General features: G+C 52.8%; 33 protein-coding genes and 1 riboswitch. Of the genes, 16 read left to right on the top strand and 17 right to left on the bottom strand.

Annotation, left to right across the window (positions count from 1 at the left end; translation table 11 throughout):
• Nucleotides 1-58 precede the first annotated feature (58 nt).
• Complete coding sequence (gene fpr, locus UC14_RS17645; protein WP_112152574.1) at nucleotides 59-805, bottom strand: ferredoxin--NADP(+) reductase; 747 nt, start codon at nucleotides 803-805, stop codon at nucleotides 59-61.
• Between the two features lie 323 nt (nucleotides 806-1,128).
• On the opposite strand from fpr, the gene emrD reads away from it, so the two are divergent.
• Nucleotides 1,129-2,322: a multidrug efflux MFS transporter EmrD gene (gene emrD / locus UC14_RS17640; RefSeq protein ID WP_112152573.1), complete on the top strand. Its 1,194-nt coding sequence runs from the start codon at nucleotides 1,129-1,131 to the stop codon at nucleotides 2,320-2,322.
• 56 nt (nucleotides 2,323-2,378) lie between these two features.
• On the opposite strand, the gene glpX is transcribed toward emrD, so the two are convergent.
• The 3 genes from glpX to UC14_RS17625 form a co-directional block, all read right to left on the bottom strand.
• Nucleotides 2,379-3,389: a class II fructose-bisphosphatase gene (gene glpX, locus UC14_RS17635; protein WP_112198123.1), complete on the bottom strand. Its 1,011-nt coding sequence runs from the start codon at nucleotides 3,387-3,389 to the stop codon at nucleotides 2,379-2,381.
• A 143-nt stretch (nucleotides 3,390-3,532) separates the two neighbouring features.
• Entirely contained in the window at nucleotides 3,533-5,056 is a 1,524-nt protein-coding gene (gene glpK / locus UC14_RS17630) for a glycerol kinase GlpK (RefSeq protein WP_112198122.1), read from the bottom strand.
• A 45-nt stretch (nucleotides 5,057-5,101) separates the two neighbouring features.
• The gene (locus UC14_RS17625) at nucleotides 5,102-5,950 is read right to left on the bottom strand and encodes an MIP/aquaporin family protein (RefSeq protein WP_013577586.1); all 849 of its coding nucleotides are present in this window, start codon (nucleotides 5,948-5,950) and stop codon (nucleotides 5,102-5,104) included.
• A 577-nt stretch (nucleotides 5,951-6,527) separates the two neighbouring features.
• Here UC14_RS17625 and zapB point away from each other — a divergent pair.
• Nucleotides 6,528-6,767, top strand: coding sequence for a septal ring assembly protein ZapB (gene zapB / locus UC14_RS17620; RefSeq protein WP_013577585.1), 240 nt, complete (start codon nucleotides 6,528-6,530; stop codon nucleotides 6,765-6,767).
• Nucleotides 6,768-6,831: 64 nt separating this feature from the next.
• On the opposite strand, the gene rraA is transcribed toward zapB, so the two are convergent.
• From rraA to priA, 7 genes are all read right to left on the bottom strand, one after another.
• Complete coding sequence (gene rraA, locus UC14_RS17615) at nucleotides 6,832-7,317, bottom strand: ribonuclease E activity regulator RraA (RefSeq protein ID WP_013577584.1); 486 nt, start codon at nucleotides 7,315-7,317, stop codon at nucleotides 6,832-6,834.
• A 120-nt stretch (nucleotides 7,318-7,437) separates the two neighbouring features.
• Nucleotides 7,438-8,364: a 1,4-dihydroxy-2-naphthoate polyprenyltransferase gene (locus tag UC14_RS17610; protein ID WP_013577583.1), complete on the bottom strand. Its 927-nt coding sequence runs from the start codon at nucleotides 8,362-8,364 to the stop codon at nucleotides 7,438-7,440.
• Nucleotides 8,365-8,458: 94 nt separating this feature from the next.
• Nucleotides 8,459-9,793 (bottom strand): HslU--HslV peptidase ATPase subunit, encoded by a 1,335-nt coding sequence (hslU, locus tag UC14_RS17605; protein WP_013577582.1) that lies wholly within the window; start codon nucleotides 9,791-9,793, stop codon nucleotides 8,459-8,461.
• Nucleotides 9,794-9,805: 12 nt separating this feature from the next.
• Complete coding sequence (gene hslV / locus UC14_RS17600) at nucleotides 9,806-10,336, bottom strand: ATP-dependent protease subunit HslV (RefSeq protein WP_015690599.1); 531 nt, start codon at nucleotides 10,334-10,336, stop codon at nucleotides 9,806-9,808.
• A gap of 115 nt (nucleotides 10,337-10,451) precedes the next feature.
• Entirely contained in the window at nucleotides 10,452-11,393 is a 942-nt protein-coding gene (ftsN, locus tag UC14_RS17595; RefSeq protein WP_071823634.1) for a cell division protein FtsN, read from the bottom strand.
• A gap of 99 nt (nucleotides 11,394-11,492) precedes the next feature.
• A complete protein-coding gene (cytR, locus tag UC14_RS17590) occupies nucleotides 11,493-12,521 on the bottom strand; it encodes a DNA-binding transcriptional regulator CytR (RefSeq protein ID WP_041689037.1) in 1,029 nt (342 codons plus the stop codon).
• Nucleotides 12,522-12,724: 203 nt separating this feature from the next.
• Nucleotides 12,725-14,920, bottom strand: coding sequence for a primosomal protein N' (gene priA / locus UC14_RS17585; RefSeq protein WP_013577578.1), 2,196 nt, complete (start codon nucleotides 14,918-14,920; stop codon nucleotides 12,725-12,727).
• 201 nt (nucleotides 14,921-15,121) lie between these two features.
• Here priA and rpmE point away from each other — a divergent pair, with 201 nt between their 5' ends.
• Complete coding sequence (rpmE, locus tag UC14_RS17580) at nucleotides 15,122-15,334, top strand: 50S ribosomal protein L31 (RefSeq protein WP_013577577.1); 213 nt, start codon at nucleotides 15,122-15,124, stop codon at nucleotides 15,332-15,334.
• A gap of 170 nt (nucleotides 15,335-15,504) precedes the next feature.
• Here the strand turns inward: rpmE and metJ are convergent, their stop codons facing one another.
• On the bottom strand, nucleotides 15,505-15,822 hold the full coding sequence (gene metJ, locus UC14_RS17575; RefSeq protein WP_004392248.1) for a met regulon transcriptional regulator MetJ: 318 nt from the start codon (nucleotides 15,820-15,822) through the stop codon (nucleotides 15,505-15,507).
• 330 nt (nucleotides 15,823-16,152) lie between these two features.
• On the opposite strand from metJ, the gene metB reads away from it, so the two are divergent.
• From metB to metF, 3 genes are all read left to right on the top strand, one after another.
• The gene (metB, locus tag UC14_RS17565) at nucleotides 16,153-17,313 is read left to right on the top strand and encodes a cystathionine gamma-synthase (RefSeq protein ID WP_013577576.1); all 1,161 of its coding nucleotides are present in this window, start codon (nucleotides 16,153-16,155) and stop codon (nucleotides 17,311-17,313) included.
• Nucleotides 17,314-17,315: 2 nt separating this feature from the next.
• A complete protein-coding gene (locus UC14_RS17560; protein WP_013577575.1) occupies nucleotides 17,316-19,751 on the top strand; it encodes a bifunctional aspartate kinase/homoserine dehydrogenase II in 2,436 nt (811 codons plus the stop codon).
• 247 nt (nucleotides 19,752-19,998) lie between these two features.
• Nucleotides 19,999-20,907 carry a methylenetetrahydrofolate reductase gene (metF, locus tag UC14_RS17555; RefSeq protein ID WP_013577574.1) on the top strand — a complete coding sequence of 303 codons (909 nt, stop codon included), beginning with the start codon at nucleotides 19,999-20,001 and terminating at the stop codon, nucleotides 20,905-20,907.
• 72 nt (nucleotides 20,908-20,979) lie between these two features.
• Here metF and ppc read toward each other — a convergent pair whose 3' ends face one another.
• A complete protein-coding gene (gene ppc, locus UC14_RS17550) occupies nucleotides 20,980-23,625 on the bottom strand; it encodes a phosphoenolpyruvate carboxylase (protein WP_013577573.1) in 2,646 nt (881 codons plus the stop codon).
• Nucleotides 23,626-23,915: 290 nt separating this feature from the next.
• Nucleotides 23,916-25,067, bottom strand: coding sequence for an acetylornithine deacetylase (gene argE, locus UC14_RS17545; RefSeq protein ID WP_041673179.1), 1,152 nt, complete (start codon nucleotides 25,065-25,067; stop codon nucleotides 23,916-23,918).
• A 138-nt stretch (nucleotides 25,068-25,205) separates the two neighbouring features.
• On the opposite strand from argE, the gene argC reads away from it, so the two are divergent.
• From argC to argH, 3 genes are all read left to right on the top strand, one after another.
• On the top strand, nucleotides 25,206-26,210 hold the full coding sequence (argC, locus tag UC14_RS17540; protein WP_013577571.1) for an N-acetyl-gamma-glutamyl-phosphate reductase: 1,005 nt from the start codon (nucleotides 25,206-25,208) through the stop codon (nucleotides 26,208-26,210).
• Nucleotides 26,211-26,341: 131 nt separating this feature from the next.
• Nucleotides 26,342-27,115: an acetylglutamate kinase gene (gene argB, locus UC14_RS17535; RefSeq protein WP_013577570.1), complete on the top strand. Its 774-nt coding sequence runs from the start codon at nucleotides 26,342-26,344 to the stop codon at nucleotides 27,113-27,115.
• 83 nt (nucleotides 27,116-27,198) lie between these two features.
• Complete coding sequence (gene argH / locus UC14_RS17530) at nucleotides 27,199-28,572, top strand: argininosuccinate lyase (RefSeq protein WP_013577569.1); 1,374 nt, start codon at nucleotides 27,199-27,201, stop codon at nucleotides 28,570-28,572.
• A gap of 54 nt (nucleotides 28,573-28,626) precedes the next feature.
• Here the strand turns inward: argH and UC14_RS17525 are convergent, their stop codons facing one another.
• Entirely contained in the window at nucleotides 28,627-29,388 is a 762-nt protein-coding gene (locus UC14_RS17525; RefSeq protein ID WP_013577568.1) for a glutathione peroxidase, read from the bottom strand.
• 160 nt (nucleotides 29,389-29,548) lie between these two features.
• On the opposite strand from UC14_RS17525, the gene oxyR reads away from it, so the two are divergent.
• The gene (oxyR, locus tag UC14_RS17520; RefSeq protein ID WP_013577567.1) at nucleotides 29,549-30,472 is read left to right on the top strand and encodes a DNA-binding transcriptional regulator OxyR; all 924 of its coding nucleotides are present in this window, start codon (nucleotides 29,549-29,551) and stop codon (nucleotides 30,470-30,472) included.
• On the opposite strand, the gene sthA is transcribed toward oxyR, so the two are convergent.
• Entirely contained in the window at nucleotides 30,455-31,855 is a 1,401-nt protein-coding gene (gene sthA, locus UC14_RS17515) for a Si-specific NAD(P)(+) transhydrogenase (protein WP_037035313.1), read from the bottom strand. The genes oxyR and sthA overlap by 18 nt on opposite strands.
• A gap of 212 nt (nucleotides 31,856-32,067) precedes the next feature.
• Between sthA and fabR the strand changes: the two genes are divergently transcribed.
• The 4 genes from fabR (at nucleotide 32,068) to UC14_RS17495 (ending at nucleotide 36,106) form a co-directional block, all read left to right on the top strand.
• Nucleotides 32,068-32,748 (top strand): HTH-type transcriptional repressor FabR, encoded by a 681-nt coding sequence (gene fabR / locus UC14_RS17510; RefSeq protein WP_013577565.1) that lies wholly within the window; start codon nucleotides 32,068-32,070, stop codon nucleotides 32,746-32,748.
• On the top strand, nucleotides 32,723-33,082 hold the full coding sequence (locus UC14_RS17505; RefSeq protein WP_013577564.1) for a YijD family membrane protein: 360 nt from the start codon (nucleotides 32,723-32,725) through the stop codon (nucleotides 33,080-33,082). Before fabR ends, UC14_RS17505 begins: the two co-directional genes overlap by 26 nt.
• A 273-nt stretch (nucleotides 33,083-33,355) precedes the next feature.
• On the top strand, nucleotides 33,356-34,942 hold the full coding sequence (locus UC14_RS17500; protein WP_013577562.1) for an MFS transporter: 1,587 nt from the start codon (nucleotides 33,356-33,358) through the stop codon (nucleotides 34,940-34,942).
• 24 nt (nucleotides 34,943-34,966) lie between these two features.
• Nucleotides 34,967-36,106 (top strand): glycoside hydrolase family 105 protein, encoded by a 1,140-nt coding sequence (locus UC14_RS17495; RefSeq protein ID WP_112152604.1) that lies wholly within the window; start codon nucleotides 34,967-34,969, stop codon nucleotides 36,104-36,106.
• Between the two features lie 70 nt (nucleotides 36,107-36,176).
• Here UC14_RS17495 and trmA read toward each other — a convergent pair whose 3' ends face one another.
• Nucleotides 36,177-37,277: a tRNA (uridine(54)-C5)-methyltransferase TrmA gene (gene trmA, locus UC14_RS17490; protein ID WP_112198121.1), complete on the bottom strand. Its 1,101-nt coding sequence runs from the start codon at nucleotides 37,275-37,277 to the stop codon at nucleotides 36,177-36,179.
• Between the two features lie 141 nt (nucleotides 37,278-37,418).
• A riboswitch (cobalamin riboswitch) is annotated at nucleotides 37,419-37,693 on the top strand.
• A gap of 70 nt (nucleotides 37,694-37,763) precedes the next feature.
• On the opposite strand from trmA, the gene btuB reads away from it, so the two are divergent.
• Together btuB and murI are read left to right on the top strand one after the other, a co-directional pair.
• Nucleotides 37,764-39,641, top strand: coding sequence for a TonB-dependent vitamin B12 receptor BtuB (gene btuB / locus UC14_RS17485; protein ID WP_013577559.1), 1,878 nt, complete (start codon nucleotides 37,764-37,766; stop codon nucleotides 39,639-39,641).
• Nucleotides 39,586-40,467 carry a glutamate racemase gene (gene murI / locus UC14_RS17480; protein ID WP_112198120.1) on the top strand — a complete coding sequence of 294 codons (882 nt, stop codon included), beginning with the start codon at nucleotides 39,586-39,588 and terminating at the stop codon, nucleotides 40,465-40,467. The genes btuB and murI overlap by 56 nt, the downstream gene beginning before the upstream one ends.
• Nucleotides 40,468-40,531: the final 64 nt, after the last annotated feature.

The raw sequence follows: 40,531 nt of genomic DNA, 5'->3' as shown, positions 1-40,531 counted from the left end.
AATCGCTTTGGCCCGGAACCGGACGACGTTAAATTCCGCTAGTTTTGCGCTAACAGATTTACCAGTAATGCTCGCTGGTCATATGGCCCGGCTTGCGTTTGAGATGTTTGCGCATACCCCGCGTGTCTTTCAGTACTTGCTGGGTATCGCGAACCATCTGTGGATTGCCGCACAACATCACGTGGCTGTCCTCTGCCAGCATCTTAAGGCCGACAGCCGCTTCCAGTGCGCCGCTTTCAATCAGCGCAGGCACGCGACCGGTCAGCGAACCGGAAATCTCCTCGCGACTGACCACGGTCTGGATATGGAGTTTGCCCTCATAACGGCGTTGCAGTTGCTGCATTAATGGCAGATAGCTGAGATCTGCTGCAAAGCGTGCCGCGTGAACCAGAACAATATTCTTGAACCGCTCCAGTCCGATACCTTCCTGCAAAATAGACAGATACGGCCCGATAGCGGTACCGGTTGCCAGCATCCACAGGGTCGCGCATTCAGGCACTTCTTCAACCACGAAAAATCCGGCGGCTTCTTTGGTGATGTTGATTTCGTCACCGGGCTGCATCACGTGAAGCCGCGGGCTGAGTTTTCCTTCCGGCACATTCACCAGATAAAACTCCAGTTCGCCGCTGGAGGGTGGGTTTACATAGGAATACGCGCGCTGCACCCGCTCGCCGTCAATATCCAGCGAAAGTTTGGCGAACTGGCCAGCGGTAAAAGGATCGATGGGCGCATTGACCGTGATGCTGAACAAATTGTCTGTCCAGTGCTCAACTTTTTTGACTTTTCCTGTCACCCAATCAGCCATAAAAAACTCCCGTGGTTTCTGATTTCTTCATGTAGTGAGAAATATGAATTGCAAAATTATGTCCTGATTTTATTTCAAATTTTCCGAATCCCGTATCGGTTAAATGTTATCAGCCTGTTCATCACCCGTTAGCCAATATCGATTTTCGTACACCCTGCGTTACACATGTGGTTCCCGCTGCTGCCAGTACAGGTTGAGAAGAGTTTCCTACAACACTCGCTTATTCATATTAATTTGTTAACTTATGCGCCGCTGTAGTCTGGCTGAATTTACTGGTTATTTGTTCTGCACTTTTCCAATCTTATTTGATAATGAACTGAAAAATGAAAAATCTGGAAAATATCCACCTGCTTATCATGCTCATTTTGCTGGTGGCTGTCGGGCAAATGGCACAAACCATTTATGTGCCGAATATCGCGGACATGGCCACCAGTCTGGCCGTGAAACCGGGCGCGGTACAGCGGGTGATGGCAGCCTATCTGCTGACATACGGCGGCTCGCAACTGGTTTACGGCCCGCTTTCCGATAATATTGGCCGTAAACCGGTGATCCTCACCGGCCTGATGATTTTCCTGATTGGTGCGGCGGGCGCGATGATGTCAACGAGCCTGAATATGCTGATCGCCTTTGCAGCCATTCAGGGGTTGGGCACCGGTGTGGCGGGCGTAATGGCGAGAACCATGCCGCGTGATCTCTACAGTGGCGGCGCGTTGCGCCATGCCAACAGCCTGCTGAACATGGGCATTCTGATCAGCCCGCTGCTGGCGCCGGTGATTGGTGGCGCACTGTCAGCGTGGTTAGGCTGGCGGGCCAGTTTTGGTTTCCTGCTGATTCTGTGCGCCGGTGTGGCGTTTTCGATGTACCGCTGGTTGCCGGAAACTCGTCCGGAATTCACTGCCGACCATCCGCCGCGCAACATGCTGGGCAGCCTGCGTTTATTGCTGGCCGACGCCAATTTCAGCCGCTATCTGGTGATGCTGGTCGGTGCACTGGCCGGTGTGGCGGTGTTTGAAGCCAGTTGCGGTGTGCTGATGGGCGGCGTCCTCGGGCTGAGCGGTGTGATGGTCAGCGTACTGTTTATCCTGCCGATCCCTGCTGCCTTCTTTGGTGCCTGGTATGCCGGGCGGGCGGAGAAAAGTTTCCAGCAACTGATGTGGCATTCGGTCATCAGTTGTCTGCTGGCCGGTCTGGCGATGTGGATCCCTGGCTGGCTGGGTATCATGAATATCTGGACGCTGGTGGTGCCGGCTTCGCTGTTTTTCTTTGGCGCTGGCATGTTGTTCCCGCTGGCGACCACCGGTGCAATGGAGCCTTTCCCGTATCTGGCGGGCGCGGCCGGTGCGCTGGTTGGCGGATTGCAGAATATGGGGTCAGGGCTGGTAGCATGGATGTCGGCGATGTTGCCGCAAACCGGTCAGTTCAGTCTCGGGTTACTGATGTTTGCGATGGCATTGCTGATTTTACTGTGCTGGTGGCCGATGTCGAACCGTAGCCAGCATGAAGGACATACTGCCTGATGGTGCAAAAGCAGGGCGCTGATGGCCCTGCTTTTTGATGACCGGAAGGAAGTTGATCAGATAATAAATTCGTGCAGCGCAGCGTCTTTTCGGTCGAGGTAATGGGTCGAGCGGATACGGCGAATGGTGCGGGATTTTCCGCGGATCAGCAGCGTCTCGGTGGTCGCCATGTTTCCCTGACGGCTGATGCCTTCCAGCAGGTCGCCTTTGGTAATACCGGTCGCGGAGAAAATCACGTTATCGTTACGCGCCATATCATCCAGCAGCAGCACTTTACCGGCCTCGATCCCCATCGCTTTACAGCGCGCCAGCTCTTCTTCGCCGATACGACGGTTTTCCGGTGTATCGCCTTTCACATCATGACGCGCCAGCAAACGGCCCTGCATATCGCCATCCAGCGCACGGATCACCGCAGCGGAAATCACGCCTTCCGGCGCACCGCCGATGCCATACAGCACATCCACTTCACTTTCCGGCATGCAGGTCAGGATTGTCGCCGCCACATCGCCGTCCGGGAATGCGAACACACGCACGCCTGACGCCAGCATTTCGCGGATGGCGTCGTCGTGACGGGGTTTTGCCAGAACAGCGACGGTCAGTTCGGTCAGCGGTTTATCCAGCGCTTTAGCAATATTGGCCAGATTCTCTGCCAGCGTCAGTTCGAGATTAATCGTGCCTTTGGCACCCGGCCCGACGGCGATCTTTTCCATGTACATGTCGGGTGCATTGAGGAACGAACCTTTGTCGCCAACTGCCAGCACAGCCAGCGCATTGGACTGGCCCATGGCGGTCATGCGTGTACCTTCAATAGGATCGACCGCGATATCCACCGCGTCGCCGTTGCCGGTACCGACTTTTTCACCGATATATAGCATCGGCGCTTCATCAATCTCCCCTTCGCCAATCACGATAGTGCCGTCGATATCGACTTTATTGAGCATGATGCGCATGGACTGAACGGCAGCGTTATCGGCAAGGTTTTTATCGCCACGACCCAGCCATTTGTAACCGGCGAGCGCGGCAGCTTCGGTCACGCGGGAGAACTCGATTGCTAATTCACGTTTCATTGGAAAGCCTGTAGAAAGAAAAAAAGAGGTCGGTGAGGCGAGGCTCATCTGTGGCGCAGATTTTAGCACAACGGGAAAGGTGCATAAAAAAACTCCCCGGATGGGGAGTTTCAGAAAGGGGTGTTGGCGATAATATCTGGCGATTACTTGTCGTGATCTTCCCACGAACGAACGCGTGCCACCGCTTTTTGCCAGCCTTTATAGCGGACATTACGTTCCGTCGTTTCAATGCTTGGGCGGAATTCACGTTCGATGGTCGCTTTGCTGCGCACTTCTTCCAGGTCGTTCCAGAAGCCGACGGCCAGACCTGCCAGGAAAGCAGAACCCAGCGCGGTGACTTCCAGCACTTCAGGGCGCTCAACGCGGGTGCCAAGAATGTCTGACTGGAATTGCATCAGGAAGTTGTTGGCCACCGCACCGCCGTCCACACGCAGTGCCTGCAGACGAGCGCCCGAGTCTGCCTGCATGGCATCCAGTACGTCGCGGGTCTGGTAAGCGATAGATTCCAGCGTCGCGCGGATGATGTGGTTGCTGTTCGCACCACGGCTCAGACCGAAGATTGCGCCGCGGGCATACGGATCCCAGTAAGGGGCGCCGAGGCCGGTAAAGGCAGGCACTACGTAAACGCCGTTCGTGTCTTTCACTTTCATGGCGAAATATTCGGAGTCGGTTGCGTCGCTGATCAGTTTCAGTTCGTCACGCAGCCACTGAATGGACGCACCGCCGACAAACACGGCCCCTTCCAGCGCGTAGTTCACTTCGCCGCGCGGGCCGCAGGCGATGGTGGTCAGCAGGCCATTTTTAGAGGCGACCGCTTCAGTACCGGTATTCATCAGCAGGAAGCAACCAGTGCCGTAGGTGTTTTTCGCCATACCAGGTTGTACACACAGCTGACCATAGAGCGCCGCCTGCTGGTCACCTGCGATGCCAGCGATAGGAATACGCGTACCGCCTTTACCACCAATGTTGGTCTGGCCGTAAATCTCAGAAGAAGAGCGAACTTCCGGCAGCATTTCACGCGGAATATCCAGCACTTCCAGCATGCGCTCATCCCATTGCAGATCATGGATGTTGAACAGCATGGTACGCGAAGCGTTGGTGTAATCCGTCACGTGAACACGTCCCTGCGTCATTTTCCAGACCAACCAGGTGTCGACGGTGCCGAACAGCAGTTCGCCGCGTTTAGCGCGTTCGCGAGAGCCTTCAACGTTGTCGAGGATCCACTTCAGTTTGGTGCCGGAGAAGTAAGGGTCGATAACCAGGCCGGTGTTATGGCGAATGTATTCTTCCAGACCGTCTTTTTTCAGTTTTTCGCAGATGTCAGCAGTTCGGCGACATTGCCAGACAATCGCGTTATAGATTGGCTTGCCAGTTTCTTTTTCCCACACGATGGTGGTTTCGCGCTGGTTGGTGATACCGATACCGGCAATCTGATCGGAGTTAATGTCGGCTTTCGCCAGCACTTCCACCAGCACCGAGCTTTGCGAAGACCAGATTTCCATCGGGTCGTGCTCAACCCAGCCTGACTTAGGGTAGATCTGGGTGAATTCGCGTTGTGACACGCTGACGATATTGGCATCGTGATCCAGCACTACCGCGCGTGAACTGGTTGTACCCTGGTCGAGTGCAACAATGTATTTTTTTTCGTGAGTCGTATCTGCTGACATAATATTCATCCTGCGAATGAGTAAGCTGTGGAACAGTTTAGCCGATCAGGCCTTACGCTGTTTGGATGGCTGAGGTGCTTTTTCTTCTGCCGGCTCATTAATCTGATTTGGCAAATGGCGGCCGATCAGCGCTTTATACGCGATGGCACCCAGAGAAGCACCGAGCAGCGGGCCAAAAATCGGCACCAGGAAATAAGGAATATCGCGCGCGCCGGTGAAGGCAACTTTGCCCCAGCCTGCGAAGTAGGCGAAGACTTTCGGACCAAAGTCACGTGCCGGGTTCAGGGCGAATCCGGTCAGTGGCCCCATGGAGGCACCGATAACCGCGATCAGGATACCGATCAGCAATGGCGCCAGCGGACCACGTGGAATGCCGTTGCCGTCATCGGTCAGTCCGAGGATCAGCGCCATCAGAATGGCCGTAATCACCGTTTCTACCAGAAACGCCTGCAATACGCTGATGTGCGGGTTTGGATAGGTAGAGAAAATACCGGCCAGATCCAGACTTTCGACGCTGCCGCGCACCATGTTGTGGCTTTGCTCAAAATCGAAGAACAGGTTGTAGTAAAGGCCGTAGACCAGTGCGGCGGCGCAGAAAGCTCCCGCGACCTGCGCAATGATGTAAGGCAGAACTTTGCGTCCTTCAAAGTTTGCAAACAAACAAAGTGCGACGGTCACCGCCGGATTCAGGTGTGCGCCGGAGATGGCGGCAGTCAGGTAGATGGCCATTGCCACACCCAGACCCCAGATAATACTGATTTCCCACTGACCAAAGGTTGCCCCGGCAAGTTTCATTGCTGCGACACAGCCCGCACCAAAGAAAATGATAAGCCCGGTACCCAGAAACTCAGCGATGCACTGACCTTTTAATGTGGAACTCATGGTTTGGCTCATAGTTTGATCCTGCTAAGGATGATGTTAATGGTTAGTTATAATTTTTCTGTTATGTCGTTTGTGAACGTAATCGGATTTTGGCGTTCATCATTAAATGAGAACGTAATGTGAATTTATCGTTAACGAGCATAAACGAGAAATAGCGAAATCAAATTTTGTGTGTCGTGTCATAAAAATGAGCGATTTCGCGTATTGCTGGAACTTGATGCAGCGCAAAAAGTCCATGATTTAACATTTTCAGCCGCCATTTGTGACAAACGAACATCAACGTGCCTTCCCGCGCAGCGGCTAAGGTTATTCGGCATTAAACGGTATTTCTGGTGTGTGACGCTGCTTTTTAAGCATTTCCTGATACCCGGCGCTGTTAAATTGCAACAGACTGCGTGGATAAAGGGGTTGCGGGTAGACAGAACAAAGCTGGCTACATACAATCACCCGTTAAGACACACGCTGGTTTTGCGCAATTCTCTGATGAATTCGTTATAAAAATCGACGGAGTGCAGGAATTTTTGAGCCGTGTCCGGACGATGCGGCAGAACATAAGATGTGCGCCTTGCGAACATAAGGGGACCGAAAAATGTCATTTGAAGTATTTGAGAAATTAGAAGCTAAAGTTCAGCAAGCGATTGATACCATTACTCTGTTGCAGATGGAAATCGAAGAACTGAAAGAGCAGAACAACACCCTGTCTCAGGAAGTTCAGCAAGCCAGCGGCAACCATGAGTCTCTGGTGCGTGAAAATGCGCAGCTGAAAGAAGAACAACACGTATGGCAGGATCGTCTGCGTGCATTGTTGGGAAAAATGGAAGAAGTTTAATTACTTCATATTCCAAATAAAAAAGGACGCCTTGGCGTCCTTTTTTGTTGTGCTCAGAAGGAAATCACTCAATATCGAGCGGGTCTTCGGACAGCACGATACCGGTATTATCGGCATAAAGATGGTCGCCGGAGAAGAAGGTGACGCCGCCGAAATTGACACGAATGTCGCTTTCGCCAATCCCTTCACTGCCTGCGCCAGCCGGGATAGCCGCCATCGCCTGGATACCCAGATCCAGCTCTTCGAGATCATCAACCTGACGGACTGCACCGTAAATCACGATGCCTTCCCATTCGTTTTGCAATGCAAGGCGTGCCAGTCCGGCATCCAGCAGTGCGCGACGAACAGAACCGCCACCATCGATCACTAATACACGGCCACGGCCATTTTCTTCCAGCAGGTCATAAAGCAAGCCATTATCTTCGAAGCATTTCACGGTGGTGATTTGCCCGCCAAATGAAGTACGGCCGCCAAAGTTGGAGAACAAGGGTTCAACGACATTCACTTCTTCATGGTAGATGTCGCAAAGTTCGGAAGTATCGTATTTCATAGGATTTCATCTGGTTGCTGCATGAGTGTTCAGTATATCCCTTTCCGGCGGATGTTGGCAAAATCATCAATTGTTAAATGTGAAAAGTGACCTGATAAACGCACATCAGGCCAACTTTACTCAATTGAGCAACAGACCCACTGCAAACAAGACGTTAGTCAGCAACGCGGTTTTTACCATATGTTCCAGCAACGGGCGGACTTCAGTGGATGTTGTCGATTTCATCACCCGCATCAGATGTTTTGCCAGCATTGGGAGCGCCAGAATAAACAGCCAGCCGGTCCAGTGAGGCAGGTGCAGGGCGGAGAAAATCACCAGACACAGCACGGCGGCGGTCAGAATGATGGCGTGATAGCGTCGTGCGTTAACCGGCCCGAGGCGAACCGCCAGGGTATTCTTGCCGTTGGCGCTGTCGGTTTCGATATCGCGCAAATTATTGATATTGAGTACCGCGGTGGACAGCAAACCTGTCGCTGTCGCCGGAAGCATTACGATCCAGTCGAAATAGCCTGCCTGTAAATAAAACGTCCCTGCGACACTGATCCAGCCGAAGAAGATCAGCACGGAAATATCGCCAAGCCCCATGTAGCCATAAGGCCGCGTACCGACGGTATAGGTAATGGCGGCGCCAATCGACAGCAAGCCGAGGATCAGAAACCCGACCACGTCACTAGGCTTATGACAGGCCACGGCAATAAGCGCAGTACCGCAGATAAGGGTCAGCGCGATGGTCAGGATAATCGCGCGCTTCATCTGCCCGGCGGTAATCAGGCCCTTTTGCATGCCGCGTAAGGGCCCGACGCGTTCCGGCGTGTCACTGCCTTTCTCGGCATCGCCATAGTCATTCGCCAGATTTGACAAAATTTGCAAACAGCCCGCAGTCAGCAGCGCCAGTAGTGCAATGAGCGGATGGAAAACGCCTTGCAGGCTGGCAATGGCAGAACCCATAACGATAGAAGCAAACGCCAGTGGCAAGGTTTTCGGGCGCAGGCTTTCGAGCCAGGCGCGGGCGGGGGTTGTCGGAGTGAAAGGCGTGATTGTGCTCATAGGTGATTTCTCAGGTGAAGAATCAGTCCGAAATCTAAAAAAATCAGGGAGGCAAACGCCTCCCTGAAGATCACTTTCGGAACGTATGAGCAAATTATAAGATAAAACGGCTCAGATCTTCATCAGCTACCAGCTGGTCAAGGTGGCTTCTAACATAATCTGCATCAATGTTTATGGAGATACCGTTGCTTTCGCTGGCATCGTAAGAGATATCTTCCATCAGACGCTCCAGAACGGTATGCAGACGACGCGCACCTATGTTCTCGGTGGTTTCGTTCACCTGCCATGCGGCTTCCGCAATACGGCGGATACCGTCAGCGGTGAAATCAATGGTTACGCCTTCGGTCGCCATCAATGCTTTGTACTGATGAGTCAGCGAAGCACTTGGCTCGGTCAGTATGCGTTCGAAGTCTTCAGTCGACAGCGCCTGCAGTTCCACACGAATAGGCAGACGACCCTGCAACTCAGGGATCAGGTCTGACGGGCTGGCCGTCTGGAATGCGCCGGAAGCGATAAACAGAATGTGATCGGTTTTCACCATGCCGTGCTTGGTAGACACCGTACAGCCTTCCACCAGAGGCAGCAGGTCACGCTGAACACCTTCGCGGGAGACGTCCGGGCCTGAACTCTGGCCGCCACGTTTACAGATTTTGTCGATCTCATCGATAAACACGATGCCGTGTTGCTCAACGGCCTCGATTGCCTGTTCTTTCAGATCTTCCGGGTTCACCAGTTTCGCGGCTTCTTCTTCGATCAGCAGCTTCAGCGCTTCTTTGATTTTCAGTTTGCGCGGTTTCTGTTTCTGAGCACCCATGCTCTGGAACATCGACTGCAACTGATTGGTCATTTCTTCCATACCCGGAGGGGACATGATTTCCACGCCCATCGGGCCGGATGCCAGGCTGATTTCAATCTCTTTGTCGTCGAGCTGGCCTTCACGTAGTTTTTTGCGGAAGTTCTGGCGTGCAGCAGAAGGTTCCTGCGCTTCGTCAGGTTGTCCCCAGTTGTTTTTCGCTGGCGGGATCAGCACATCCAGAATACGTTCTTCGGCCAGTTCTTCAGCACGATAACGGTTTTTCTCAATAGATTGCAGGCGCACCATTTTTACGGCGGAATCGGTCAGGTCGCGGATAATTGAATCCACTTCTTTACCGACGTAACCGACTTCCGTGAATTTAGTCGCTTCTACTTTGATGAACGGCGCGTTAGCCAGCTTCGCCAGACGGCGGGCAATTTCGGTTTTACCGACACCGGTCGGACCGATCATCAGAATATTTTTCGGGGTGACTTCGTGGCGCAGCGCTTCATCAAGCTGCATCCGGCGCCAGCGGTTACGCAAAGCAATAGCCACGGCGCGTTTCGCTTTATCCTGGCCAATGATGTAACTGTCTAACTCGCTGACGATCTCGCGCGGGGTCATCTCAGACATAATTTTCGATCCTTACGCTTTAGAAGACAATTCTTCGATAGTGTGGAATTGGTTGGTGTAGATGCAGATGTCACCGGCGATGCTCAGCGATTTTTCGACGATGTCGCGCGCTTCAAGCTCGGAGTTTTCCAGCAACGCGCGTGCAGCAGCCTGGGCATACGGGCCACCGGAACCAATGGCAATCAGATCGTTTTCAGGCTGGATAACGTCACCGTTACCGCTGATGATAAGCGAGGCGTTTTCATCGGCCACGGCCAGAAGGGCTTCCAGACGGCGTAACATACGGTCGGTACGCCAGTCTTTTGCCAGTTCAACGGCGGCTTTCACCAGATGACCCTGGTGCATTTCCAGTTTGCGTTCGAACAGCTCAAACAGCGTGAAGGCATCAGCCGTGCCGCCAGCAAAGCCCGCGATCACTTTGTCGTTATACAGGCGACGTACTTTTTTGACGTTGCCCTTCATGACGGTATTTCCCAATGTGGCCTGGCCATCACCACCGATAACGACCTTGCCGTTGCGGCGTACACTTACAATTGTTGTCACGAGCGGTTCCTCGTTGCAGACGGAAAAGATCCCCGCAGGTTTGCGGGACACTGAACGTGTCTCACAAACTTACGGGGCATATTGAAAGTATAGATTGGGGAAGGATTACGGGTTTTCAACCCCCGGTTGCGACGGGAATGCAACCGGAGATGCCAGCGCCTTTGAGGCGCGATAGTGTGCTGTCAGCACCAGAACGGCTGTTGTACGGGCCGATGACGACGCGACTCCAGCCACCGCCGGTGGTGATCCGGCCTTCAAAACCTTCGAATGCCAGCTTGGCGCGCTGGGATTCCGCCTGCTCAGATCCTTTGAACGAACCGCACTGAACCACAAAGCGCTGGGTTTTTTCCTGTGCTTTCGGTTTTTCCGGCTCAGCCTGGGTAATGGTGGCTGGCTGTTGCGGTTTCGGTGCTTCTTTCACCGGCTCTTTCACTTGCGGCTTCGGTTTTGGCTGAACGGGTTGCGTTTGCACCTGGGCCTGAGGCGCACGTACCGGCTGCGTTTGCGGCGTATACGTTGGCTGTGGCTGAACCTGACGCGGCTGAGTTACCGGCTGCTGCTGCGCGTACGTCGGCTGCTGTTGCTGAACCTGACGTTGAGTATGCGCCGGTGCCTGCGTGGCCTGATTCGGGTCGTTATACGGCACTTCAGACAACTGTGTTGGTGTCTGGCGCATATCGGCCTGCATCTGTTCGAGAAGCTGGCGCTGTTCAGGCGTCAGTTGTGTTTTGGATTCGACCTGTCCGCCCGCCGTCGGTTCTGTCGGCGTGGTGACGCCCATCTGGCGGTTTTCCAGTTCTTTAATGTAGCGCCAGCGTTCTTCTGGCTTAGGTGGCAATCCATTACCCGGACGGACAGCGTGCGTCGGCAACACTGTCGCTTCTTCATGTTTATTGTGCGCAATAAAATAGAGGCCACCGACAAACACCACCAGTACCGCAACGGCTAACACCACCATGGTTTTGGAGATCGTTGTGGAACTGCGTTTTTTACTCCGGCTGGTACTTTTCCGCCGCGCTCCTGAGCGCCCACGGCTTACATAGTCTCTTTGTGCCACTATCGTTTCGCTGTGTCGTGATGAATGAAGAAGTGCGTCATGTTACTCAACCCTGAACATTTACTGAAATTAAAACTGTTGAACAGCATAAAATCGGACTCACGCTTTTGGGGCAGCAGTGCTTTCCCGCACCACCAGCTCGCTATCAAGCAGCAGCGAACCGTTTTGTACCGGATTTCCCTGTAACTGCTCAAGTAATAATAACATGGCCTGACGGCCAAGCTGGAATCTCGGCTGCGCAACGGTCGTCAGCGGAGGATCGGTATACTGGCTGGCCTTGATGTCATCGAAGCCGACAACCGACAAATCCTGCGGAATACGCAGACCCATTTTTTTCGCCTGGAACATGGCACCAATCGCCATCACATCGTTGTGGCAGAAAATCGCCGTCGGCGGCACGGGCAGGGCCATCAACTCGGTGACGGCTTGCGCCCCCGATTCATAGCTGAAATCGCCATGAATGGTCAGCTTGCTCTCGACGCTCAGTCCGTTGCGGCGCAGCGCCTGCACATAACCTTGTGAACGGTACTGGCACAATGGCATATGCTTTGGCCCGGCGATGCAGGCAATACGGTGATGCCCCAGCTTGAGAAGATAATGCACAGCTTCGAACGCGGCCGTCAGGTTATCAATGTGGACTGTCGGCAGTTCAAGTTCCGGCGCAAATTCATTCGCCATCACCATCGGTGGCAAATTGCGTTGTTCTTCTTTGCTGGCATCGAAAGGTAAATCAGAGCCGAGCAGCAGCATACCGTCAATTTGCTTGGTAATGATCAGATTGATAAAGGTTTTCTCTTGCTGATTTTGCTGAGCACAATCACCGATCAACACCAGATAACCGCTTTCGGCGGCCGTGCGCTCGATCCCCTGGATCAGATCGGCGAAAAACGGATCGCAGATGTCGGGGACGATCACCAAAATAGTGCGTGATTCATTACGCTTCAGGTTGCGGGCCAGGGCATGAGGAGAATAACCGACGGCCATGACGGCCTGATCAACTTTCTGGCGAGTCGCGGCGGAGACTTTCTCCGGATTCATTAATGCACGGGATACGGTTGCTGTTGAAACGCCTGCCTGTTCAGCCACATCTTTCATTGTTGCGGCGGGTAATTCTTTCTTGTGCTCCAACGTCTCTCTCCTTGCAACAGCATCAAACTGAGACAACAACATCAACATTCCTCACCTGGCTACGCATGATGTGTAGCTCATCACATTCTAAACAGAATGTGAGTAGGATTTGTTACCTAATTTGCATTAAAAGTGTGACCCAGATGCTTTTTTCGATGCATCACGCAAAAAACCTGACTATTCACGCAAATTCGCTTTTGGAATCAGCTGTCAATCGGATCGACATCCAGTGTCCATTTCACTTTTTTGGCTTGCGGCAGACTTGAAATCAGCGGCTGAGAGCTTTTGATCAGATGCTGCAAAACGCGCCGTGAAGGATGCTGCAATAAAAGCTGCCAGCGGAAACGTCCGCTGCGTTTGGCTTGTAAGGCAGGAACCGGCCCCAGGATCCACAGCGAATCATCTTTCAGCGGACTGGATTCGAGCAGATTACGTAACTGCTGAAGGAACAGCGCAGATTGCTGATTATCGTGGTCTTCCGAGCGGATCATAATGTGGCTGGTATAAGGAGGAAGGAAGACGCTTTTGCGCTCCGCCAGGGTCTGTCTGGCGAACTCGTCGTAGCCCTGCTGCAACAGCACCTGTAACAGCGGATGTTCGGGATGGTGAGTTTGCAATACGACTTCACCCTGTTTGCCTGCACGTCCGGCACGGCCTGAAACCTGCGTATAAAGCTGGGCAAAGCGCTCGGCAGAACGGAAATCTGCCGAGAACAGCGCGCCGTCGACATCCAGCAATGACACCAGCGTAACATCAGGGAAGTGGTGCCCTTTTGCCAGCATTTGGGTGCCGATAAGAATACGTGCGCCGCCACGATGGACTTCATTCAGGTGTTGTTCCAGCGAACCTTTCCGGCTGGTGGTATCGCGGTCAATGCGCGTGATTGGCGTATCCGGGAACAACGGCGCCAGTTCGTTTTCCAGCTGTTCTGTACCGACGCCGACCGAGACCAGTTGTGTTGAGCCGCAATGCGGACACTGATGCGGCACGGCGCGCTGACTGTCACAATGGTGGCAGCGTAACTGACGCTGATTCTGGTGCAGAGTGTAATAGTGATCACAGCGCTGACATTCGGCTATCCAGCCACACTCATGGCAAAGCAGGGCAGGCGCATAGCCGCGGCGGTTGAGGAACAGCATGACCTGATTATCGGCTTTCAGATGTTCCTGCATTTTCTGGATCAGCGGTTGAGACAGCCCGACTTTCAGCTGCAACCCTTTTAAATCCAGCAAATTCTGACGGGCGAGTTTGGCATTTCCGGCACGTTTGGTCAGTTTGAGCTGACGATATTTCCCCAGTTCAACATTGTGCAGCGTTTCCAGCGCCGGGGTTGCCGAGCCCATAATAATCGGGATATTTTCAGCGTGAGCGCGGTACACCGCCAGATCGCGGGCGTGATAGCGCCAGCCTTCCTGCTGCTTATAAGAACTGTCGTGTTCTTCATCAATGATAATGACGCCGAGGCGCGCAAACGGTGTAAACAGCGATGAACGGGTGCCAATGACGATGCCCGCTTCGCCATTGCGCGCCCGCAGCCAGACGGCGAGGCGTTCGCTGTCGTTCAGGCCGGAGTGCAGCACATCCACCGGCGCACTGAAACGTTCGCGAAAACGTGCGATGGTTTGCGGCGTCAGGCCGATTTCCGGCACCATCACCAGCGCCTGCCGACCCTGCGCCAGAATGTTTTCCAGCACGCTCAGATACACTTCGGTTTTACCTGAGCCGGTTACACCGGCCAGCAACCAGGCGGAAAATTGCTGATCTTCACTGCGGATCGCGCCGACGGCGGTGGCCTGCTCGGTATTGAGTCGTAAACGTTCGCCGATCACCGAGAAATCCTGGCGCCAGTCGTGCGTGGCGGGCGCAATACTGCGTAAATCCGTCAGCCCTTTGGCTCGTAATGCCTGCAGGGCCGTATCGGTAAGATCAAGATCGGCAACCTGATGACGATACAACGGTTTTTGCATCAGTGCTGCCATCGCCTGCTGTTGTTTTGGCGCACGTTTGAGACTGTCGAGCGGCGTCGCGCGCCCCTCCTCGGTGGCGAACCATTGCCACAGCGGTGTAAGCTCAGCGGCTTTCCCCTGACGTAACAATACCGGCAGCGCATGGAACAGCACCTCGCCTATCGGGTAATGGTAATAGTCGGCGGCCCAAAACAAGATGCGCCACAGATCAGGGGTAAACAGGCTGGAACTGTCGAGGACTTCCCGCACCGGTTTCAGTTTCTCCAGGCCAAATTCGCTGAAGTCGCTGACCTGAATGACGATGCCAATGGCGTCGCGTTTTCCGAAAGGCACACTGACCCGGCAACCCTTTGAAACCTGCATATCAGGCGGCAACAGATAGTCGAAAGTACGGGCGAGCGGGACGGGTAAAGCAACGTGGGCAACAGGCATTGGGGGTCCAGACTATAAAAAAATGACGAGATAGTGTACACTGTGTCCTTCGAAATGCATGAACATGATTGCGCGGTTGTCAGAGATTCTGTATGATTCGCCGCCTTTGGTGCATTTCGTACTCAAAGCCTATCATCCACTACGCGTGGTGTCTGACAGAACAGGGTTGGATAGCGACGCGGCCTTAAGAAGAGGTTTTCCATGAAACAAGGTATTCACCCTAAATATGTAGAAGTTACTGCAACTTGCTCATGCGGTAACGTTATCAAAACTCACTCAACTGTGGGTCACGATCTGAACCTGGACGTTTGTGGCGAATGCCACCCGTTCTACACTGGTAAGCAACGTGAAGTGGCTACCGGTGGTCGCGTTGACCGCTTCAACAAGCGTTTCAGCGTTCCAGGCAGCAAATAAGCTTCGCTTGAGAGCAAAAAAAGGCGCCTTTGGCGCCTTTTTTGTTACCTGTCGTTTGACGTCCCGCCAGATAAAATGCCCGTTCCCGCACTCTCTTTCTTCGCGCAGATACTGAAAAAACGCGCGACGGGAGCCGCACGGTCTTTCAGCACATCTTTGCGATGTTGCGATCAGTATTCCCAGGTATCAGGATCCACACCCAGTTCACGCATCAGGATCTTCGCCGCTTCCGGTATTTCGTCACTGCGTTCTTTACGCAGGTCTTCGTCATTCGGCAAAGGCTGACCGGTGAAGGCGTGCAGAAAAGCCTCACACAATAATTCACTGTTGGTCGCGTGACGCAGGTTGTTTACCTGGCGACGGGTGCGTTCATCGGTGAGAATTTTGAGGACTTTCAGCGGAATGGATACCGTGATTTTCTTAACTTGTTCGCTTTTCTTACCGTGTTCAGCGTAAGGGCTGACATATTCGCCGTTCCACTCAGCCATGGGACACCTTAAATTTATCAAAAAATAAAATTCTGAAAACCGCGTGATTATGCCCGATTTTCACTGTTCTCACTAAGTAAATGTCGGAATTTAACAGGGACATTTCACGTTTTTCCCTGCGGCACTGTTCATTTTGTTACCTTGAGCTTACGTCTCCCGGCACGACAGATCTGCCTGACATCTTCATTAACGCCATAATTTTAGCGGGTATTGCGCTGTTGCTCAATCTATACGCAAAGAAGTTTAGATGTCCAGATGTATTGACGTCTATAAATCCGGACGTTACTCTTTATATCCTCATCCTTCGCAATTCGTCAGGAAGAAACGATTATGACGCACAAGCAAGCCACCATTGCCGTGGGCAGTGGCCTGAACAATGATCAGCAATATGGTTGTGTAGTTCCGCCAATCTACCTTTCCAGTACCTATAACTTTGAAGATTTCAACCAGCCAAGAGCCCATGACTATTCACGTCGCGGCAATCCGTCACGGGATGTTGTCCAGCGTGCGCTGGCTGATCTGGAAGGCGGCGCCGGTGCGGTTCTGACCAGCAGCGGTATGTCAGCCATTCATCTGGTGTGTACGGTCTTTCTGAAACCTGGCGATTTACTGGTTGCGCCGCACGACTGCTACGGCGGCAGTTACCGTTTGTTCGACAGCCTGAGCAAACGTGGCGCGTATCGCGTGCTGTTTGTGGATCAGGGTGATCCACAGGCGCTGGCCGATGCGCTGAAAGAAAAACCGAAGCTGGTGCTGATTGAAACGCCGAGCAATCCTTTGCTGCGTGTGGTGGATATTCAGGCGATTTGCGACGCGTCCCGCGCCGCCGGTGCCCTGACAGTGGTGGACAACACCTTCCTGAGTCCGGCGTTGCAAAATCCATTGCAGCTTGGTGCGGATTTAGTCGTCCATTCATGTACTAAATATCTGAACGGGCATTCTGATGTGGTCGCCGGTACGGTAATATCTAAGACCGCAGAACATGCGACAGAACTCGCCTGGTGGGCGAACAACATTGGCGTTACCGCTGCGGCCTTTGACAGCTATCTGTTATTGCGCGGTTTGCGCACGTTAACGGTTCGCGTGAAACAGCAACAGGAAAATGCACTGGCAATTGTTGCTTATTTACAAAAACAATTGCAGGTCAAAAAGCTGTATCATCCGTCGCTGCCGGAAAACCAGGGACATGAAATTGCCTGCCGCCAGCAACGTGGCTTTGGTGCCATGATCAGTTTTGAATTTAACGGAGATGAAGCTCAGTTGCGCCATTTCCTGAAAGAATTGAAGTTATTTACCCTCGCAGAATCACTGGGAGGCGTCGAAAGCCTGATTTCTCATACCGCGACCATGACACATGCTGGCATGGCGCCGGAAGCGCGCAAAGCCGCCGGGATTTCTGACAGCTTGCTCCGTATTTCTGTAGGTCTTGAAGACAGCGAAGATTTGATTGCTGATCTGGAAAATGCATTCCAGTCAGTGGCAACGAGGTAAGTATGAATGCAATAGCGGTTGCAGCGCCGGCGGGAAGTCGTCAGTTGCACAAATTTGGTGGTAGCAGTCTGGCCGACGTGAAGTGTTATCTGCGTGTCGCTGGCATTATGGCCGAGTATGCGAAGCCGGGTGACATGATGGTGGTGTCGGCGGCTGGCAGCACAACCAACCAGCTGATCAGCTGGCTGAAGCTCAGCCAGACAGACAGAATTTCTGCGCATCAGGTTCAGCAGGCTTTGCGCCGTTATCAGAGTGATTTGATAACTGGTCTGTTGCCGCCGGAAATGGCCGAACCGCTTATTGCTTCTTTTATTCATGATCTCGAACGTCTGGCTGTTTTGCTTGACGGCAAAATGACCGATGCAATTTATGCTGAAGTCGTCGGGCACGGCGAAGTCTGGTCTGCACGCCTGATGTCTGCAGTGCTGTGTAAGCTGGAATTACCGGCCGCCTGGCTGGATGCCCGTGAATTCCTGCGGGCTGAACGCGCTGCGCAACCTCAGGTTGATGAAGGCCGTTCGTATCCGCTGCTGCAACAACTTCTCGCGCAGCATCCTCAGCAATATCTGGTGGTGACCGGCTTTATCGCCCGCAGTGACGCGGGTGAAACCGTACTGCTTGGCCGTAACGGCAGTGACTATTCCGCCACCCAGATTGGCGCACTGGCTAATGCCAGCCGTGTGACCATCTGGAGTGATGTGGCCGGTGTCTACAGCGCCGACCCGCGCAAAGTGAAAGATGCCTGCCTGCTGCCGTTATTGCGTCTCGATGAAGCCAGTGAACTTGCGCGTCTGGCGGCACCGGTTCTGCACACCCGTACCCTTCAGCCGGTTTCCGGCAGCGATATTGATTTGCAACTGCGTTGCAGTTACCAGCCGGAGCAGGGCTCAACGCGTATTGAACGCGTGCTGGCTTCCGGTACCGGCGCGAAAATTGTCACCAGCCATGATGATATTTGTCTGATCGAAATGGTCATTCCTTCCGGCCACGATTTTGGTCTGGCACAAAAAGATGTTGAGCTGCTGCTTAAACGTGCGCAGATCAAACCGCTGTGTACCGGCATTCATCCTGACCGTAATCTGCTGCAACTTTGCTACACCTCTGAAGTGGCGGGTAGCGCGTTGCAGGTTCTCGAAGAGGCAGCCCTTCCGGCGCGTCTGACCCTGCGTGAAGGGCTGGCGCTGGTGGCGCTGGTCGGGGCGGGCGTGTGCAAGAATCCGCTGCACAGCCACCGTTTTTATCAGGAAATGAAAGATCAGCCAGTGGAGTTTATCTGGCAGGCCGAAGACGGTATCAGTCTGGTGGCTGTACTGCGTATCGGCCCGACCGCGCACCTGATTCAGGGGCTGCACAAAACGTTGTTCCGTGCTGAAAAGCAAATCGGTCTGATGCTGTTTGGTAAAGGCAATATCGGTTCACGCTGGCTGGAACTGTTCGCCCGTGAACAAAAGAATATTTCTGCCCGCAGCGGTTTCGAGTTTGTGCTGGCCGGTGTGGTCGACAGCAAGCGCAGTCTGCTCAATTATGAAGGGCTGGACGCCAGCCGTGCGCTGGCCTTCTTTGATGATGAATCGCAGGCGCATGACGAAGAATCGCTGTTCCTGTGGATGCGCGCGCATCCTTATGACGATTTAGTGGTTCTGGATGTCACCGCCAGCGCTGAACTGGCCGATCAGTATCTGGATTTCGCCAGCTACGGTTTCCATGTCATCAGTGCCAACAAACAGGCAGGCGCGTCGGACACGAATAAATACCGTCAGATCCGCGACGCGTTTTCAAAAACCGGCAGCCACTGGTTGTATAACGCCACTGTCGGCGCTGGTTTGCCGGTTAACCATACGGTGCGTGATTTACGCGAAAGCGGCGACAGCATTCTGGCCATCAGCGGCATTTTCTCGGGAACATTGTCCTGGCTGTTCCTGCAATTTGACGGCACGCTGCCGTTCACCGAACTGGTGGATTTAGCCTGGCAGCAGGGGCTGACTGAGCCGGATCCGCGCGATGATTTATCCGGTCAGGACGTCATGCGCAAGCTGGTGATCCTGGCGCGCGAAGCGGGTTATGACATCGAACCGACGCAGGTTCGCGTGGAATCTCTGGTGCCGGAAAGTTGCGCGAACGGTTCCGTAGATCAGTTTTTTGAAGACGGTGAGGCGCTGAACCAGCAAATGCTGCAACGTCTGGAAGCCGCCCGTGAAATGGGCCTGGTGCTGCGCTACGTGGCCCGTTTCGATGCCAATGGCAAAGCCCGTGTGGGTGTTGAAGCGGTGCGTGACGACCATCCTCTGGCCGCATTACTGCCGTGCGATAACGTGTTCGCTATCGAAAGTCGCTGGTATCGTGATAATCCGCTGGTGATCCGCGGGCCGGGTGCAGGGCGTGACGTGACCGCAGGTGCGTTGCAATCTGATCTTAATCGTCTGACGCAACTTCTGTAATTCCTTACGCCTTCCCCTCTCATGAGGGGAAGGCGTAAAAAACCTCTAACTTTCCTCAGCTTCCCCTCAGCCTCATTTTCGCAACGTGAAATTCTTTCAGTTTGCGTGAAGATTAATCATCCCCTGCCATCATTTTAACGTTGACACTTTGTTCTCTTTCCGTCATTTTCTATCTATACGTTTAGACGTCCAAACGTCCATTATAACGAACCATAATCAAAACGCAGTGATCCATGAGGTAGTGTTTATGAGCTTTTTCCACGCAAACCAGCGCGAAGCGCTGAACCAGAATCTGGCTGAATTACAGGGTCAGATTAACGTTTCTTTCGAATTTTTCCCGCCTCGTACCAGCGAGATGGAAGATACGTTGTGGAGCTCTATTGATCGTCTCAGCAGCCTCAAGCCTAAGTTTGTCTCTGTGACTTACGGTGCGAACTCCGGCGAGCGTGATCGTACGCACAGCATCATCAAAGGCATTAAAGAACGTACCGGTCTGGAAGCGGCACCTCACCTGACCTGTATCGATGCCAGCCGCGATGAACTGCGTCAGATCGCACGGGATTACTGGGACAGTGGCATCCGCCACATTGTGGCTCTGCGTGGCGATTTGCCGGCAGGCGGCGGCAAGCCGGAAATGTACGCCACCGATCTGGTGCATCTGCTGAAAGAAGTGGGCGACTTTGATATTTCCGTCGCGGCCTATCCGGAAGTGCATCCTGAGGCCAAAAGCGCGCAGTCAGATCTGATTAACCTGAAACGTAAAATCGATGCCGGTGCGAACCGCGCCATCACGCAGTTCTTCTTTGATGTGGAAAGTTACCTGCGTTTCCGCGACCGCTGCGCCGGTCAGGGGATTGACGTGGAAATCGTGCCTGGCATCCTGCCGGTGTCTAACTTCAAACAGCTGACCCGCTTTGCGACGATGACCAATGTGCGTGTACCGCACTGGATGAACAGCCAGTTTGAAGGGCTGGATGACGACGCCGAAACCCGCAAAATGGTCGGTGCCAATATCGCGATGGACATGGTGAAAATCCTCAGCCGCGAAGGCGTGAAGGACTTCCATTTCTACACCCTGAACCGTGCAGAAATGAGTTACGCGATTTGCCACACGCTGGGTGTGCGTCCAGACATCGCTGTGCCGGTTCGCGCTTAATCTTTTTGCCCGACACTGAATACAAAAAACCCGCGAATTCGCGGGTTTTTCTTGGGCTGATGTCAGCGAAAACTAGCCGGTATTACGCATACCCGCTGCCACACCGGCAATCGTCACCATCAGCGCCTGTTCGACGTTGGCATCCTGCTTGCCGTCTTTTTCCAGCTCGCGGGAACGGTGCAGCAATTCAGCCTGCAAGACGTTCAGCGGGTCAGTGTAGACGTTTCGCAGTGCGATGGATTCTGCAATCCACGGCAAATCTTCCATCAGATGATCGTCGTTAGAAATCGCCAGAATGACTTTGATGTCGCTTGCCAGCTGATCGCGCAACTGCTGACCGAGCGGCCACAATTCTTTCCCAACCAGACGATGATCGTAGTATTCCGCCAGCCACAGGTCAGCTTTCGCAAACACCATCTCCAGCATACCGATTCGCGTGGAGAAGAACGGCCAGTCGCGGCACATGGTTTCCAGCTCGTCGCGTTTTCCGTCATCAACCACAGCCTGCAAACCGGCACCGGCACCCAGCCAGGCTGGCAGCATCAGGCGGTTTTGCGTCCAGGCGAAAATCCACGGGATGGCACGAAGGCTTTCGACGCCACCACTGGCTTTACGTTTCGCCGGGCGTGAACCCAGAGGCAGTTTGGCCAGTTCCTGTTCCGGCGTTGCGGCGCGGAAGTAAGGCACGAAGTCTTTATTTTCGCGAACGTAGCCACGGTACATTTTGCAGGACACGTCAGACAGTTGTTCCATGATATCCACCCAGGCTTGTTTCGGCTCAGGCGGTGGCAACAGGTTGGCTTCCAGAATTGCAGAGGTGTACAGCGCCAGACTGCTGATGGTGACTTCCGGCAGACCGAATTTGAAGCGGATCATCTCGCCCTGTTCGGTAACGCGCAGGCCACCTTTCAGGCTGCCCGGAGGCTGAGACAATAACGCTGCCTGTGCCGGTGCGCCGCCACGGCCGATAGAACCGCCACGTCCGTGGAACAGAGTCAGGGCAATTCCGGCTTTCTCGCAGGTTTTGATCAGAGCATCCTGCGCACGATATTGCGCCCACGATGCGGCCATCACGCCCGCGTCTTTTGCGGAGTCGGAATAGCCAATCATCACCATCTGTTTGCCCTGAATGAAACCGCGATACCAGTCGATGCTCAGCAATTGCTTCATGACATCGTCGGCATTGTTCAGGTCGTCGAGCGTTTCGAACAGCGGCGCAACGGGCATCGGGAACGGACAACCGGCTTCTTTGAGCAGCAGGTGTACGGCCAGCACATCAGACGGCGTGCGCGCCATCGAGATGACATACGCTGCAATCGAGCCTTCCGGCGCTTCGGCAATCACCTGACAGGTATCGAGCACTTCTTTGGTGTTGGCGCTCGGTTCCCAGTGACGTGGCACCAGCGGACGTTTTGAGTTCAGTTCGCGGATCAGGAAAGCCTGTTTGTCGGATTCTGACCAGCTTTCGTAATCGCCAAGACCCAGATAACGGGTAATTTCTGCGATAGCGTCGGTGTGGCGGGTGCTTTCCTGACGCACGTCGATACGCACCAGCGGCACGCCGAAGCAGCGCACGCGGCGCAGGGTATCCAGCAACTGGCCGTTGGCAATAATGCCCATGTTGCAGGCCTGCAATGACTGGTAGCAGGCGTAAAGCGGCGCCCACAGTTGGTCATTTTTCACCAGCAAATCATGAGGACGTGCAACACGCTCGCCTTTCAGACGGGCTTCCAGATACACCTGAGTATTGGTCAGCTGCGAACGGAGCTGTTTCATGATTTCGCGGTAAGGTTCGATGATGTCCGCACCGCCGGCCAGCTCACGCAGTTCCGGTGTGCATTCGGTCATCGACAGTTCTGACACCAGCACCGCGATATCACGCAGGAACAGATCAGTCGCTTTCCAGCGGCTCAGCAACAACACATGACGGGTAATATCGGCGGTTACGTTCGGGTTACCGTCGCGGTCGCCCCCCATCCAGGAGGTGAAGCGAACCGGCACGGCTTCCACTGGCATTTTGTAATCCAGTGAGGTTTCCAGCTGTTCGTTCAGTTCGCGCAGAAAAGCCGGCACGCCTTCCCACAGGCTGTTTTCGACTACCGCAAAACCCCATTTGGCTTCATCCACCGGAGAAGGGCGGTTTTTGCGGATTTCATCGGTGTGCCATGATTGCGCGATTAACTGACGCAGGCGGCGCATGATTTGTTTGCGCTCGTAATCGGCCAGATCGTTATGGTCGAGCTGCTTGAGGCAGTTATTCACTTCCACCAGTTTGTGGATCAACGTACGACGGGCGATTTCTGTCGGGTGTGCGGTCAGCACCAGTTCGATAGAAAGCTGGTCAACGGCATCCCGTAACTGCTGCTCAGAGAGGTTTTTGGATTTCAGACGATCGAACAATTGCGCCAGCGCTTCAGGATTGCTGGCCGCTTCGCCGTGCGGCGAAATGCTGTGATATTGTTCAGCCACGTTGGCTAAATTCAGAAACTGGCTAAAAGCACGGGCAACAGGCAACAGCTCATCGTTTGAGAGGTTTTGCAACGTTGACAGTAACTCCTGTCGATCCGCGTCATTTCCGGCACGGGAGGATTTCGACAGCTTACGGATTTTCTCAACACGATCCAGGATATGCTCTCCCAACGTATCTTTGATCGTGTCGCCCAGCAATTTACCTAAAGTACTGACATTACTTCGCATTGCGGAATATTGTTCGTTCATATTACCTCTGACCCGTTCTCTCGTTTAATTTTTATATTCTGTAAATAACTTTCACCCGTCAGGCATTCTTGCCCCGTTCACCCTGCCAACCTGGCCATACTTTTTAAATGCAGCACATGTTTTAACCCAAAAACCCCTGAACACTCACGTGAAAAATGGTCTTTTTGGCGATGTCGCTGAAATTTAATTACAACAGCGGCGATATCAGTTTGGCTAATCCACCTTTTGTACAGTATCAAAGGGCGCCCGTGAGCGCCCTGATTGTTTCTTCATCAATCCTTCATTCAGTATCAGTGATAACAGAAATGATGAACAACCTGAGAAATCAGCTCACGAGTCGGTTTAATGAACGCAGTATCAATATATTCATCTGGCTGATGTGCCTGATCGATAGAACCTGGTCCGAGCACCAGCGTCGGGCACAGTTCCTGAATAAACGGCGCTTCGGTGCAGTAGTTAACGATTTCCGTCTCCACGCCCAGTAATTTCTCGACCACCTGCACCAGCGGGTGATCCGGCGGACATTCATAGCCCGGGATCGGTGGATGCAGTTCTTCAATCACAATACGTCCCGGCCAGCGTTCGCTGACGGGGGCCAGTGCCTCGTTCAACAGACCATCAATGTCGGTCAGCGTCAGACCCGGCAGCGGGCGGATATCCATGTGCATTTCACAACAGGCACAAATACGGTTTGGTGCGTCGCCGCCGTTGATATAACCAAAGTTCATGGTCGGGTACGGGATCACGAAACCACTGTGGTTGTAACGGCTTTTCAGCGTATTGCGCAGCGTCATTAAATGGGTAATCGATTCGTGCATCAGTTCAATAGCGTTCACGCCGCGGGACGGATCACTGGAATGGCCGGACTGACCGGTGATGCGGATTGCATTCGACAGATGCCCCTTATGCGCACGAACCGGCTTGAGCGACGTGGGTTCACCGATGATCGCGCAGTCAGGGCGAATTTTGGCATTTTTAGAGAAATAGCTGGCACCGGCCATGGTGGTTTCTTCATCGGCGGTCGCCAAAATATACAGCGGTTTAGTCAGTTTGGTCAGATCGACATCACGCAATGAATCGAGGATGAACGCGAAGAAACCTTTCATATCGGCAGTCCCTAAACCATAGAGCTTATTTTCATGCTCGGTCAGGGTGAAAGGATCACGTGTCCAGCGGCCGTCATCGAACGGAACGGTATCGGTATGACCCGCCAGCAGCAACCCGCCTGCACCTTCACCGGTACTGGCTAACATGTTGAATTTATGGCGTGTTCCTGGCACGGGTTGCACTTCGACTTTGAAGCCTAAATCACCGAACCAGCCTGCCAGTAGATTGATTAACGTCTCATTGCTCTGGTCCAGTGCAGCGTCTGTGGCGCTGATGGAAGGGGTGGCGATTAACGCCCGGTAGAGCTCAATAAAAGGAGGTAATTTCATCTTCACTGTTGACAGCCTTTAGTTAGGGTAGTATTCATATTCATGCAATAATTGTGAATAAAAATACAATAAGCCAGCGCGTAAGGAAACCGGAAAAAAATTCATCCGGCCCCTACCCAAAAATTGAGAAGGTGAACAAGCCCTATGTTAAATACGCTGATTGTTGGTGCCACAGGTTATGCCGGAGCCGAACTCGCTGCTTACCTGAATCGCCACCCACATATGAACATAACCGGTTTAACGGTTTCAGCGCAAAGTGCAGATGCAGGAAAATTACTTTCTGATTTGCATCCTCAATTAAAAGGCATCGTCGATTTGCCTGTTTCGCCACTGACTGACGTGGCGGAAGCCGCGAAAGGTGTCGATGTGGTATTTCTGGCGACCGCGCATGAAGTCAGCCACGATTTAGCGCCACAGTTTCTGGCGGCGGGCTGCGTAGTGTTTGATCTATCCGGTGCTTTTCGCGTCAGCAAACCTGAGTTTTATACCGAATTCTACGGTTTTGAGCATCAGCATCTCGACCTGCTCGACCAAGCTGTGTATGGCCTGGCCGAATGGCAGGCTGACAAATTAAAAGATGCACAGCTGATCGCCGTTCCGGGCTGTTACCCGACCGCTTCGCAGCTGGCGCTTAAACCCCTTATCGAAAATGGTTTGCTCAATGACAGCCAGTGGCCGGTGATCAACGCCACCAGCGGTGTCAGCGGCGCAGGCCGTAAAGCCACGCTCGGCAACAGCTTCTGCGAAGTCAGCCTTCAGCCATACAAACTTTTCAGCCACCGTCATCATCCGGAAATTGCCGAGCACCTTGGCGTGCCGGTGATTTTCACACCGCATCTGGGCAACTTCCCGCGCGGTATTCTGGCGACCATCACCTGCCGTCTGAACGCGGGTGTCACGGAGCAGGACGTGGCGGAAGCCTTCCATAATGCTTATCACGATAAACCGCTGGTGCGTTTGTACACCAAAGGCGTTCCGGCGCTGAAAGACGTGGTTGGCCTGCCGTTTTGCGATATCGGTTTTGCGGTGAAAGGCGAACATCTGATTGTGGTGGCGACGGAGGATAATGTGCTTAAAGGCGCGTCCGCGCAGGCGGTTCAGTGCATGAATATCCGTTTCGGCTTCCCGGAAACACAATCACTGCTTTAATACTTCGTCAGATTGTCAGCAAACAAAAAACAACCGCCCCTGAGCGTTTATTCAGACGTGCAGGGGTGTTAGATTAAATTAAATGTATTGTTATTAATTAACATTCTCAACCGGTCGGGGCGCGAACAGCTATGAATCCGTTAGTCATAAAATTAGGTGGTGTGTTGCTGGACAATGAAGAAGCGCTCGAGCGCCTGTTCATGGCGGTAGTGGCTTATCGTCAGGAATATCACCGCCCGCTGGTTATTGTTCACGGTGGCGGCTGCCTGGTTGACGAGCTGATGAAAAAGCTGAATCTGCCGGTGGTGAAAAAAGCCGGTCTGCGTGTGACTCCGGCTGATCAGATTGACATTATCACCGGCGCACTTGCTGGCAGCGCTAACAAAACCCTGCTGGCGTGGGCGGTTAAAAATCATATCAACGCCGTTGGCCTGTCTCTGGCAGACGGCGGTACTGTCAGCGTTACACAACTGGATGAATCACTGGGCTTCGTCGGTAAAGCCGAAGCGGGTAACCCGGCGCTGATTAACACGCTGCACGGCGCAGGCTACCTGCCGATTGTCAGTTCTATCGGCATCACCGCAAACGGCGAGCTGATGAACGTTAACGCTGATCAGGCTGCGACTGCACTGGCGGCCACGCTGGGCGCGGATCTGATCCTGCTGTCTGATGTCAGTGGCATTCTTGACGGCAAAGGTCAGCGTATCCCGGAAATGAGCGCAGAGAAAGCCGAGCAGCTTATCGCGCAGGGTATTATCACCGATGGCATGATCGTCAAAGTTCACGCTGCGCTGGACGCCGCCCGTTCTCTGGGACGTCCGGTTGATATTGCCAGCTGGCGTCATGCCGAACAATTACCGGCACTGTTTAACGGCGTCGCCATCGGCACACGTATTCTGGCGTAACGCACCGGCGGCGCATTCGGTATACCCTTTTCAAGGGCGCAGCATAGTGCGCCCTTTTGCATAAAAAATTCAGGAGCAGGAAAATGGCACTTTGGGGCGGACGTTTTACTCAGGCAGCGGATCAGCGGTTTAAAGAACTCAATGACTCACTGCGTTTCGATTACCGGCTGGCAGAGCAGGACATCGTGGGCTCAGTAGCCTGGTCCAAAGCGCTGGTGACCGTCAACGTATTAACCGCTGACGAGCAAATCCAGCTGGAAGAGGCGCTGACCGTGCTGCTGGAAGAAGTCCGTGCCAATCCCCGCGCTATTTTAGCCAGCGACGCCGAAGATATTCATAGCTGGGTCGAAGGTAAACTGATCGACAAAGTCGGTAATCTTGGCAAGAAACTGCATACCGGCCGCAGCCGTAACGATCAGGTCGCGACCGACATCAAACTGTGGTGTAAAGCGCAGGTGGTTGAACTGGGCGATGCATTGCATCATTTACAGCAGGCGCTGGTTGCCACCGCCGAAGCCAATCAGGACGCGGTGATGCCGGGTTACACCCATCTGCAACGCGCTCAGCCTGTGACCTTTGCGCACTGGTGCATGGCGTATGTTGAAATGCTGGCGCGTGACGAAAGCCGTCTGAAAGATACCCTGACCCGTCTGGACGTCAGCCCGCTGGGCTGTGGCGCACTGGCCGGTACGGCATATCCGATGGATCGCGAACAGCTGGCGGGCTGGTTAGGTTTTGCTTCTGCGACCCGTAACAGCCTCGACAGCGTTTCTGACCGTGACCATGTTCTTGAACTGCTGTCCAACGCGGCCATCAGTATGGTTCACCTTTCCCGTTTTGCCGAAGACCTGATCTTCTTTAACACCGGCGAAGCGGCGTTTATTGATTTGTCCGATCGCGTAACGTCAGGTTCCTCCCTGATGCCGCAGAAGAAAAACCCGGATGCGCTGGAGCTGATCCGCGGCAAATGTGGCCGCGTACAAGGCGCACTGACTGGCATGATGATGACCATGAAGGGCCTGCCGCTGGCGTACAACAAAGACATGCAGGAAGACAAAGAAGGGCTGTTCGATGCGCTCGACACCTGGATGGATTGCCTGAATATGGCGTCGCTGGTGCTGGACGGCATTCAGGTGAAACGCCCGCGTGCGAAAGAAGCTGCACAGCAAGGCTACGCTAATTCCACCGAACTGGCAGACTATCTGGTTGCCAAAGGCGTGCCGTTCCGCGAAGCACACCATATTGTGGGTGAAGCGGTGGTCGAAGCGATTAATCAGGGGAAGGCGCTGGAAGAATTGCCGCTGGCTGATTTGCAGAAATTCAGCAATGTGATTGGCGATGACGTTTACGCGATCCTTGAACTGCAATCCTGTCTCGACAAACGTGCCGCCAAAGGTGGCGTTTCTCCGCAGCAGGTCGCGCAGGCGATTGCCGATGCGAAAGCGCGTTTAGCGTAAAATAAAAAAGGCGGACCGAAGTCCGCCTGATTTTACTGTTTGGTTTCCCGACGCTTATTGTGCGACTTCGCACAACGCTTCTGTTTCTGAATGGAGGTAAACCTCCAGGTCGTCACTTCCCCCAATGTGGCGTCCACCGATAAAGACTTGCGGCACTGTCGCCCGCCCTGTCACGGCGCGCAGACTGACGGTGGTCGCGTCTTTACCTAATACAATTTCTTCGTACTGAATGCCGCGTTCCTGCAACATTTGTTTGGCTTTCGCACAGAACGGACAGCCCGGTTTGGTGAATACGGACACGGATTCTTGTACTTTAAATTCTGGTGCCAGATATTTGAGCATGGTGTCTGCATCAGACACTTCAAACGGGTCACCCGGTTTGTTTGGCTCAACGAACATTTTCTCGACTACACCATTGCGCACCAGCATGGAATAACGCCATGAACGCGGGCCGAAGCCTAAATCCGCTTTCTCAACCAGCATGTCCATGCCTTTGGTGAATTCACCGTTACCGTCCGGAATGAAAGTGATGTTGGACGCGTTTTGTTCGGCTTTCCAGGCGTTCATCACGAAGGTGTCATTCACGGAAACGCACAGAATGCTGTCGACGCCGTGGTTTTTAAAGACCGGAGCCAGTTCGTTGTAACGTGGAAGATGGCTTGAAGAGCAGGTCGGGGTGAAGGCTCCCGGTAATGAAAACACAATCACTGTTTTATTTTTAAACAGCTGCTCGCTGCTGAGATCTACCCACTGGTCGCCCTGTCGGGTGTGAAAAGTAACGTGCGGTACGTGTTTCCCTTCCTGGCTTGCAAACATGAATAACCTCTTAATTAATCAATAAAATACAAAATATTTTCGGCATTGCCGTTTCGCTGGGAGGCATTATTCACAATAATGGTTGATAGATATAATCGTTGATTGCTATCTTATCTATCGTTAACAGCTATCTCATTGCCTTTTAGGGACTGGAGGAAAAATGAACATTCGCGATCTAGAGTATCTGGTGGCGCTGGCGGAGTTCCGTCACTTTCGCCGCGCAGCAGATTCATGCCATGTCAGTCAGCCGACGTTAAGCGGTCAGATTCGTAAACTGGAAGATGAACTTGGCGTTATGTTGCTTGAAAGAACCAGCCGCAAAGTGTTGTTTACACAAGCCGGTTTGTTGCTGGTGGATCAGGCGCGCACGGTGTTACGTGAAGTGAAAGTTCTGAAAGAGATGGCAAGCCAACAGGGTGAAGCGATGTCCGGGCCGATGCATATCGGGCTGATCCCGACCGTCGGGCCTTATTTGCTGCCCCAGATTATTCCTTCGCTGCACAAAACCTTCCCGAAGCTGGAAATGTATCTGCACGAAGCGCAAACCCATCAGTTACTGGCTCAGCTGGACAGCGGAAAACTCGACTGTGCCATTCTGGCGCTGGTGAAAGAGAGCGAAGCGTTTATTGAAGTGCCGCTGTTTGATGAGCCGATGAGGCTGGCGATCTACGACGATCATCCATGGGCATCTCGCGATCGTGTGGCGATGGCCGATCTGGCCGGTGAAAAACTGCTGATGCTGGAAGACGGGCACTGCCTGCGTGATCAGGCGCTCGGTTTCTGCTTCCAGGCAGGCGCGGATGAAGATACCCATTTCCGGGCAACCAGTCTGGAAACGCTGCGTAATATGGTGGCGGCGGGAAGCGGGATTACGTTGCTGCCATCACTGGCTGTGCCCAATGAGCGCAGCCGTGACGGCGTGACGTATCTGATGTGTGACAAACCGGAACCACGACGCACCATCGCGCTGGTATATCGTCCCGGTTCGCCACTGCGCGGGCGTTACGAGCAGCTGGCGGAAGCCATCAAAGAGCACATGCAGCCTTACATGGACCGAACTGCAGTCTTAAAACAGGCGGTTTAAGCCGTTCAGTGCCGCAACGCGATAGGCCTCTGCCATGGTCGGATAGTTGAAGGTGGTATTAACGAAATACTCGATAGTATTCCCTTCACCTTTCTGTTCCATGATGGCCTGACCGATGTGAATAATCTCGGCGGCGCGTTCACCAAAGCAGTGAATTCCCAGAATTTCTTTGGTATCACGGTGGAACAGGAGCTTCAGACTACCCACGTTCATGCCTGCAATTTGCGCGCGTGCCAGATGTTTAAACTGTGCGCGGCCCACTTCGTAGGGCACTTTCATCGCTGTCAGTTCCTGTTCGGTTTTACCCACGGAACTGATTTCAGGAATGGTGTAAATACCCGTCGGAATGTTTTCTATAAGGTGGACTTTCGCTTCGCCCTGAATCATGGCCTGCGCGGCGATACGTCCCTGATCGTAAGCCGCTGATGCCAGGCTTGGATAGCCAATGACGTCACCGACCGCATAAATATGCGACAGCGCAGTCTGATACATGCTGTTCACTTTCAGCAGCCCGCGGCTGTCAGCTTCCAGACCAATGTTCTCCAGACCCAGTTTATCGGTGTTACCTGTGCGCCCGTTGGCATACAGCAGTGCATCAGCTTTCACTTTTTTACCGGATTTAAGATGCATGATCACACCGTCTTCCACGCCTTCGATCATCTCGAACTCTTCGTTGTGGCGGATAACCACACCGTTATTCCAGAAGTGATAGGACAGGGCGTCTGACATTTCCTGATCGAGGAAAGACAGCAAGCGGTCACGGGTGTTGATTAAGTCCACTTTGACGTTCAGACCACGGAAGATCGACGCATATTCGCAACCGATTACACCCGCTCCGTAGATAATCACGTGGCGTGGCTCATGGCTCAGTTCAAGAATGAGATCGCTGTCGTAAATCCGCGGATGGCCAAAATCGACATTGGCTGGCCGGTAAGGACGGGAGCCGCAGGCAATCACGATGTTATCAGCGGTAATTTGTTCGTGTGTGTTATCGGCATAGCGGATGCTGATGGTGTTGGCATCCACAAAACTGGCATCTCCGGAAAACAGCTGGCATTGGTTTCTCTCATAGAAACCCTGGCGCATACGTGTTTGCTGATTAATAACCGAATCGGCGTGACGCAGGATGTCCGGGAAACTCGAACTCATAGTGCGGGAGTTATCACTGTAGAGCGGGTTTTGGTTAAATTCGATGATTCTGCTGACGGCGTGGCGTAATGCTTTGGAAGGGATGGTTCCCCAGTGAGTACATCCGCCACCGACGTTGTTATAGCGTTCGATGACAGCAACCCGGGCGCCTTGTTTAACCAGTCCCATCGCGGCGCCTTCTCCGCCAGGGCCTGAGCCAATGATGATGGCATCAAAATGTGAGTGCTGTGGCATGGTTCGAAACCTATTTTTATACAAAATCACAACGAGAAAGTAACATATTACACCTATTTACCCCACATGCAGTTGTCATTTAATGGTAATGCAGCAACATTCTGACCCACTTTATGCTGTTGTATCTTTGGCTCCGGCCGTTAAAATTTTTGGTATAGTGAAGCGATATCGGGCGAATAATCAAAAAGAAGAATACTATCCGGATGAAGGTTATGGGCGTAAGAGCACAACAAAAAGAGCGCACGCGCCGCTCACTGATTGAGGCGGCTTTTAGCCAGCTTAGTGCCGAGCGTAGCTTTGCCAGTCTGAGTCTGCGTGAGGTTTCCCGCGAGGCAGGCATTGCGCCAACCTCCTTTTACCGGCACTTTCGCGATGTGGATGAACTGGGTCTGACAATGGTTGATGAAAGTGGTCTGATGCTGCGTCAGCTGATGCGCCAGGCACGCCAGCGCATTGCGAAAGGGGGCAGCGTGATCCGCACATCAGTCTCCACGTTTATGGAATTCATCGGTAACAATCCCAACGCATTCCGCCTGTTGTTGCGTGAACGCTCCGGTACGTCATCGGCATTTCGTGCCGCCGTCGCCCGTGAAATTCAGCATTTTATTGCGGAACTTGCCGACTATCTGCAACTCGAAAACCATATGCCGCGCAGTTTTACTGAAGCGCAGGCTGAAGCCATGGTGATCATCGTTTTCAACGCCGGGGCGGAAGCGCTGGATGTGGATATTGCACAGCGACGCCAGCTGGAGGAACGCCTGGTGTTGCAGCTGCGGATGATTTCCAAAGGCGCATATTACTGGTATCGCCGTCAGCAGGAACGGACGGCTGTGACCCCCCTCACTAATATGACCCGAGGTAAAGAAGATGACCGAACAACCGAACCAGGATAATGGCACTCTGGTTTTGGCTTTGATTGCCGGGCTATCAATTAATGGCACTTTCGATGCGTTATTCAGTTCTGTCGTAACGTTTTCGATCTTCCCGATCATTTCTCTGGTGTTAGCGGTGTATTGCCTGCACGTTCGTTACCACCGCGGTGAAATGCCGAAAGGGTTACCGGTTCTGGCCGCAGCCTGCTTCCTGCTGGGTCTGTTACTGTACAGCACCATCGTGCGCGCAGAATACCCTGAACTGGGCTCGAACTTCCTGCCGTCGCTGATTTGTGTGGCACTGATCTTCTGGATAGGTCTGAAGCTGAAAAAACGTAAGTCTTCCGCTCAGTAGTCCTTCCTCATAAGTAAAAGAGGCAATCTGCGGATTGCCTTTTTTTATATCCAGCCATTTAATGAACTGTCATTTCATTAATATCAAACCTATGTTCAATATTTAGAGATTGATCGCCCACTTCTTCATTTCTTTGCCATAAAGTCCGTTTGAGTGGCAAAAACCAAAAGGTTTTCATTCCTGCTCCTCGTTAATTTGAATCATGGCCGGACGAAGTATTTTCGTTCGCATTCAGCCTACGCCTATAGGTGATTTAACAGAGGCAACACGGCAATGAAAACACGTAAAATCGGATTCTTTAATTACATCGCTTACGGGTCAGGCGATTTTCTCGGGGCGGGAACGACAGCTCTGACTGCGGCGTGGCTACTCTATTTTTACACCACGTTTTGCGGTCTTTCGCCCATTGAAGCGACCTTTATTTTTGCCACCGCGCGCGTAGCCGATGCGGTGCTGAGCCCGCTGATGGGGTATCTCACTGATAATTTCGGCAACACCTGGCTCGGCAAGCGTTTTGGCCGCCGCAAGTTCTTCATCCTGCTCGGTATTCCTTGTGTGTTTAGCTACAGCTTCATGTGGGTGGGAGACATGGGATATGTCTATTATCTGCTGACCTATCTGCTGTTCGATATCGTCTACACCATGATTCTGGTGCCGTATGAAACACTGGTGCCGGAAATGACCGATGATTTCAAACAGAAAACTAAATTTTCCGGCGCCCGTATCGCTCTGGCACAGTTGTCAGCGATTCTGGCGGCCTTCCTGCCGGGGATTCTGTTGCAGCATTTCGGCAAAGATAATGCCATTTCCTTCTTCTATTCGAGCCTGGTCTTTGCGGTAATTTGCGCATTCGTTCTGACACTGGTGTATTTCTTTACCTGGGAAAGACCGGAAGAGCTCAAATCTGAAGCCACGAAGAAAATTGAGCGCGAACGTCAGCAACTGACGCTGGCGCAGAGCCTGAAACGTCTGAAAGTGGAATTATCCTCGACGCTGCGCATCAAGATTTTCCGTCAACATCTGGGGTTATACCTTGGCGGGTATATCGCGCAGGACGTGTTTAATGCCGTCTTCACCTATTACGTCGTGTTCGTGCTGATGCAAAGTGCTGCAATTGCCTCCAACCTGATGGGCATGATGGCCATCCTGCAATTCGTGGCGGTAATTGGCATGATCCCGCTGTGTATCCGCTTTGGTCCTGCACCATCTTATCGTCTGGCTGTTTCCCTGTTCGGGCTGGCCGCTATCTCGTACGGCGTGCTGTATTACACCGGTATGAATGATTCGATGTCATTACTGCTGCTGATTTCCGCGCTGGCCGGTCTTGGCCGTGGCGGGATCAACTACGTGCCGTGGAATATCTACACCTATATCGCTGACGTTGATGAAACCATTACCGGTCAGCGCCGCGAAGGGATTTTCGCCGGCGTGATGACGCTGACCCGCAAAGCATCACAGGCCGGTGCGGTGATGCTGGTAGGGATTATCTTGCAACTTGCCGGGTTCGTTTCCGGGCAAAGTCAGCAGGTTCCGGCAGTCGGTCATACCATTCTTGGTGTACTGGTGATCGGGTCATTGCTGATGCTCAGTATCGGTTTCACCATCTCCCTGTTCTTCCGTCTTAATCAGAAAACGCACGGTGTGCTGACCCGCGAAACGCAGAAAATGCGTGATGCTAACCGTATCGTACCGGAGCAAATTACGCCGGAAGACCGGGCTACGGTCGAAATGCTGACAGGAATGAAATACGAATCTCTGTGGGGCAATAACAACATCGGTTATCTGCATCGCAATAACCCGCCTCCCGAAAAGCTGACCCGTGAAAATACCGCTGAAATGCCGGTCCAGGGACGTTTATAAATTTTGAATTCACAGGAGAACGCCATGAAAGTTTTTGAAGTTAAACACAGTGCCTTGCTGCGACAGCCGGAACATTTCATTTCTCGCGGGGAACTGAAATCGCTGATCCACAACGTGACCAACAATCTGGTGAATATCGAAGATAAAACCGGTGAATTCCTGCTGCGGTTGGACGATGGCCGCGTGATTGATACCAAAGGCTGGGCAGGCTGGGAATGGACGCACGGTATCGGACTTTACGGGATTTATCAGTATTATCAGCAGACTGGTGACGAAAAAATGCGTGCGGTGATCGACGACTGGTTTACCGCGCGTCTGGCGGAAGGCACGCCGACCAAAAACGTCAATACCATGAGCCCGTTCCTGACGCTGGCTTATCGTTATGAGGAAACCGGCAATGCGGCATGGCGCCCTTATCTGGAGCGCTGGGCGGAATGGGTAATGTACGAAATGCCGCGCACTGATAAAGGCGCGATGCAGCACATCGTTTATAACAACGAAAATCACCAGCAAATGTGGGATGACACGCTGATGATGAGCGTGTTGCCCCTGGCGAAAATAGGCAAGCTGCTGGACCGTCCGGAGTTTGTCGAAGAAGCGACGTATCAGTTCCTGATGCATGTGCAGTATCTGATGGATCGCGAAACCGGTCTGTGGTTCCACGGCTGGACGTTCGACGGACATCATAACTTTGCGCAGGCCCGCTGGGCGCGTGGCAACAGCTGGCTGACCATCGCGATCCCGGAATTCCTCGAACTGGTGGATTTACCGGAAAATAACGCCACCCGTCGCTATTTATTGCAGGTGCTGGAAAGTCAGGTCAGTGCGCTGGCGAAATGTCAGGATGACAGCGGTTTATGGCATACGCTGCTTGATGACCCGCAATCTTATCTTGAGAGCTCAGCGACCGCCGGTTTCGCCTATGGCATTCTGAAAGCCGTGCGTAAACGTTATATCGATGCGTCTTATGCGCCGGTGGCGGAGAAAGCCATTCAGGGGGTGATCAAACACATCAACCCGGCAGGGGAGCTGACGCAAACATCATTCGGAACGGCGATGGGGAATGATCTCGATTTCTATCGTGAAATCGCGCTGACCTCGATGCCTTACGGACAGGCAATGGCGATCCTGTGTCTGTCAGAATATCTGCGGGTTTATCTGTAGTATTGCGGATAACGGACTGAAGTAAAAACGGGCACTCAAAAGGTGCCCGTTTTTGTTTTTTCATCCGCTGTCAGATTTTTTCCAGCAGCACGCCAGATTCCATATGGTGCGTATACGGGAACTGATCAAACAACGCCAGACGTGTCACGCGGTGCGTCTTGCTCAGTGTTTCCAGATTCGCGCACAGTGTTTCCGGATTGCAGGAGATATAAAGAATACGGTCGTAGCCTGCCACCATCTTCACTGTTTCGTCATCCAGTCCGCTGCGCGGCGGGTCGACAAAAATGGTGTTGCATTCATACCCGCTTAAATCAATATCCTGCAAACGGCGGAATTCGCGTACGCCATTCAGCGCCTGTGTGAAATCTTCGGCCGCCATGCGGATAATCTGCACGTTATCAATATGGTTCGCCGCAATGTTGAATTGCGCGGCTGTGACGGAAGGTTTGGCGATTTCTGTCGCCAGAACGCGGCGGAAGTTGCGTGCCAGAGCCAGCGAGAAGTTGCCGTTACCACAGTAAAGTTCCAGCAAATCGCCGATCGAGTTTTCCGTGGCCTTCAGCGCCCATTCCAGCATCTGAATGTTCATCTCAGCGTTTGGCTGGGTGAAACTGTTTTCCACCTGACGGTAAATCATATCGCGGCCCGCCACCGGAAGGACTTCGTCGACATAATCCTGATCGAGCATGATTTTAGTTTTGGCTGCACGGCCAATCAGCTGGATGTCAAACCCGTCAGCGCGCAACTGGTCGCGCAAGGCGGTAGCAGCCTGCTGCCATTCGTCATCAAGCTTACGATGGTAAAGCAGCGAGGCAATGATTTTGCCACTGCGGGTCGACAGATAGTCGATCTGGAAGATCTTGCGGCGCAATGCCGGATCTTGTTTGATGGCCGCAATAAGCTTAGGCATCAGGCGGTTAATCAGTTCGCTGGCGGTCGGGAACTGGTCCACACGCACACGGGCTTTGGTCTGCTGATCAAACATGATGTGGTACAGGTCGCCTTCATCGTGCCAGACACGGAATTCGGCGCGCATACGATAATGGCTGACAGGAGAACGGAAAACGTCAGGCTGCGGCGCATTATAAGGCGACATCATCGCCGTGAGACGTGCGGTCTTTTCCGCCAACTGGTCGTCATAGTGTTCAATGGGCAGGTTTTCAGGCGTCATCGGTTATCTCGTCTAACAGGAAGTAAATGAACAAACTTTGCGGGGGATTGTAGGGAAAGTCACTCCTATGTCCACCTTTGTTACATTTCTTCCGGTAAAACATACCTGACGTTACGGATGTCTGGATTTCCAAATGGGTTGATCGTAGGATTGCGCTTCGGCCTCATTGACTGAGTTAAAAGGGAATCCGGTGTGAATCCGGAACTGGCGCGCAGCGGTATGGGGAAATCACGGCGATAGCATTCTTTATTATGCAGACACTGTTTCTTCTTTCTCTTTCCCTCTTTATATAAAGACAAGAGAGAAGAGGAGATGGGAAGTCATCGCCCGGTGCGGGTATTTTTAATTAATTACGACGTAATTAATTAGCCTGCAAATCCTAAGTCCGAAGACCTGCCGATGTTACGTCGCATTAATCATCGTCGTCGCGAAATACCGTCGGTGATCCTCTGCGGCATCCGCCAATTAAGTTTGGATGCTCGATTCATGACAATTAAAAAGCATGTGCTGCTGACGGCATTATCTGTCACGGCTTTTTCAGGGTGGGCGCAAGACAGCACTTCCACAAACAGTGGCGATGATCTGGTTGTTACCGCGAACCGTTTTCCACAGCCCGTTTCCTCAGTACTCGCGCCGACGGATATCGTCACGCGCGCAGATATCGACCGGTGGCAGTCAAAATCTGTGGCTGATGTTTTGCGTCGTTTACCGGGCGTGGATATTGCCCAGAACGGTGGAATGGGCCAGCAGACCTCATTATTTGTTCGCGGAACGAATGCCAGCCACACATTGGTGCTGATGGATGGTGTGCGTCTTAACCAGGCAGGTATTTCCGGCGCGGTGGATATCAGCCAGATTCCCATTTCTCTGGTTCAGCGTATTGAGTTTATTCGTGGCCCACGCTCGGCAGTTTATGGCTCCGATGCCATTGGGGGCGTGGTTAACATCATTACCACGCGTGATAAATTAGGCACGACATTGACAGCCGGTATCGGTTCAAACGGCTATCAGGCTTATGACGGCTCAACGCAGCAGAAACTCGGTGAGAATACTGTTCTGACGGTAGCGGGGAACTATACCTATACAAAAGGTACCGATGTGGTGGCGAATCTGCCGGATAATTACGGTGATCCGCGTCAACCCGATCGTGATGGCTTCATGAGTAAGACGCTCTGGGCAGGTCTTGAGCATCAGTTCAACGACCAGTTCAGCGGTTTTGCCCGCGCATACGGTTTTGATAACCGCACGGCCTATGACGGAACATACAGTTACGCAGATCCGGCACACAGTGATGCGCTGCCTGACACACGCCAGTTGTACAGCCGGACTTACGATACCGGGTTGCGCTTCCAGCAAGGGATCTATTCGACGCAAATCAGCGGAAGCTATAGCAATACTAAAGACTACAATTATGACCCGAAATACGGTCCTTATTCCGCTTCTGCAACGCTGGACGATTCAGATCAATACAACCTGCAATGGGGAAACACTTTCCAGGTAGGGCAGGGAACCCTCAGCGCTGGCGCTGACTGGCAGAAACTCAGTACTCAGCCAGGCACCAACTATATTACCGATGGCTATACCCAACGAAACACGGGTGTGTACGCGACAGCTCAGCAAAAAGTGAGCGATTTTACTTTTGAAGGCGCAGTGCGTAATGACGATAATTCACAGTTTGGTTCGCATGGCACCTGGCAAAGTAGTGCTGCCTGGGAGTTTATTGACGGCTACCGTTTGATTGCGTCTTACGGAACAGCGTTTAAAGCGCCTAATCTGGGACAGTTATACGGCAGTTTTGGCGGTAATGCCGATCTTAAGCCTGAAGAAAGTAAAGAATGGGAAGGTGGGCTGGAAGGCCTGACCGGACCATTGAACTGGCGTTTGTCTGCTTATCGTAATGACATCGATCAGATGATCAGTTACGACAATCAGCAATTCGGTTATTACAATATCGATAAGGCAACAATTAAGGGTGTTGAATGGACCGGGTCTTTCGATACGGGTCCGTTGAGGCATCAGGTCACATTGGAATATTTGGATCCCCGCAATGCTGAGACCAACGAGATTTTATTACGCCGTGCTAAACAACAGGCGAAATATCAGCTCGACTGGACTGTGGCTGATTTTGACTGGTCGCTCAATTATCAGTATTTGGGTGAACGATACGATAAGAATTACAACACCAATGAAAATGTACGCCTGGGTGGTGTGAGTCTTTGGGATCTTGCTGTGTCATATCCGGTAACGTCACATCTGACGGTTCGTGGTAGAATTGCCAACCTCTTTGATAAAGATTACGAGACGGTTTATGGCTACGAAACACCAGGACGTGAGTACAACCTTACTGGAAGCTATACCTTCTGATACAACACAAGTTCCTGACCGCCCGACGGTGCTGGTTTTCGATTCTGGCGTCGGCGGGTTGTCGGTTTATGATGAGGTCCGGCAGATGTTGCCGGACCTGCACTATATATATGTCTTCGATAATGTGGCTTTCCCCTACGGCGAGAAATCCGAAGAGTTTATCGTTGAGCGCGTGGTGGAGATTGTCACCGCTGTTGCGAAACGCCATCCCCTTTCTATTATTGTCATCGCCTGCAACACTGCGAGCACCGTTTCTCTCCCCGCATTACGCGCCAAATTCAGTTGTCCTGTTGTCGGGGTTGTCCCGGCAATCAAACCTGCAGCTAAATTAACGCGTAATGGTGTGGTCGGATTGCTGGCGACCCGTGCGACAGTTCAGCGTCCTTATACGCATGATCTGGTCGCACGCTTTGCGACGGATTGTCAGATTCTGATGCTGGGTTCCGCAGAGCTAGTGGAACTGGCAGAAGCGAAGCTGCATGGCGAAGAGGTTTCACTGGCTGCATTGAAGAAAATCTTGCACCCGTGGCTGCGTTTACGGGAACCGCCGGATACCGTGGTATTAGGTTGCACGCATTTCCCGCTGCTTTCGCAAGAGCTGTCACAGGTTTTACCCGACGGCACGCGTATGATCGACTCGGGTTCTGCGATTGCGAGGCGCGCGCATTGGTTAATTGAAACTTCTCATGTGCCAATTCCTGAAAAAAAAGCCGATGTGGAAATCGAGTGTGTCGCCTACTGCATGGCGATGACTGCAGAGGCACAAAGTTTGCTGCCTGTTTTACAGGCATATGGCTTCAGAAGTATCCAGGAATTGTCGCTTTAAACATCATTTGATGAAAGATTCAGCGGTCGGTAAATTATTTGTATTTTAGGGGTTGCGGCCTTCT

Source organism: Rahnella sp. NRRL B-41462, from assembly GCF_003263525.1.
In the GTDB taxonomy this organism is placed as follows: Bacteria; Pseudomonadota; Gammaproteobacteria; order Enterobacterales; family Enterobacteriaceae; genus Rahnella; species Rahnella aceris.
Note: the sequence above shows the minus strand (reverse complement) of the source record. Positions and strands in the feature narration are given on the sequence as shown.

Excerpts from the sequence above, each read along its gene's own strand:
- fpr (WP_112152574.1), bottom strand. The coding sequence starts at position 805 with ATGGCTGATTGGGTGACAGGAAAAGTCAAAAAAGTTGAGCACTGGACA.
- emrD (WP_112152573.1), top strand. The coding sequence starts at position 1,129 with ATGAAAAATCTGGAAAATATCCACCTGCTTATCATGCTCATTTTGCTG.
- glpX (WP_112198123.1), bottom strand. The coding sequence starts at position 3,389 with ATGAAACGTGAATTAGCAATCGAGTTCTCCCGCGTGACCGAAGCTGCC.
- glpK (WP_112198122.1), bottom strand. The coding sequence starts at position 5,056 with ATGTCAGCAGATACGACTCACGAAAAAAAATACATTGTTGCACTCGAC.
- UC14_RS17625 (WP_013577586.1), bottom strand. The coding sequence starts at position 5,950 with ATGAGCCAAACCATGAGTTCCACATTAAAAGGTCAGTGCATCGCTGAG.
- zapB (WP_013577585.1), top strand. The coding sequence starts at position 6,528 with ATGTCATTTGAAGTATTTGAGAAATTAGAAGCTAAAGTTCAGCAAGCG.
- rraA (WP_013577584.1), bottom strand. The coding sequence starts at position 7,317 with ATGAAATACGATACTTCCGAACTTTGCGACATCTACCATGAAGAAGTG.
- UC14_RS17610 (WP_013577583.1), bottom strand. The coding sequence starts at position 8,364 with ATGAGCACAATCACGCCTTTCACTCCGACAACCCCCGCCCGCGCCTGG.
- hslU (WP_013577582.1), bottom strand. The coding sequence starts at position 9,793 with ATGTCTGAGATGACCCCGCGCGAGATCGTCAGCGAGTTAGACAGTTAC.
- priA (WP_013577578.1), bottom strand. The coding sequence starts at position 14,920 with ATGCCTGTTGCCCACGTTGCTTTACCCGTCCCGCTCGCCCGTACTTTC.
- rpmE (WP_013577577.1), top strand. The coding sequence starts at position 15,122 with ATGAAACAAGGTATTCACCCTAAATATGTAGAAGTTACTGCAACTTGC.
- metJ (WP_004392248.1), bottom strand. The coding sequence starts at position 15,822 with ATGGCTGAGTGGAACGGCGAATATGTCAGCCCTTACGCTGAACACGGT.
- metB (WP_013577576.1), top strand. The coding sequence starts at position 16,153 with ATGACGCACAAGCAAGCCACCATTGCCGTGGGCAGTGGCCTGAACAAT.
- UC14_RS17560 (WP_013577575.1), top strand. The coding sequence starts at position 17,316 with ATGAATGCAATAGCGGTTGCAGCGCCGGCGGGAAGTCGTCAGTTGCAC.
- metF (WP_013577574.1), top strand. The coding sequence starts at position 19,999 with ATGAGCTTTTTCCACGCAAACCAGCGCGAAGCGCTGAACCAGAATCTG.
- ppc (WP_013577573.1), bottom strand. The coding sequence starts at position 23,625 with ATGAACGAACAATATTCCGCAATGCGAAGTAATGTCAGTACTTTAGGT.
- argC (WP_013577571.1), top strand. The coding sequence starts at position 25,206 with ATGTTAAATACGCTGATTGTTGGTGCCACAGGTTATGCCGGAGCCGAA.
- argB (WP_013577570.1), top strand. The coding sequence starts at position 26,342 with ATGAATCCGTTAGTCATAAAATTAGGTGGTGTGTTGCTGGACAATGAA.
- argH (WP_013577569.1), top strand. The coding sequence starts at position 27,199 with ATGGCACTTTGGGGCGGACGTTTTACTCAGGCAGCGGATCAGCGGTTT.
- UC14_RS17525 (WP_013577568.1), bottom strand. The coding sequence starts at position 29,388 with ATGTTTGCAAGCCAGGAAGGGAAACACGTACCGCACGTTACTTTTCAC.
- oxyR (WP_013577567.1), top strand. The coding sequence starts at position 29,549 with ATGAACATTCGCGATCTAGAGTATCTGGTGGCGCTGGCGGAGTTCCGT.
- sthA (WP_037035313.1), bottom strand. The coding sequence starts at position 31,855 with ATGCCACAGCACTCACATTTTGATGCCATCATCATTGGCTCAGGCCCT.
- fabR (WP_013577565.1), top strand. The coding sequence starts at position 32,068 with ATGGGCGTAAGAGCACAACAAAAAGAGCGCACGCGCCGCTCACTGATT.
- UC14_RS17505 (WP_013577564.1), top strand. The coding sequence starts at position 32,723 with ATGACCGAACAACCGAACCAGGATAATGGCACTCTGGTTTTGGCTTTG.
- UC14_RS17500 (WP_013577562.1), top strand. The coding sequence starts at position 33,356 with ATGAAAACACGTAAAATCGGATTCTTTAATTACATCGCTTACGGGTCA.
- UC14_RS17495 (WP_112152604.1), top strand. The coding sequence starts at position 34,967 with ATGAAAGTTTTTGAAGTTAAACACAGTGCCTTGCTGCGACAGCCGGAA.
- trmA (WP_112198121.1), bottom strand. The coding sequence starts at position 37,277 with ATGACGCCTGAAAACCTGCCCATTGAACACTATGACGACCAGTTGGCG.
- btuB (WP_013577559.1), top strand. The coding sequence starts at position 37,764 with ATGACAATTAAAAAGCATGTGCTGCTGACGGCATTATCTGTCACGGCT.
- murI (WP_112198120.1), top strand. The coding sequence starts at position 39,586 with ATGGCTACGAAACACCAGGACGTGAGTACAACCTTACTGGAAGCTATA.